Annotated in this window: 46 protein-coding genes, 1 pseudogene and 3 CRISPR repeat arrays (2 of these 50 running past the window's edge); of the genes and pseudogenes, 36 read left to right on the top strand and 11 right to left on the bottom strand. The window is 63.4% G+C overall.

The genetic code is table 11. From position 1 onward, the window contains the following. Window positions 1–584: the 5' portion of an AGE family epimerase/isomerase gene (locus P9239_RS04040; RefSeq protein ID WP_309749200.1), read on the bottom strand. Its footprint begins 529 nt before the window's first position; the window shows 584 of its 1,113 coding nt (coding positions 1–584); it begins with the start codon at window positions 582–584; its stop codon lies off the left edge, out of view. A gap of 104 nt (window positions 585–688) precedes the next feature. Here P9239_RS04040 and P9239_RS04045 point away from each other — a divergent pair, with 104 nt between their 5' ends. The 7 genes from P9239_RS04045 to P9239_RS04075 all read left to right on the top strand — a co-directional run bounded on the left by P9239_RS04045 (window position 689) and on the right by P9239_RS04075 (window position 6,629). Then, entirely contained in the window at window positions 689–1,372 is a 684-nt protein-coding gene (locus tag P9239_RS04045) for an MgtC/SapB family protein (protein ID WP_309749201.1), read from the top strand. A gap of 153 nt (window positions 1,373–1,525) precedes the next feature. Beyond that, complete coding sequence (locus P9239_RS04050) at window positions 1,526–2,092, top strand: hypothetical protein (protein WP_309749202.1); 567 nt, start codon at window positions 1,526–1,528, stop codon at window positions 2,090–2,092. Window positions 2,093–2,285: 193 nt separating this feature from the next. Continuing rightward, entirely contained in the window at window positions 2,286–2,438 is a 153-nt protein-coding gene (locus P9239_RS04055; RefSeq protein WP_309749203.1) for a hypothetical protein, read from the top strand. A 244-nt stretch (window positions 2,439–2,682) separates the two neighbouring features. After that, window positions 2,683–3,300, top strand: a complete 618-nt coding sequence (locus P9239_RS04060; RefSeq protein WP_309749204.1) for a flavin reductase family protein — start codon at window positions 2,683–2,685, stop codon at window positions 3,298–3,300. Between the two features lie 255 nt (window positions 3,301–3,555). After that, on the top strand, window positions 3,556–4,734 hold the full coding sequence (locus tag P9239_RS04065; protein ID WP_309749205.1) for a glycine betaine/L-proline ABC transporter ATP-binding protein: 1,179 nt from the start codon (window positions 3,556–3,558) through the stop codon (window positions 4,732–4,734). Then, the gene (gene choW, locus P9239_RS04070; protein WP_309749206.1) at window positions 4,727–5,629 is read left to right on the top strand and encodes a choline ABC transporter permease subunit; all 903 of its coding nucleotides are present in this window, start codon (window positions 4,727–4,729) and stop codon (window positions 5,627–5,629) included. The genes P9239_RS04065 and choW overlap by 8 nt, the downstream gene beginning before the upstream one ends. 7 nt (window positions 5,630–5,636) lie before the next feature. Beyond that, complete coding sequence (locus P9239_RS04075) at window positions 5,637–6,629, top strand: GlxA family transcriptional regulator (RefSeq protein WP_309749207.1); 993 nt, start codon at window positions 5,637–5,639, stop codon at window positions 6,627–6,629. 32 nt (window positions 6,630–6,661) lie between these two features. Here the strand turns inward: P9239_RS04075 and P9239_RS04080 are convergent, their stop codons facing one another. The 3 genes from P9239_RS04080 to P9239_RS04090 all read right to left on the bottom strand — a co-directional run bounded on the left by P9239_RS04080 (window position 6,662) and on the right by P9239_RS04090 (window position 8,971). Then, entirely contained in the window at window positions 6,662–7,426 is a 765-nt protein-coding gene (locus P9239_RS04080; protein ID WP_309749208.1) for a class II aldolase/adducin family protein, read from the bottom strand. Window positions 7,427–7,451: 25 nt separating this feature from the next. Continuing rightward, window positions 7,452–8,540 (bottom strand): GlxA family transcriptional regulator, encoded by a 1,089-nt coding sequence (locus P9239_RS04085; protein WP_309749209.1) that lies wholly within the window; start codon window positions 8,538–8,540, stop codon window positions 7,452–7,454. A 116-nt stretch (window positions 8,541–8,656) separates the two neighbouring features. Beyond that, on the bottom strand, window positions 8,657–8,971 hold the full coding sequence (locus P9239_RS04090; RefSeq protein WP_309749210.1) for a hypothetical protein: 315 nt from the start codon (window positions 8,969–8,971) through the stop codon (window positions 8,657–8,659). A gap of 307 nt (window positions 8,972–9,278) precedes the next feature. Here P9239_RS04090 and P9239_RS04095 point away from each other — a divergent pair, with 307 nt between their 5' ends. The 12 genes from P9239_RS04095 (at window position 9,279) to cas6e (ending at window position 26,045) form a co-directional block, all read left to right on the top strand. Further along, window positions 9,279–10,673: an L-serine ammonia-lyase gene (locus tag P9239_RS04095; RefSeq protein ID WP_309749211.1), complete on the top strand. Its 1,395-nt coding sequence runs from the start codon at window positions 9,279–9,281 to the stop codon at window positions 10,671–10,673. A gap of 25 nt (window positions 10,674–10,698) precedes the next feature. Continuing rightward, on the top strand, window positions 10,699–11,943 hold the full coding sequence (locus P9239_RS04100; RefSeq protein ID WP_309749212.1) for a sarcosine oxidase subunit beta family protein: 1,245 nt from the start codon (window positions 10,699–10,701) through the stop codon (window positions 11,941–11,943). A 13-nt stretch (window positions 11,944–11,956) separates the two neighbouring features. Next, window positions 11,957–12,256: a sarcosine oxidase subunit delta gene (locus P9239_RS04105; protein WP_309749213.1), complete on the top strand. Its 300-nt coding sequence runs from the start codon at window positions 11,957–11,959 to the stop codon at window positions 12,254–12,256. Then, window positions 12,253–15,255, top strand: a complete 3,003-nt coding sequence (locus P9239_RS04110; RefSeq protein WP_309749214.1) for a sarcosine oxidase subunit alpha family protein — start codon at window positions 12,253–12,255, stop codon at window positions 15,253–15,255. The genes P9239_RS04105 and P9239_RS04110 overlap by 4 nt, the downstream gene beginning before the upstream one ends. Next, window positions 15,245–15,898, top strand: a complete 654-nt coding sequence (locus tag P9239_RS04115; RefSeq protein WP_309749215.1) for a sarcosine oxidase subunit gamma — start codon at window positions 15,245–15,247, stop codon at window positions 15,896–15,898. The genes P9239_RS04110 and P9239_RS04115 overlap by 11 nt, the downstream gene beginning before the upstream one ends. Continuing rightward, the gene (locus P9239_RS04120) at window positions 15,895–16,323 is read left to right on the top strand and encodes a dihydroneopterin aldolase (RefSeq protein WP_309749216.1); all 429 of its coding nucleotides are present in this window, start codon (window positions 15,895–15,897) and stop codon (window positions 16,321–16,323) included. Before P9239_RS04115 ends, P9239_RS04120 begins: the two co-directional genes overlap by 4 nt. 82 nt (window positions 16,324–16,405) lie before the next feature. Next, window positions 16,406–18,080: a CRISPR direct-repeat array (repeat unit 28 nt; unit sequence GGCCTATCTCCGCATACGCGGAGGAACC). 332 nt (window positions 18,081–18,412) lie between these two features. Then, on the top strand, window positions 18,413–21,052 hold the full coding sequence (gene cas3 / locus P9239_RS04125; protein ID WP_309749217.1) for a CRISPR-associated helicase Cas3': 2,640 nt from the start codon (window positions 18,413–18,415) through the stop codon (window positions 21,050–21,052). Window positions 21,053–21,512: 460 nt separating this feature from the next. Next, window positions 21,513–22,676 carry a hypothetical protein gene (locus P9239_RS04130; protein ID WP_309749218.1) on the top strand — a complete coding sequence of 388 codons (1,164 nt, stop codon included), beginning with the start codon at window positions 21,513–21,515 and terminating at the stop codon, window positions 22,674–22,676. Window positions 22,677–22,812: 136 nt separating this feature from the next. Continuing rightward, a complete protein-coding gene (casB, locus tag P9239_RS04135; protein WP_309749618.1) occupies window positions 22,813–23,298 on the top strand; it encodes a type I-E CRISPR-associated protein Cse2/CasB in 486 nt (161 codons plus the stop codon). 45 nt (window positions 23,299–23,343) lie between these two features. Then, window positions 23,344–24,519: a type I-E CRISPR-associated protein Cas7/Cse4/CasC gene (cas7e, locus tag P9239_RS04140; protein ID WP_309749219.1), complete on the top strand. Its 1,176-nt coding sequence runs from the start codon at window positions 23,344–23,346 to the stop codon at window positions 24,517–24,519. A gap of 1 nt (window position 24,520) precedes the next feature. Further along, on the top strand, window positions 24,521–25,285 hold the full coding sequence (gene cas5e, locus P9239_RS04145) for a type I-E CRISPR-associated protein Cas5/CasD (protein ID WP_309749220.1): 765 nt from the start codon (window positions 24,521–24,523) through the stop codon (window positions 25,283–25,285). Beyond that, complete coding sequence (gene cas6e, locus P9239_RS04150; protein ID WP_309749221.1) at window positions 25,272–26,045, top strand: type I-E CRISPR-associated protein Cas6/Cse3/CasE; 774 nt, start codon at window positions 25,272–25,274, stop codon at window positions 26,043–26,045. Before cas5e ends, cas6e begins: the two co-directional genes overlap by 14 nt. On the opposite strand, the gene P9239_RS04155 is transcribed toward cas6e, so the two are convergent. Next, a complete protein-coding gene (locus tag P9239_RS04155) occupies window positions 26,032–26,205 on the bottom strand; it encodes a hypothetical protein (protein WP_309749640.1) in 174 nt (57 codons plus the stop codon). The two genes, cas6e and P9239_RS04155, sit on opposite strands and share 14 nt — an antisense overlap. Between P9239_RS04155 and cas1e the strand changes: the two genes are divergently transcribed. The 4 genes and pseudogenes from cas1e (at window position 26,152) to fdhA (ending at window position 32,446) form a co-directional block, all read left to right on the top strand. After that, window positions 26,152–26,946 (top strand): type I-E CRISPR-associated endonuclease Cas1e, encoded by a 795-nt coding sequence (cas1e, locus tag P9239_RS04160; protein WP_309749619.1) that lies wholly within the window; start codon window positions 26,152–26,154, stop codon window positions 26,944–26,946. The genes P9239_RS04155 and cas1e overlap by 54 nt on opposite strands. Before the next feature lie 37 nt (window positions 26,947–26,983). After that, a pseudogene (gene cas2e, locus P9239_RS04165) lies at window positions 26,984–27,215 on the top strand (type I-E CRISPR-associated endoribonuclease Cas2e). A gap of 90 nt (window positions 27,216–27,305) precedes the next feature. Next, window positions 27,306–28,188: direct repeats of the CRISPR family, unit length 28 nt; unit sequence GGTTCCTCCGCGTGCGCGGAGATAGGCC. A 518-nt stretch (window positions 28,189–28,706) separates the two neighbouring features. After that, window positions 28,707–29,556: a CRISPR direct-repeat array (repeat unit 28 nt). A 134-nt stretch (window positions 29,557–29,690) separates the two neighbouring features. Next, entirely contained in the window at window positions 29,691–31,109 is a 1,419-nt protein-coding gene (locus tag P9239_RS04175; protein WP_309749222.1) for an MFS transporter, read from the top strand. 140 nt (window positions 31,110–31,249) lie between these two features. Next, window positions 31,250–32,446, top strand: a complete 1,197-nt coding sequence (gene fdhA / locus P9239_RS04180) for a formaldehyde dehydrogenase, glutathione-independent (RefSeq protein ID WP_309749223.1) — start codon at window positions 31,250–31,252, stop codon at window positions 32,444–32,446. A gap of 56 nt (window positions 32,447–32,502) precedes the next feature. Here fdhA and P9239_RS04185 read toward each other — a convergent pair whose 3' ends face one another. After that, window positions 32,503–33,498, bottom strand: a complete 996-nt coding sequence (locus tag P9239_RS04185; RefSeq protein WP_309749224.1) for a GlxA family transcriptional regulator — start codon at window positions 33,496–33,498, stop codon at window positions 32,503–32,505. A 432-nt stretch (window positions 33,499–33,930) separates the two neighbouring features. Here P9239_RS04185 and P9239_RS04190 point away from each other — a divergent pair, with 432 nt between their 5' ends. The 10 genes from P9239_RS04190 to P9239_RS04235 all read left to right on the top strand — a co-directional run bounded on the left by P9239_RS04190 (window position 33,931) and on the right by P9239_RS04235 (window position 46,230). After that, entirely contained in the window at window positions 33,931–35,205 is a 1,275-nt protein-coding gene (locus tag P9239_RS04190; protein ID WP_309749225.1) for a serine hydroxymethyltransferase, read from the top strand. Between the two features lie 19 nt (window positions 35,206–35,224). Beyond that, window positions 35,225–36,196, top strand: coding sequence for a dipeptidase (locus P9239_RS04195; protein WP_309749226.1), 972 nt, complete (start codon window positions 35,225–35,227; stop codon window positions 36,194–36,196). Window positions 36,197–36,225: 29 nt separating this feature from the next. Continuing rightward, entirely contained in the window at window positions 36,226–36,762 is a 537-nt protein-coding gene (locus P9239_RS04200) for a DUF5943 domain-containing protein (protein ID WP_309749227.1), read from the top strand. A gap of 34 nt (window positions 36,763–36,796) precedes the next feature. Further along, window positions 36,797–38,860 (top strand): NADH:flavin oxidoreductase, encoded by a 2,064-nt coding sequence (locus P9239_RS04205; RefSeq protein ID WP_309749228.1) that lies wholly within the window; start codon window positions 36,797–36,799, stop codon window positions 38,858–38,860. Between the two features lie 15 nt (window positions 38,861–38,875). Continuing rightward, window positions 38,876–40,789, top strand: coding sequence for a (Fe-S)-binding protein (locus tag P9239_RS04210; protein ID WP_309749229.1), 1,914 nt, complete (start codon window positions 38,876–38,878; stop codon window positions 40,787–40,789). Between the two features lie 3 nt (window positions 40,790–40,792). Beyond that, complete coding sequence (locus P9239_RS04215) at window positions 40,793–41,959, top strand: electron transfer flavoprotein subunit alpha/FixB family protein (protein WP_309749230.1); 1,167 nt, start codon at window positions 40,793–40,795, stop codon at window positions 41,957–41,959. Continuing rightward, window positions 41,956–42,714, top strand: coding sequence for an electron transfer flavoprotein subunit beta/FixA family protein (locus P9239_RS04220; RefSeq protein WP_309749231.1), 759 nt, complete (start codon window positions 41,956–41,958; stop codon window positions 42,712–42,714). Before P9239_RS04215 ends, P9239_RS04220 begins: the two co-directional genes overlap by 4 nt. Window positions 42,715–42,765: 51 nt before the next feature. Beyond that, window positions 42,766–44,061 (top strand): aromatic ring-hydroxylating dioxygenase subunit alpha, encoded by a 1,296-nt coding sequence (locus P9239_RS04225; protein WP_309749232.1) that lies wholly within the window; start codon window positions 42,766–42,768, stop codon window positions 44,059–44,061. 20 nt (window positions 44,062–44,081) lie between these two features. Next, window positions 44,082–45,275, top strand: coding sequence for a 2Fe-2S iron-sulfur cluster-binding protein (locus tag P9239_RS04230; protein ID WP_404980141.1), 1,194 nt, complete (start codon window positions 44,082–44,084; stop codon window positions 45,273–45,275). 100 nt (window positions 45,276–45,375) lie between these two features. Then, on the top strand, window positions 45,376–46,230 hold the full coding sequence (locus P9239_RS04235; RefSeq protein WP_309749233.1) for a glycine betaine ABC transporter substrate-binding protein: 855 nt from the start codon (window positions 45,376–45,378) through the stop codon (window positions 46,228–46,230). A 61-nt stretch (window positions 46,231–46,291) separates the two neighbouring features. Here the strand turns inward: P9239_RS04235 and purU are convergent, their stop codons facing one another. From purU to P9239_RS04250, 3 genes are all read right to left on the bottom strand, one after another. Continuing rightward, the gene (gene purU, locus P9239_RS04240; RefSeq protein WP_309749234.1) at window positions 46,292–47,167 is read right to left on the bottom strand and encodes a formyltetrahydrofolate deformylase; all 876 of its coding nucleotides are present in this window, start codon (window positions 47,165–47,167) and stop codon (window positions 46,292–46,294) included. Between the two features lie 117 nt (window positions 47,168–47,284). After that, window positions 47,285–48,604, bottom strand: a complete 1,320-nt coding sequence (locus P9239_RS04245; protein ID WP_309749235.1) for a hypothetical protein — start codon at window positions 48,602–48,604, stop codon at window positions 47,285–47,287. A gap of 241 nt (window positions 48,605–48,845) precedes the next feature. Next, window positions 48,846–51,914 carry an acetoacetate--CoA ligase gene (locus P9239_RS04250; protein WP_309749236.1) on the bottom strand — a complete coding sequence of 1,023 codons (3,069 nt, stop codon included), beginning with the start codon at window positions 51,912–51,914 and terminating at the stop codon, window positions 48,846–48,848. A gap of 335 nt (window positions 51,915–52,249) precedes the next feature. Here P9239_RS04250 and P9239_RS04255 point away from each other — a divergent pair, with 335 nt between their 5' ends. Then, window positions 52,250–52,750, top strand: coding sequence for a thioesterase family protein (locus tag P9239_RS04255; protein ID WP_309749237.1), 501 nt, complete (start codon window positions 52,250–52,252; stop codon window positions 52,748–52,750). Here P9239_RS04255 and P9239_RS04260 read toward each other — a convergent pair. Further along, a complete protein-coding gene (locus P9239_RS04260) occupies window positions 52,678–54,960 on the bottom strand; it encodes a heavy metal translocating P-type ATPase (protein ID WP_309749238.1) in 2,283 nt (760 codons plus the stop codon). The genes P9239_RS04255 and P9239_RS04260 overlap by 73 nt on opposite strands. A 94-nt stretch (window positions 54,961–55,054) precedes the next feature. Continuing rightward, the gene (locus tag P9239_RS04265; protein WP_309749239.1) at window positions 55,055–55,705 is read right to left on the bottom strand and encodes an FMN-binding negative transcriptional regulator; all 651 of its coding nucleotides are present in this window, start codon (window positions 55,703–55,705) and stop codon (window positions 55,055–55,057) included. Window positions 55,706–55,969: 264 nt separating this feature from the next. On the opposite strand from P9239_RS04265, the gene P9239_RS04270 reads away from it, so the two are divergent. Both P9239_RS04270 and P9239_RS04275 read left to right on the top strand, forming a co-directional pair. Next, on the top strand, window positions 55,970–57,436 hold the full coding sequence (locus P9239_RS04270) for a DUF1214 domain-containing protein (RefSeq protein WP_309749240.1): 1,467 nt from the start codon (window positions 55,970–55,972) through the stop codon (window positions 57,434–57,436). Between the two features lie 132 nt (window positions 57,437–57,568). Next, window positions 57,569–57,671, top strand: partial view of a DUF748 domain-containing protein gene (locus tag P9239_RS04275; protein ID WP_309749241.1) — the 5' end (the start) only. 3,548 nt of this gene lie beyond the right edge of the window; the window shows 103 of its 3,651 coding nt (coding positions 1–103); it begins with the start codon at window positions 57,569–57,571; its stop codon lies beyond the right edge, outside the window.

A 57,671-nucleotide genomic window follows, 5' to 3' on the forward strand; every position in this document is an offset into this window, starting at 1 on the left:
GCGGCGAGCCATGCCTCGGCCAGATGCATCAGCGGATTCTGCAGCGGCCCTTCGAGCGTCGCGGCGAAATCTTCGGCCAGGACCGCACTCAGCGCGTCCCCAGCATTCCCGAACCGCGTTTCGACGAGCTTCGCCGTTTCGTCGAGCACGGCGAATGCGCGCGACGAGCCGCTCTTCCTCGCGTAATGCGCGCACGCGAAAACCACGAACGCGTGCGTGTACAAGTCTTTTTGCCGCTCGAGCGGCGCGCCGTTTGCATCCACGCTGTAGAACCAACCGCCGTTGCGCGTGTCGTGGAAGTAATGCTGCAACGATTCGAACAATGTCGCGGCGTGGTCCAGATCGCCGGCATCCGCGAAAACGAATAACTGGCGCGCGCACGCCATCGCGCGGTAGCGTTTGGGCGGCAGCGGCGCATGGTCGTCGGGGCCGACGGCTTCGAACGGCAGACGCAGCGTCGCGTTGAAGCCGGGGCCGCGCCACACCGGGAGCACGACGTTCGCGTAGTGCGCGCGCAGCGCCGCGCCGGAATGCAGATTCGCGGACGGCGTCGACGGTGCGGCGGCTGTGGATTGATGTTGCATACGACAGTCTTTAGAAGTGTTCCGAGTGCGCTACGGCGTAGCCAGGCAAGCATAGCAAACGACACCCGTTGCGCGATCGGCCGGCATCACGAGGAGAGAAAAACATGTTGAACAACGTCGAACTTGTATCGCGGCTCGTCATGGCGGCTGCGCTCGGCAGCATGATCGGCTTCGAGCGCGAGCGGCTATCGTGGGCCGCCGGGCTGCGCACGCATATGCTCGTGTGCGTCGGCTCGGCGCTGATCATGATCGTGTCGGCGTTCGGTTTCGCCGATGCGCTCAAGGCGGAGCACGTGGTGCTCGATCCGTCGCGGGTGGCCGCGCAGGTCGTGTCCGGCATCGGCTTTCTCGGCGCGGGATCGATTCTGCTGCGCGGCGAGATCGTTCGCGGCCTCACGACGGCGGCGAGCCTGTGGTCCGTCGCGGCCATCGGGCTCGCGGTCGGCGGCGGCCTGTACACGGCGTCCATCGCTGCGACCGTCATCATCCTCGTCATTCTCGCGGGGTTGAAGCCGCTGGAGCGGCGCTTCATCTCGGCGAAGCAGCGCAGACAACTGACGATGCTCGTCGATCGCGGCTCGCTCTCCTTTCACGGACTGCACGAGGCGCTGGGACCGGGCAGCGTGCGCGTGAAGCAGTTCGTCGTGCAGCAGAGCGAAGAATCACCCGATTCCGACGAGGTCCAGGTGGAGTTGTCGCGCGTGTCGGAGCAGGAGTATCGGGCGATTTGCGCGCGCTTGCGGCAACTCGAAGTCGTCCGCGAGTTCCGGGAAGGCGACACCGTCTGAAACTTGCATAAAGCCGCTGGATAAGGGGTCGGTTACGGCTCGACAAGGCCCGCAGCCGTGCGACAATGCGGCCTCGAAATTTAATGCCTGACCGCACGGCGCTTGCGCGCCGACAGCTCCGGCCGCAGTCTTTCGATCCGCAGCTTTCGACCTATGCCAGATTCCGCTGTACCCCGAAATCCTGACGCTTCATCGGACGCTCACGTTCCCCCCGCAAAAGCCGGCCGCCGTGCTCCCGCGCGCACCGCGCAGCGCGTCGCGCAGTTACGCGATGCCATTCGCCCCGGCGAAACGCTCGACCTCTTCGCGGAGGACGCCGAACGCGCCACGCAGCAGGCGAAGAATACCGATATTCGTCAGGGCACCTTCGAAGGCTTCGAGTTGCCGGAGGTGTTTCTGGCGGCGGTGGAATCGTCAGCGAAGCGGCGCACGGGGCGCGCGGCGGCACCGCTCGGGGAGCCGGAGAGCGCGCCGATGCAGGGCGAACTGATCGCGGATGCCCCCGATACGTCGGATGAAAGCGCGAAGCTCTTCGCTATCGCGACCGTTCTCCGACCGCTTCGCACCGGCCCGCGCGACCAATGCCGCCCGACGGTCGCATCTCGCGCTTTCCCGGTGCCCGCGCTGATCCTCTGCGCGATGCTAGTGACGCTCGCCGTCACCTTCACAGCACCGGTCGCACTCGATACCGCCTCCGCTGACGCCTTCGTCACGCAGTAGCCGCTTGCGGCGACGTGTCGCGCCGTGCCGTCGACAATCCTCGCCATTAGTCCTGAATCGGTCAAAACGGCCGGTCGTGTAGAAAAACTACCACACTTTTGCGTGCGAAATGCTGCATTGCACTAGGAATCGGGCAGGGCAAACCCTATAATCATTGCTAAGGGAAAACCCTCAACACCAACCGGAGCCTGACATGAGCTACCTCTTCGCACTGCTGCAAAAATTCGCATCGTTCTTCGAATCGCCGCACCTCCCGATGGACAAAGACTACTCGTATCAAGCACGTTTCCGCGAATCCGAGCGTCAACGCAAGGCGCGCGGCACGGCATTCGGCTTCTATCTGTAATGCGCGGCTAAAGGCGGCGCGGGACAAATCAAAGTAAGCAAGACGTGACGGCAAGCGCCGTACACCCGCCCGCCAGTTTTTTCGTTGTTGTAGTTTTTCTAGCCGTCATCCACGCTTTTCTTCTCCGCGCTCAGTCGCGCGCGAGTCAGCCGTCCTCCCTCCCCGTTTTTCCGCGCCCGTCGTCGGACGAGCCGCCGCGGTATGCTTTCGCTCTCACGAACCCTTGCGCATTGCGCGGCCCCACATGACTGGCGACGTCCATTTCTACGATCCGAGCAAAGGCCACGGCCTGCCGCATGACCCATTCAAGGCGATCGTCGCGCCGCGCGTGATCGGCTGGATCTCCAGCCGTACCGCTGAAGGCGGCGTCAACCTCGCGCCGTACAGCTTTTTCGGCGCATTCGCGAGCTTTCCGTACGTGATCGGCTTCTCGAGCGAAGGCCGCAAGGACAGCATCAGCAACATAGAGGCGACGGGCGAGTTCGTCTGGAACATGTCGACGCGGCCGCTCGCGGAGCGCATGAACCGCACGTCCGCGCCGGTGGCTCCGGAAGTCGATGAGTTCGAACTCGCCGGGCTGACGAAGGGGCATGGCCGCAACGTGGACGTGCCGCATGTCGCTGAATCTCCGGCGGCGCTCGAATGCAAGCTGCTGCAAGTCGTCCGCATCCACGATCTCGCCGGCCAGCCGATGAACAACTGGCTCGCGCTCGGCCAGGTGGTCGGTGTCCATATCCGCAACGAGTTCCTCAAAGACGGTCTCTTCGATACCGCCGCCGCGCGCCCGATCATGCGTGCGGGTTATCGCGCCGATTACGCCGAAATCGGCGAGATGTTCCAGATGTTCCGGCCGAGCGCCTGAGCCAATAGGCCGAAGCATCGGCTTCGCGCCGCGACTTGTCGCGGCGCGACACGCCTGCATCGTTCCCCGCTTCTACCGCTTCCGTCGCGGAGCCTTGTCCAATAAGGGCCTCCGGGCGTGTCTTCTCGAAGTGCGACAAATCGGTGTCGTATTTCCACATGTGATTGTCGCAAATAGTCGGCTCACGGCACTTTTTTCTGGCAACTATGTATGCAGAGCGCGGAAGCGCGTCCGCCACGGTTCTGGAGAGTGTCGATGGATTCCCCCAAGGTAGTGGTCGAAGGGCTGTGCAAAGTGTTCGGCAGCAACCCGAAACAGGCGATCGACCTGTTGGCCGGCGGCGCGTCGAAGGAGGAAGTCTTCGCGCGTACCGGGCAGATCGTCGGCGTGCACAACGTCTCGTTCGACGTCAGGGAAGGCGAAATCTTCGTGCTGATGGGCTTGTCCGGCTCCGGCAAGTCCACGCTGATCCGTCTTATCAACCGGCTCGTCGATCCGACCGCCGGCAAGGTGCTGATCGACGGGCGCGACGTGGCCGCCGTGCCGCGCTCCGAACTGACCGCGCTGCGCCGCCGCGACATGAGCATGGTGTTTCAGTCGTTCGCGCTGATGCCGCAGCGCACCGTGTTGTCGAACGCCGCTTTCGGGCTGGAAGTCGCGGGCGTCGGGCGCAAGGAACGCGAGTCGCGCGCCATGACCGTGCTCGAACAAGTGGGCCTCGCGCCGTTCGCGCAGAAACTGCCGTCGCAATTGTCGGGTGGCATGCAGCAGCGCGTGGGCCTCGCGCGGGCGCTTGCCGTCAACCCTTCGCTGATGATCATGGACGAGGCGTTCTCCGCGCTCGATCCGTTGAAGCGCAAGGAAATGCAGAACGTGCTGCTCGATCTTCAGCGCGAGCAACGCCGTACGATTCTCTTCGTCTCGCACGATCTCGAAGAAGCCATGCGCATCGGCACGCGCATCGCAATCATGGAAGGCGGCCGCGTGGTGCAGATCGGCACGCCGCAGGAAATCATCACGAATCCCGCTGACGACTACGTGCAGGCCTTCTTCGAAGGCATCGACACGAGCCGTTACCTGACGGCCGGCGATCTCATGCAGACCGACGCCGTGCCGGTCATGAAGCATTCGCCGCAGATCGACGCATCGAGCGTCGCGAAGACGCTCAACGGCAGCGCCGAGTACGCGTTCGTGCTGGACGCCGAGCGCCGCATTCGCGGCCTCGTCGGGCGCGATGCGAGCGGCAATGCCGTGCCGCAAATCCATCATGTCGAGTGCATTCAGCGCAGCATGACGCTCGACGACGTGGTGAACCGCGTCGTCGCGAGCCCCGCCCCGCTGCCCGTCGTCGATGCGGACGGTTCGTACTGTGGTTCGGTCAACAAGACGAACGTGCTTCAGGTCTTAACGCGCCATCGAGGTTCCCATGTCTGAAATCATTCCGCTCGGTAGCTGGGTCGATCACGGCGTCCACTATCTGCTCGACCACGACGCGAAAACGTTCGACTCCATCGGCAAGGTCATCGAGAGTTTCGCCGCGCTCATCGAACATGGTCTGCAGGCCATCCCGATGTGGGCGCTCATGGCGATCTTCGTCGGCATCGGCTTGTGGCGCGTCGGCTGGCGTTTCGCGGCGTTCACGCTGCTGTCGCTGCTCCTCGTCTATGCCACAGGCTTCTGGGATCAGATGGTCATCACGTTGGGTCTTACGTTGTCCTCAACGTTTATCAGCCTGTTGCTGGGCGTACCGCTCGGCATCTGGACAGCAAAGAGCAAGGTCGTCGAAATGGTCGTGCGTCCTGTGCTCGACCTCATGCAGACCATGCCCGCGTTCGTGTATCTGATTCCGGCTGCCATGCTATTCGGCCTCGGTCGCGTGCCCGGCATTCTGTCGACGGTTATCTTCGCGATGCCGCCTGCGGTGCGCCTCACGTCGCTCGGGATCAAGCACGTGAATCGGGAGATCGTGGAAGCGGGTCAGGCGTTCGGTTGCACGCAGTGGCAACTGCTTTACAAGGTGCAAATTCCCAACGCGCTGCCGTCCATCATGACCGGCGTGAACCAGACCATCATGATGGCGCTGTCGATGGTCATCATCGCGTCGATGGTCGGCGCAGGCGGCCTCGGCAACGACGTGCTCGCGAGCATTCAGCGGCTCGATATCGGCCTGGGCTTCGAAAGCGGCTTGTCTGTGGTGTTGCTCGCGATCATTCTCGATCGCATCACGGAGAGCTTCGGACGCTCGCCGGGCATGGCTCGCGCGCCGCTTCTCTCGGGCTTCAAGTCCGTGATGCGCGTGCGCCGCGCGCCCGCCGCGCAACAAGGTTGATGCGTCCATGAAGCGCGATGCAGTCGTTCCCGCAGCCACCGACTCGCCGCTCGCCCATCTTGCGCACTTCGGCTTTCTCACGCTGCCGAACTTCTCGATGATCGCGTTCACGAGCGCAGTCGAAGTGCTGCGCATGGCGAACTACATCGGCCGCGCGGAGCATTACACGTGGTCGGTCATCACGCCGGATGGCGAGCCCGCGCGTGCGAGCAACGGCATCACGGTGAAGCCAGCGAAGACGCTCGACAAAGCGGGAATGCCCGACGTGCTGATCGTCTGCGCAGGCTGGCACGTCGCCGATTATGTCGACGATACCGTGATCGCGCTGTTGCAGCGCGCGCACGCGGCGGGCGTGCCGCTCGGCGGTATCTGCACCGGTCCGTATGCGCTGCTTGCGGCGAAGCTCTTGGACGGCTACCGCTGCACGCTGCACTGGGAAGACATGTCGCCGGTCAACAAGCGTTTCCCGCATGTGCGTTTCGCCGACGAGCTTTTCGTGATCGACCGCGACCGCGTGACCTGCACGGGCGGCACGGCGCCGCTCGATCTCATGCTCAATCTCGTGAGCCTCAGGCTCGGGCAGGCGCATGCGGCGCAAGTGTCGGAACAGTTCATCGTCGAGCGTATTCGCGGCTCCACCGACTACCAGCCCATTCCGGTGGATGCGCGCGTCGGCTTCTCGCGGGCGGAACTCGTGGAAGTGGTGCGACTGATGGAAGCGAATATCGAAGAACCGCTTTCCCTCGATGAACTCGCGCGGCTCGTTCATTTGTCCCAGCGGCACCTTCAGCGCATGTTCAAGATGTTCCTGAGCGTCTCGCCGACGCATTACTACCTGACGTTGCGGCTGCGACGCGCACGCGATCTGCTGCGCAATACCGATGCATCGATCGCGCGCGTAACGAGCGTCTGCGGTTTCCATTCGCCTTGTCACTTCAGCAAGGCGTATCGCGCGCAGTTCGGCCATGCGCCGAGCGCGGAGCGGCGTCTGTCTGCGTGACCCCGCCGCTGAGCCGCGAAGCTAACCGACGATCACGTTCGATAATCCGTCTTGCCGCCTTCGATCATGCGCAACGCGGCTTGCCATTGCAGCGCGGTGATGCCGTCTATCTCATCGCTGCGATACTGCGCGGAGGTAGTCTCGCAGACTTCACGCGAAGGCAGGTTCAGCTCGCCGCCGCCCGCAAGCGCGCGCAGTTGAATCTCGCAAGCGCGCTCCAGAAAATAGATCTCCTGAAACGCAGCGGGAATCGACCTGCCGCATGCAAGCAGGCCGTGATTGCGCAGGATCATCGCGTTATGCGGGCCGAGATCGTTGACGAGACGGTCACGCTCCGCGAGATCCAGCGCAATGCCTTCATAGTCGTGATACGCAAGCTGCCCGTAGTACTTCAGCGCATGCTGGCTGATGGGCAAGAGCCCTTGTTTCTGCGCGGACACGGCGGCGCCCGCGGGCGTATGCGTATGCACGACACACACCACATCCGGCCGCGCCATGTGAATGGCCGAGTGAATGGTAAAACCCGCCGGGTTCACGCGATACCTATCCGGATGCTCGGCCGCCTTCGCATCCACCGCGCGGCCGTCGCTATCGATGCGCACGAGGTCCGATGCGCGCATCTCGTCGAACAGCACGCCGTATCGGTTGATAAGGAAATGATGCTCCGGCCCAGGCACGCGCGCACTGATGTGCGTGAAGATCATGTCGGTCCAGCGGAAATGCGCGATCACGCGATACAGCGCCGCCAGATCGCAGCGTAGCGCCCATTCTTGCTCGGAATAACCGTTAGTCTCCATGCCAGTCTCCTTCGGTTGAGATGGATCAGATGGCCTGTGCGCGGCCGGGAAACGTCTCGTCGTAGTCCGTTGCGTGATTCGCTTCTTCGGCGTCCTGCGCGCCGCGCTGCTCGCGGTACATCATCGGCGGCAGGCCGAACTGCTTGCGGAATTCGCGGCCGAGGTGCGATGCATCGGAGAAGCCGCAGCTCGACGCGATATCGGCCACTGTCTTGTCCGAACTCGTCAGCAGCCACGCGGCCGTGCGCAGCCGCACCTGCTTGGCGTACGCCTGCGGCGCCTTGCCTGTCTCGGCCTTGAAGAGACGTTCGAGTTGCCGCGTCGACATGTCCAGCTTGTGCGCGAGTTCGTCGAGCGTGAGCGAACGGCCCACGTGCTGCTCCATCAGAAGAATCGCGCGTTTGACCTTCGGATGCGTGGCAGGCGCCAGTCCCGGCGGATGCGGCTGCGGCGCATTGCCCTTTTGCATGTCGTCGACGAGCAGAATGCGCAGCGCCTTCTGCACCGTCGCGGTTTCGAAGTGACGCAGCAAAATGGCGGCGGCCACGTCGATGGAAGCGCGCCCGCCCGAACACGTGATGCGTCTTCTGTCGATCACGAAGAGCCGGTCCGCAACGAGCAGTTGCTCGTCGGCTTGCGGAAAACGCTCGACGAAATCCCAGTAGTGGAACCAGCTCACGCATACGCGATGGCCGTCCAGCACGCCCGCGCGCATCAGCGTGAAAACGCCCGTGCACATGCCGACGATGGTCGCGTCGCGGGCGGCGGCGCGGCGGATGAACTGGAGCGTGGCATCGCTCGCTGAAGGCCCGGAATGCAGAAGGCCGCCTACGACGACCACGTAGTCGAACGGTTCGGCCTGCTCGTACGTTTCCCACGGCGTGATCTGGATGCCGCAACTGGCGCGCACCGGCGCGAGCGTTTCGCCTATCACGCTCCATGAACATCGTACCGGGCGGCTGAAGTCGCCTTCGTCAGCGGAAAGACGCAGCAGATCGACGAAGCCGGAGAATGCAGTCAGCGTGAAATTCGGCAACAGCACGATGCCGAAACGGATGCGCGACTTCGACTGGCCGTCGATGGAGAGCGGCGGGAGAGACTCTGCGGGGTTCATGCGCGTGACGTGCGGCGGCTCTGGGGTATGCGGCGAGCATAACACCGGGCGCGCGCCACGGGCGCATGGTCAGAAAAGGGAAACGCCGCGCAGAACGCGCGGCGTGAAGTGATGAATCAGGAGCCGAGAACGGCGAACGCCCAGGCAAACACGCCGCCGATGAGCGCGCCCGTCGAACGGCCAAGAACGCTCGCGACGGTGTAGTCGCCCCAACGCTGTTCGACTTCGGCTTTCAACACGCCGAAGTAGCGCAGTGCCGGATCGATGGAGCAGACGAGCATCAGGGCGGCCCATAGCGGCGCTTCGCGAGTGAGCACGTGTTCGGGAGCCAGAACGCCTGTCGCCTGAAGCCCGCCGACGACGGCGACGCCGACAAGAAACGCGAAAACCCAGGACTTGAAGAACTGATCGGGAAGAGCGTGACTTTCCATTGCTGCAAACGGGATAAACGTGGGGATCGAAGAGGAGAAACGCGTGTGGGCGCTCCTCACGGACCTAGGGAATATACCGAGGCCAGTCTCTTTAGCCGTTCGGAGCAATCTCAAAAAAGCCCCGGTTTGCAACGAAGCTGCGGAAAAACGCGCTGCGTCTAATGCGCTCTGGTACGCGCTGACGCCGGCATCCCATTTCCATGCCGTTTTTGTTCTATCGGCCGATATTGCGGTTTGGTGCAATGAGGCCATGTCGAACGCGCTCGTTCGCGCCGACGACGCCTAACGCCAACCTTGAGGGCACGTCATGAATGTGAGCGTTTTCGACCTGTTCAAGATCGGCATCGGACCTTCGAGCTCGCACACTGTCGGGCCGATGATCGCCGCGTGCCGCTTTGCATCGCATGTCGAGGACGCCAATCTGCTCGGCTTCGTCACGCGCGTGCGCGCCGAGCTGTTCGGCTCGCTGGGCGCTACGGGCAAGGGTCACGGCACCGACAAGGCGGTGCTGCTCGGTCTCGAAGGCAATCTGCCCGACCTGATCGATCCCGACACCATTGCGCCACGTCTCGCCGACGTCCGCGCGAACAAGCGACTGAATCTGCTTGGCAAGCGCGCCATTGTCTTCGACGAGCGCGAGCACATCGGCTTCTATCGCAAGCTGATGCCGGGCGCGGCGGGATCGAGCATGGTGCATCCGAACGGCATGCGCTTTCAGGCGTTCGATGAACATGGGCAATTGCTTGTCGAGAAAGAGTATTACTCCGTGGGCGGCGGCTTCGTGACGAACCGCGAAGGCGATCGCGTCAACGGTGTGCGCGCGGGCGGGAGCGTGCCGTATCCGTTTCGCACCGGCGAAGACCTTATGCGTATCTGCCGGGAGACAGGTCTGTCTATCGCGGAAGTCACGTTTCAGAACGAATGCGCGAATCGCAGCCAGCAAGAGGTGCGCGAAGGCGTGCTGGCCGTATGGCGCGTGATGGCCGCGTGCGTCGAGCGCGGCTGCAAGGAGCGCGGCGAGCTGCCCGGACCGATGCACGTCAAGCGGCGCGCGGCGGACCTGTGCGCGCAATTGCGCTCGCGTTCCGAGGAATCGCTGCGCGATCCGCTCTCGATGCTCGACTGGGTGAATCTTTACGCGATGGCCGTCAACGAAGAAAACGCTTCGGGCGGACGCGTGGTCACTGCGCCGACCAACGGCGCGGCAGGCGTGATCCCTGCCGTGTTGCACTACTACGTGAAGTTCATGCACGGCGCGAACGACGAAGGCATTGTGCGGTTCCTTTTGACGGCGGCGGCCATCGGCATCATCTACAAGGAGACGGCTTCGATCTCCGGCGCGGAAGTGGGCTGTCAGGGCGAAGTGGGCGTCGCGTGTTCGATGGCCGCCGCCGCGCTGGCAGCCGTGATGGGCGGCACGCCCGCGCAAGTGGAAAACGCCGCTGAAATAGGCATGGAACACAACCTCGGCATGACGTGCGATCCCGTCGGCGGCCTCGTGCAGATTCCGTGCATCGAGCGCAACGCGATGGGCGCAATCAAGGCGATCAACGCCGCGCGCATGGCGATGAAGGGCGACGGCCAGCATTACGTCTCGCTCGATTCGGTCATCAAGACCATGCGCGAAACGGGCGCGGACATGAAGACGAAATACAAGGAGACGTCACGCGGCGGGCTGGCCGTGAACGTCATCGAGTGCTGAAACACCGCTACGAAGGAAGAGACACATGGGCCGCTATTCGATATTCAGCCTGCTGCGCAACGGCATGTCGTATCACGAGAACTGGGAGCGCCAATGGCGCAGCCCCGAGCCCAAGCGCGAATACGACGTGGTGATCGTCGGCGGCGGCGGGCATGGTCTCGCGACCGCCTACTATCTCGCGAAAGAGCACGGCATTGCCAACGTCGCGATTCTGGAGAAGGGCTGGATCGGCGGCGGCAATACGGCGCGCAACACGACCATCGTGCGTTCCAACTACCTGTGGGACGAATCGGCCGCGCTGTACGAGAAGGCAATGAAGCTGTGGGAGGGCCTCTCGCAAGACCTCAACTACAACGTGATGTTCAGCCAGCGCGGCGTGATGAACCTCGCGCACACGCTGCAAGACGTGCGCGATACCGAACGCCGCGTGAATGCGAACCGGCTCAATGGCGTGGATGCCGAGTTCCTCACACCCGCGCAGATCAAGGAAATCGAGCCGACCATCAACCTGAATAGCCGTTATCCGGTGCTCGGTGCGTCGATTCAGCGTCGCGGCGGCGTCGCGCGTCACGATGCGGTGGCGTGGGGCTTCGCACGTGGCGCGGATCAGGCGGGCGTGGACATCATCCAGAACTGCCAGGTCGTGGGCATTCGGCGTGACGGTGATCGCGTGACCGGCGTCGATACGACGAGAGGTCATATCAAGGCAAAGAAGGTTGCCATCGTCGCGGCGGGAAATACCACAACGCTCGCGGACATGGCGGGCGTGCGGCTGCCGCTCGAAAGCCATCCGTTGCAGGCGCTCGTGTCCGAGCCCATTAAGCCGGTGGTCAACACGGTCGTGATGTCGAACGCGGTGCATGCGTATATCAGCCAGTCGGACAAGGGCGATCTCGTGATCGGCGCGGGCGTCGATCAATACACGGGCTTCGGGCAGCGCGGCAGCTTTCAGATCATCGAAGGCACGCTGGAAGCGATCGTCGAGATGTTCCCTGTGTTCTCGCGTGTGCGCATGAACCGCCAGTGGGGCGGCATAGTCGATGTTTCGCCGGACGCGTGCCCGATCATCAGCAAGACCGACGTGAAGGGCCTCTACTTCAATTGCGGCTGGGGCACGGGCGGCTTCAAGGCGACGCCGGGTTCTGGCTGGGCGTATGCGCACACCATCGCGAAAGACGAGCCTCATGCGTTGAATGCGCCGTTCTCGCTCGACCGCTTCTATACCGGCCATCTGATTGACGAACACGGCGCGGCTGCCGTGGCGCACTGAAGGAGTACGAAACATGTTGCTGATCGAATGCCCCTGGTGCGGGCCGCGCGCCGAAAGCGAATTCGCCTGCGGCGGCGAAGCAGACATTGCGCGTCCGCTGGATACGGAAAAGCTCACCGACAAGGAATGGGGCGATTACCTTTTCATGCGCAAGAACTCGCGTGGCGTGCATCGCGAGCAATGGATGCATGCGCAAGGCTGCCGCCGCTGGTTCAAGGCGCAGCGTGACACGGTGACTTACGAGATCCAGGGCTACGAGACGTTCGACCGTCCGCTGGCTGCGATGGACAACAAGGACGGAGCGTCGAAATGAGCCAGAAAGACCGACTCGCCACGGGCGGGCGCATCAATCGCGCCATTGCGCTGACCTTCACGTTCAACGGCAAAACGTATCAAGGCTTTCAGGGCGATACGCTCGCGTCTGCGTTGCTCGCTAACGGGCAACACTTCGTCGCCCGGAGCTGGAAGTATCACCGTCCGCGCGGCATCGTGACGGCGGGCGTGGAAGAGCCGAATGCGGTCGTGCAGCTCGAAAAGGGCGCCTATACGGTGCCGAATGCCCGTGCGACAGAAGTCGAACTGTATCAAGGACTCGTCGCCGAAAGCGTGAACGCGAAGCCCAACATCGAGAACGATCGCATGGCCATCAATCAGAAGTTCGCGCGCTTCATTCCGGCGGGCTTCTACTACAAGACATTCATGTGGCCGCGCAAGCTGTGGCCGAAGTACGAGGAAGTGATTCGCGATGCAGCCGGTCTCGGCAAGGCGCCCGAAGAACGCGACGCGGATCGCTACGACAAGTGCTTCGCGCATTGCGACGTCCTCGTCGTCGGCGGCGGGCCGTCGGGTCTCGCTGCGGCGTATGCGGCTGGCCTGTCCGGTGCGCGCGTGATTCTCGTCGACGACCAGCGCGAACTGGGTGGCTCGCTGCTCTCGTGCCGCGCGGAGATCGACGGCAAGCCCGCGCTGCAATGGGTGCAGAAAATCGAGGCCGAACTGCGCACTATGCCCGACGTGAAGATACTTTCGCGCAGCACGGCGTTCGGGTATCAGGACCACAATCTCATCACCGTCACGCAACGGCTTACCGATCATCTGCCCGTGTCGATGCGCAAGGGCACGCGTGAACTGCTGTGGAAAGTACGTGCCAAGCGCGTGATTCTCGCGACGGGCGCTCACGAGCGTCCCATCGTCTTCGGCAATAACGATCTGCCGGGCGTGATGCTGGCGTCTGCCGTATCGACGTATCTGCATCGCTATGCGGTGCTGCCGGGCCGCAACGCAGTGGTGTTCGCGAACAACGACGACGCGTATCAATGCGCGCTGGATCTCAAGGCGGCGGGCGCGCAGGTAACGGTTGTCGATCCGCGTCCAGCGGAATCGAAGGGAACGTTGCCCGCCGCCGCGCGACGCTACGGCGTGCGCGTGATGAACAACGCCGTGGTGACGGCGGCGCACGGCAAGCTGCGCGTGTCGTCGGTGGAAGTGGCTTCGTATGCGAACGGCAAGGTCGGTGCGAAGCAAGCGGACGTACCTTGCGATCTCGTCGCGATGTCCGGTGGATGGAGCCCGGTGCTGCATCTCTTCGCACAGTCGGGCGGCAAGGCGCACTGGCACGACGAGAAAGCCTGCTTCGTTCCCGGCAAGGCGATGCAGGCCGAGACGAGCGTGGGCGCATGCGCGGGCGATTTCACGCTCGCTGGCGGCATCCGCTTCGGTCTCGATGCGGGCGCGGAAGCGGCGCGCGCGGCGGGCTACATCGTCGCGCGGGCGCAGCCGGCGAAGGTCGCGGAGATCGCGGAAGCGCCGTTGATGCCGCTGTGGCTCGTCGGCGGACGCGAACTCGCGACGCGCGGACCCAAGCAGTTCGTCGATTTCCAGAACGACGTTTCCGCCGCCGACATTTACCTCGCGGCGCGCGAAGGCTTCGAGTCCGTCGAGCACGTGAAGCGTTATACGGCAATGGGCTTCGGCACCGATCAGGGCAAGCTCGGCAACATCAACGGCATGGCGATTCTTGCGCAGGCGCTCGGCAAGACCATTCCGGAGACGGGCACTACGACTTTCCGGCCGAACTACACGCCCGTGACCTTCGGCACGTTCGCGGGCCGCGAACTCGGCGAGTTCCTCGATCCTGTGCGCAAGACCGCGATTCACGAATGGCACGTGCAGAACGGCGCGATGTTTGAGGACGTCGGCAACTGGAAGCGCCCGTGGTACTACCCGCGCGGCGACGAGGACATGCACGCGGCGGTGGCGCGCGAGTCCCTCGCGGTGCGTGAAAGCGTCGGCATTCTCGATGCATCGACGCTCGGCAAGATCGACATTCAAGGCCCCGATGCGGCCAAGCTACTCAACTGGGTCTATACGAATCCGTGGAGCAAGCTGGAAGTCGGCAAGTGCCGCTACGGCCTGATGCTCGATGAGAACGGCATGATCTTCGACGACGGCGTGACCGTGCGCCTCGCCGAACATCACTACATGATGACGACGACCACCGGCGGCGCGGCACGCGTGCTCACGTGGCTCGAACGCTGGTTGCAGACTGAGTGGCCGGATATGCGCGTGCGGCTTGCATCGGTGACGGATCACTGGGCGACGTTTGCCGTCGTCGGTCGGAACAGCCGCAAGGTGCTGCAGAAGGTCTGTCAGGACATCGACTTCGCCAACGCAGCGTTCCCGTTCATGAGCTATCGCGATGGCACGGTGGCGGGAGCATCGGCGCGTGTCATGCGCATCAGCTTCTCGGGCGAACTGGCCTATGAGGTGAATGTGCCGGCGAACGTGGGCCGCGCGGTATGGGAAGCACTGATGGAAGCGGGCGCGGAGTTCGACATCACGCCTTATGGCACGGAAACGATGCACGTGCTGCGCGCGGAGAAGGGTTACATCATCGTCGGGCAGGACACCGATGGCTCGATGACGCCGTATGACCTCGGCATGGGCGGGCTCGTCGCGAAGTCGAAGGACTTCATCGGCAAGCGCTCGCTCACGCGCTCGGATACGGCGAAGGCGGGACGCAAGCAGTTCGTCGGCTTGCTCACGGACGACCCTTCGTTCGTGCTGCCCGAGGGATCGCAGATCGTCGCGGGCCCGTTCCGGGGCGATACGGCGCCGATGCTCGGTCATGTGACGTCGAGCTATTTCAGCCCTGTTTTGAAGCGTTCGATTGCGCTGGCCGTCGTGAAGGGCGGGCTCGACAGAATCGGCGAATCGGTCACCATCCCGCTCGCAAGCGGGAAGCAGATCAGCGCGAAGATCACCAGTTCAGTGTTCTACGACAGCGAAGGAGCACGTCAACATGTTGAATGAGATCAAGGCATCCGAGACGGTTGTCGATCGTGCCATCAGCGGCCAGGGCGTGTGGCAAGAGTCGCCGCTCGTGGGCGCCGATGCGTTGATGAAGGCGCATCATGCGGGCGCATCTAAAGCGTTCCGGTTGACGGAGCGACCGTTCCTCCAACTCGTGAACGTGCGCGGCGATACACGCGATGCCGCGTTCATGCGTGCGGCGGAGAGCGTGATCGGCTGTGCGCCGCCTGCGATGCCGAACACCATCGCGAAGGGCGATGGCTACGACATGCTGTGGCTCGGCCCGGACGAATGGCTCGTGGTGTCCGAAGCGCCGCATGATGCATCGCGCGCAGCGCCGCTCGAAGCGCGCTTGCGCGCTGCCTTCGCGGGCGCGTTCGCATCGGCGGTGGATATCGGCAGCGGCTATACGGTGCTCGATATCGACGGGCCGCGCACGCGTGATGTCTTGTCGCGCGGCTGTCCGCTCGATCTGCATCCGAAGGTCTTCGGCGCGGGACAGTGCGCGCAAAGTCACTACTTCAAGGCGTCGATAACGCTCGTGCCGCTGGGTGCGGATCGCTTCGAAATCATCGTGCGTCGCAGCTTCGCGGATTACTTCGTGAAGATCATGCTCGATGCAGCGGAGCCGCTTCTCGCATGAAACCGTTCGAGCCGCTTCAGGCGGGTGGGCAGGGCTGGCGCGTTGTCGTCGATGAACTCGTCGTGATGACGCGCGTCGGGCTTTATGAGCACGAGCATCGTGCGCCGCAGGCTTTGGTTATCGATGCGAGCCTGCGGTATCGTGGCATGCCTCGCGAAGATGAACTGATCGATTACGAGGCTTGGTGCAATCGCGTGACGGCGTTTCTGCAAGAGAAGACGCATACGCGCTTGCTCGAAACGCTTGCGGTGGAGATCGCTGCGTTATCGTTCGATGAATGGCCGGCGCTCGATGCGCTCACGCTTGCGTTGCACAAGCCGAAGATTCGCGAGGGTACGCGAAGGCTCGCGATGGAACTCGACTGGGGTCGTGCGGATTACGATGCGTGGCGGGTGCGACATACGCTTGCTGTGTCGGGCGCATGAATGCTTCGCGCGATGTGGCGGCGTGGGTCTTTGCGTAGGCGGAGGGACCGCAAAGAAATGGGCGGCTCGCAAATTTGCAACGGGCCTATCTCCGCATACGCGGAGGAACCTGGGCTATCCAGCGGGGAGGTATGCCGCAGAGCGGCCTATCTCCGCATACGCGGAGGAACCACCTTGCCGTGGTACAGCGCGGCATTGGCCTTGGGCCTATCTCCGAATACGCGAAGGAACCCAGGTCCAGTACCAACGCCGACGATCACCCGAGGGCCTATCTCCGCATACGCGGAGGAACCGTGGACACGTGGCCAACGATCGCTTCTTTCGTGGGCCTATCTCCGCATACGCGGAGGAACCTGAAGACGGCAAAGGCCAACGAGACCGCACTTGGGCCTATCTCCGCATACGCGGAGGAACCGACGGTAGCGGCGGTGTTCGGCGTCAACCTTACAGCCTATCTCTGCATACGCGGAGGAACCTTGCGCTGAGTCCTGCGCCAATCGATGGAGCGGGGCCTATCTCCGCATACGCGGAGGAACCCAGTACATCCAGACGTCCGCGCAGAGGTACAACGGCCTATCTCCGCATACGCGGAGGAACCTAACGAACCGCCGCCCGCCGGTGTGCCAGAGACGGCCTATCTCCGCATACGCGGAGGAACCGCACTCGGCACAACGCATCAACGAGCAGCGTAAGGCCTATCTCCGCATACGCGGAGGAACCGAATCCAGCGTGCCCGTCACGCTAACCACTCAGGGCCTATCTCCGCATACGCGGAGGAACCTTGCTCGATCCGAAGACCGAAGGCGCGATCAAGGGCCTATCTCCGCATACGCGGAGGAACCCGCTCCTTCACCTGCCCGTCCTTGTCGACGTACGGCCCATCTCCGCATACGCGGAGGAACCCGCTCCTTCACCTGCCCGTCCTTGTCGACGTACGGCCCATCTCCGCATACGCGGAGGAACCGTGATTGCCCGATTCGGTCATGCTGTCCTTTTGGGCCTATCTCCGCATACGCGGAGGAACCTGCCACGCCGACACGCTCGACCACGGAGAAGGCGGCCTATCTCCGCATACGCGGAGGAACCCCGGACATCGCCGCGAACTCGACGCCCGTCTTGGGCCTATCTCCGCATACGCGGAGGAACCTGATCGGTGTAGCCACGCGATCCGAGCATCTTCGGCCTATCCCCGCATAAGCGGAGCAACCCTAATAGGGCAGACGATCGTCCAGGAGGACCCGGGCCTATCTCCGCATACGCGGAGGAACCGCCGAGTGGTGCGAGACAAGCGCACCGTACACGGGCCTATCTCCGCATACGCGGAGGAACCCAGCGCGCGGCCGGGCGGCATGACGGATTAGAGGGCCTATCTCCGCATACGCGGAGGGACCGGCGTGCCGTTCCTGTTCAAGCAATGGGGTGAAGGCCTATCTCCGCATACGCGGACGAACCAAGGTGGAGGTCGCTAGTAAAGAACACGCTCAAGGCCTATCTCCGCGTACGCGGAGGAACCCAACCTCCAAGCCCTTTGGGTATCTCGGTAGCGGGCCTATCTCCGCATACGCGGAGGAACCTGACCGGATGCGCTCCGGTTTGAGAGAAAGTCGGGCCTATCTCCGCATACGCGGAGGAACCCCCTGCATGCTCTTTATCTCGATCGGCATTACGGGCCTATCTCCGCATACGCGGAGGAACCGGTGTCTGTGATGCAGCCGGAATAAATCGGCAGGGCCTATCTCCGCATACGCGGAGGAACTCCTCCCACTTAACTCGATGATGTTAAAGAACAAACAGCGAATCCGATGTTCCGAATTCACTTCGCGGCACGCGAGTATGGTGAGTCGAGAATCCGCTGTCAAATGCGGTCGTTGAGCGCCGGTTGCATGTGCGGCGGACGGCCGCGCCTGTCCGAATGCAGCTATCGAAAACAATGGAGCAATGAGGCAACGGCTAAAACCGCTGCTTTCTCGCATCCATAAACTTTGACACTCAAACAAGCGTTGCCCGCCCCTCTCCGATGCTAATCTAAGCATTCCGAACAAATATCCGTAAGGCATAAAAGGCACGACGAGGCCCACAGCAGGCAATCATGGAACCGCAAGCGCAACAGCTAGAGCCGTGGGGAAAACTGAGCCGCACCGCCGTCGACTGCATTGGCGAACGCAGCATGCACCCGCTGTACGACCACATGATGGACGTCGCCGCCTGCTTTCTAGCCGCGCTAAAAGAAGGCACGCGTTTGCGCACCGCCTTCGACACTGTGGCCGGCCGAGTCTTGGGCCAGCAAGACATCGAGCGCCTCGCGGTCTTCGCCTGCCTCCATGATTTAGGCAAGGCGAACAGCGGCTTTCAGGCAAAGCGTTGGCAGGGCAACGCGCCGACTGGCTGGCCGTCGCCCGCGGGCCATGGCGTCGAAGTGTTTCTGCTTTTCTGCGATGACGAGCTCGCTTCATGCTTGCCGCTCGATTCCATCAAAACATGGGGTCCGGGGGCGGATTCGTTGCTGCTGGCGAGCCTTTCGCATCATGGCCGTCCCTTGCCGATGCCGCACGGTCAAGACCCGATCATCTGGAAGCCGGTGCGGGACCGCGCAGGCTCCGTTATCTACAGTCCCAAAGAAGCAATACGAAACATCGGCGAACGGTTGCAGCGGGACTTCGCCTGCGCGTTCGATCCCGATGGGAAGCCGTTGCCATCGACTCCAGCCTTCGTTCATCTGTTCGCGGGCGTCATGCAGTTCGCGGATTGGCTCGGATCACATCCCGGCTTCTTTCCCTTCAGCGATCCCGGCACGCGTCGAACCCGAGCGGAAGCCGAGGAACGCGCGACGCGTGCCGTATCGACCATCGGCCTCGACGCATGCACCACGCGCATTCGGTTCGTGCAACGCCCGTTGTCGTTCGAGTCCGCGTTCGAAGGCAAAGCGCCGAGGCCCGTGCAAGCCGCGCTGGGCGACCCTGCGCTCGGACCATTGCTCATCCTCGAATCGGAGACGGGTAGCGGCAAGACCGAAGCCGCGCTATGGCGCTTCGCTCGGCTCTTCGCTGAGCATAAGGTCGATTCGCTGTATTTCGCGCTGCCGACGCGCGTCGCCGCAGCACAGGTGTACGAACGCGTGCTTAAGTTCGTGCGCAATCTATGGCCGCTCGATGCGCCCGTTGTCGTTCGCACGCTTCCGGGCTACGAAAGCGCCGACGGCAGCGACAAGATCGCGCTGCCGGACTTCAACGTGCAATGGTCCGACCATCCCGACGACGCGAAAGCCGCGACGCGCTGGGCGGCGGAGTCGCCGAAGCGCTTTCTCGCGGCCACCATCGCGGTCGGCACCATTGACCAAGTACTGCTCGCCGGGCTAATGGTGCGCCACGCACACATGCGTCATGCCTTGCTGAGCCGTTCGTTGCTGGTCGTCGACGAGGTGCATGCGTCGGACATCTATATGTCGCAACTGCTGGAGCAGGTGTTGAGCGCGCACGTTGGCACGGGCGGCCATGCGTTGCTGTTGTCAGCGACGCTCGGTTCCCGGCAGCGCACGCGCTGTCAGCAGATCGCGCAGCGCTCGGCGGCGGCGCTCGCTTTGCCGAGCGTGGAACAAGCCTGCGCATTGCCTTACCCCGCGCTGACCGACGGCGCGAACATCCGTAGCTTGACGGCCAGTGGCGCGTCCAAGACCGTCCACTGGTCCACGCTCGACGCAATGGATGACCACGAGCGCATCGCGCGTTTGGCGATCGATGCAGCCAGCCGTGGCGCACGCGTGCTGATTGTCCGTAACACGGTCCCGTCGGCCGTCGCGACGCAGCAAGCCATCGAAAGACTCATCGACGGTTCGGGCGATCGAGGAATACTGTTCGACCTGAACGGCGTCGTCACGCTGCATCACAGCCGCTTCAGCCGCCAGGACCGTCCGCTGCTGGATGCAGCGGTGGAGTCGCGCCTCGGCAAGATACGCGCGGCGCTGAAGGGCTGCATCGTGGTCGGCACGCAGACGCTCGAGCAAAGCCTCGATATCGACGCCGATCTGCTCATCACCGACATCTGCCCGATGGATGTGCTGCTGCAGCGCATCGGCCGTCTGCATCGGCACCAGCGAGATGCGCATGAGCGGCCCGAAGGGTTTCAGCACGCGCACGCGTGGGTGTTGACACCAGCAGGTAATTCCTTCGAAACGTATATTCACAAGCCCCGCAATGGACTCGGGCGATCGAAGAACGGCGGCGGCGTGTACCGCGATCTGCGCATGATCGAAGCCACGCGACGACTCATCGAAGAAGCGCCGTTCCGCGTGATTCCGCGCGATAACCGTCTTCTGGTCGAACGCGCGACGCACCCGGACTGTTTGCTTGCGATTCAAAGCGAACTCGGACCCGCGTGGGAAAAGCTCGGTCAACAACTCGAAGGCGGACAAGGGGCGGAGCGGTCTCTTGCCCGCATGCATTCGCTCGACTACAAGACGCCATTCCTCGACCTTCTGTTTCCGGATGACGAGCGACGCTTGACGACACGGCTTGGCATGGAAGACCGCCTCATTGAATTCGATCCACCCGTGCCCGGCCCGTTCGGCATCGATGTGCAGCGTATCGCGCTGCGTCATCACATGCTGGACGACGACGTCGATCCAGACGCGAAACCCTCCGGCATCGGGCTTATTGAGCACGGCTTCGAATTCACGCTCGGCACGAATGTGTTCCGCTATGGCCGCTTCGGCGTCGAGCGCCTGAACGCATAGCGCAAGGACGATGACTGACATGAACCTTCACCATCGCTTGCTGAATGACCGCCTGCTGCGTTATCGCGATGCTTTGGGGCACGCGCACGATGCCACGCTGCCCGAACTGTTCGTCGCGATGACGGCGGACACCGTGCGCGACTTCCCTGCGCTGCGGCCGCATCAACGGCATCCGTGGCATGCGTTCTTGACCCAACTCGCGGCGATTGCGTTGTATGCAGCCGGGCGGGCGGAGCCGTTCCAAACAGCGGACGATTGGCGCGCGGCGCTTCTCGCTTTGACGCCGACCGATTCGGATGGCGCGGCGTTCTCGCTCGTTGCGCCTGACGATCGTCCCGCGTTTTTGCAAGCGCCGTGCGCGGCTGGGGAGTCGCGCACCTGGAAGAAAGCGCCGCTAGTGACGCCCGACGCAATAGACATGCTGATCACTTCGCGCAATCACGACGTGAAAGCCGCTCGCATGACGAACGCGCAGCCGGAGGACTGGGTGTACGCGCTCGTGAGTTTGCAGACGCAAGAGGGCGTCATGGGCGCCGGCAATTACGGCATTTCACGCATGAACGGCGGTTTGTCCAGCCGACCGGCCTTCGGAGCGGTTCCGGAGGGCCTCTGGGGCAAGCGGTGGCAGCGGGACACGCGGCGGCTGCTTCACCATCGTCAGAAGATCGTTGACGAGACGGGGCTCAAGGAGGTCGACGGACTCGCGCTGGTCTGGACGAAGCCCTGGGACGGCGCGAGCAGTCTATCGTTCAGCGAGCTCGATCCGTTTTACATCGAAGTGTGCCGCCGAGTACGCCTGGACTTGGCGAATGGAAAGCTGATCGCGCTCACGACGAGTAGCAAGACCACGCGCATCGCAGCCAAAGATCGCTTGGGCGCAACCGGAGATGCCTGGACGCCCGTCGCCGTGGTAGGTGGAAAAGCGTTGTCCATCACGGCTACGGGCTTCGATTACAAGCTGATGAGCGACTTGGCGTTCAAGGGCGACTATGCCGAGACGATCACTCGCAAAATCACGCGCGAGGACGGTGAGAAGGGCATCGTGCTGCTTGCGCAAGCCGTCGCGCGGGGGCAGGGAAAGACAGAGGGCTATCACGAACGACGCATGCCCATATCGCGGAGTATGCGCGAGGCGTTCCTGAACGGCCGCATCGATGAACTCGCCCACGCCGCCGACAGGCGTATCAGCGTGATCGGCGATATGCGTAAAGTGCTATGGGGCGCGCTCTGCTCTTTGTTTGGCAACGGTGAAGACACTGTGCCGGACGACCTGAAGGAAAGGGCGAATCGCTTCGCGAAGTCATTCGAGCAGGCCGAAGACCGTCGATTCTTTGACGACCTGATCGTGGAATTAGATGGCAACACGTCTGAAGAACGGCAACTCGCGCACGAGCTATGGCTCGCGGAACTGGCGGACCGCGCGGAACAGGTGCTGACTCGCGCGTTCGTCGCGGGGCCGCGTGCGAGTACGCGGCGATACCGTGCGCAGAGCACAGCGCTTTCGCGGTTTCGCGTCAGTATCCATTCAAAGAAGGAACTCCAGACCATGTCGCGCGTGCTGAAGGAACGTGCGCAAGCGCGCAAAGCAGCTATTGATTCGGATACGCAAGGACGTGCGATATGAATTCGACAGATACATCGGCCGGTGCGCCGGAACAGTCTGCGGAGCAAGGTGGTGCAGATAATCGGCCCCCCAGCCTGAGCTACCAGATCGAAGCCATCGCGGCGTTTCTGAAAGACGCCGGCGAGGGCGTCAAGGCATCGAGAACGACCGCGTTGCGCTCGCGCGTCTCGACCCGGAAGCCGAGGAACTCACCACCGCGCAAATCGCCGCGCTCACCCACGCAGCGCAGCGCGCGAAGCTCGACACCGTTCACTGGAGTCTCGACCGATGGCGCCGATGGGCGTTCATCGCATACGGCATCGCACTTGCCGGGCACGATCGCGGCGCGGACAGCGGCGGCATCGGCGCGAATTTTGGCCGACAACTCGCGACGGCCGGTGTGTCGGAGGCGCGCGTGACGCGGCTGCTCGACGCGCGGGGATCGGCGTTCTTCCAATTGCTGCGCCGCGTCCTTCGGTTGTTGGCGAGCAAGAGCGTGAAACCGAACTGGGTCCAACTCGCGAGGCTCGTGCTGAACGAAGGCGCGCGCGATGAGAAGGGACGGCGTATCGCTGAGAAAACTCGCCTTGATATCGCGCACGCGTTCTTCTCCGTAAAACCGAGCGAGTCGCGGGACGACTGAAAACGGGAAGGCTGGCAACAACGTTCGACAGGTTAGGACAAGAAAATGATGCATCCGCGTTTCATTCAAATTCACACGCTGCACAGCTATTCTGCGGCGTTGCTCAACCGCGACGACTCCGGCATGGCCAAGCGGCTGCCTATGGGCGATGCCATTCGCACGCGCATCTCATCGCAGTGTCTGAAACGGCACTGGCGCGTTGCGGAAGACCGCCATGCGCTGCCGACGCTCGGCGTTCCGATGGCCGTCCGTTCGCGAGAGACGCTCGCGCTGGTTCGCGACGAGTTGGTCAAAAATGGCGTTCCCGAGGCGCTGGCTCAGACAGCCGTCGAAGCCTTGCGCTTCGGTGGTCTTTTGGACAAGGCCGGCAAGCCCCGAAAAGGAGACGACGCGGTCAAGACAGGTCAGGCCGTGTTGCTGGGCACGGCGGAAATCAAGTACCTGGTTGAACGTTGCACGGCCCTCGCGAACGAGCATCAGGACGAAGACGGCCTCAAGGCGGCCGTCGCGGCGTTTCTGAAGAACGAGTCCGCCAATATCGTCGCGCTCAAGCACGGCAGCGGTCTCGAATCGGCGCTCTTCGGTCGCATGGTGACCTCCGATGTGCTTGCTCAGCGCGATGCCGCTGTCTACGTCGCGCATGCGTTCACGGTACACGAAGCCCAGGTGGAGAACGACTACTTCACCGTCGTGGACGATCTTCTTCGAGAAGCGGGCGAGCAAGGCTCCGCTGGCATCTTCGAAACGGAACTGGCATCAGGCCTCTACTACGGCTACGTCGTCGTGGATATCCCGCAACTGGTCGCGAATCTGGAAGGCATCGCCGCAAGCGAGTGCTTCAATGCGTCGCCGGACCAGCGCGAGCTCGCTTCGCAGGTCGTGCATCACCTGTTGCATCTGATCGCTACCGTCAGCCCCGGCGCCAAGCGCGGATCGACCGCTCCTTTCGGCTATGCGAATCTCATGCTGGTCGAGACGGGAGATTGGCAACCGCGCAGCCTGAGCGCGGCCTTCGAAACCGCGTTGCCGTTGAAGGGCCATGACATACGCGACGCCGCAGTCGATCGCATTGCGCGAGAGTTGAAAAAGCACGATGCCGCATACGGCGCGCTGGACCGAGGCTATGTCGCCCTCAACCCCGCCGATATCCCGAACGCCAAGCACTATTCGCTGGATAAGCTCGCGAACTGGGTGCAGACGCGCATCGTCAACGGTGCGTGACATGCGTCGTCACATGTTGATGCGCCTGCGTGCGCCGCTCGTCGCGTTCGGAGGCGAGGCGATCGACAGGTACGGTGTGATCCGCGATTTCCCGGCGCTATCGATGGTTACCGGGCTGATCGCGAATGCACTCGGCTGGGATCGCGGCGAATGCGAGAAGCACGATCGCCTTCAGACGCGCCTCGTGATGGGGACGCGGCTAGACAATGCCGGCGAGCGGCTTTGCGACTTTCAAACGGCTCAGCTTTCGAGGAAAGATAGCGGCTGGACGTGGCGAGGCATTCCCGAGTCGCGCGATGGCGGCGAAGATACCTACAAGAGCCCGCATCTGCGATACCGCGACTATCACGCCGGGCTCGACGCGCTCGTCGCGGTAAGGCTCGAGCCCGCCGATGAATCGCCCACGCTCGACGACATTGCTCGCGCGCTTGACCGGCCGCTGCGTCCGCTTTTCATCGGACGCAAGCCTTGCTTGCCATCCACGCGAGTGTTCGCGGGTTTCATCGACGCCGAACATGTGCTCGATGCGCTGCTGCGCGCGCCGTTGCCTCAAGGCGTCGCCGATGACGCGTTCCGCATGCAGTGGCCGAAAGACGAAGGCACGATGCCCGATGCAAGGACACAGGCCCACGACGTCTGCGACGAGCGCAACTGGACGAGCGGCGTGCATGGCGGATGGCGTCCTGTCGTGGAGATGAGCGCTCAGCGGGCATCGTTTCTCGAACATCCATCGATATCGCCTGACTTCTCGTATGACCGCGCTTAATCTCATTCATTGTCAGCCCGATTCGCACAAGTTCGGGCTGTGGGCATCGCGGCATGGCGTACTGCCGTCCGGCGGCGATCTCGGTTACGCCTTGCACGCGGCGCTCCAGGCAGTCTTCGGTCCCCTTGCGCCCAAGCCTTTCTATTACCGCGATGCGCGCGCCGGACTGATCGCCTATTCCTCGCACTCAGCCGACGCGTTGCGTGAGGCGAGCGCACTCTGCGCCGCGCCCGAGCTGGCCGATGCACTCGGCCTCGATGCAGGCCCGCGTAGCGCCGGCCTCAACATCCGCGCGCTTCCGACGCAATGGCAAGCAGGGCGCGTGCTGGGCTTTGAAGTGCGCGTCCGGCCTACGCGACGCCGTGAGGACGGTGAGGACGGCGAGAAGAAGAGAGTCCGCGAACGCGACGCGTTCTTGGTCGCTTGCTCGCAAAGGCCCGAAGACGACGATCTGCGGCGCGAACTCGTCTATGCCGAATGGCTGAACGAACAGTTCCAATCGACCGGAGCTGCCAGTCTCGTCGAAGCTCGCATGACGCGGTTCCAGCTCACGCCTGTGCTTCGTCGCACGCAAGCCGTTTCCGGCGACGGCACACCTCGGCAATCGCGTTTCATAGACGGCCCGGACGCGGTGTTCACGGGACACTTGCGTGTCGAGAATGCCGACGCGTTCGCTCGGTTGCTTGCGCGCGGCGTCGGACGGCATCGCGCGTTCGGGTTCGGCATGTTGGTGCTGAGGCCCGCGTCTATCGACGGTTGATCGCGGGCGCGAGATGCTGAAGGGGCGGCTGGGTCTCGACACGTCGCGCGTGCCGCATGGGGATCGTCATGGGCTGCTGTGGCTCGAGCGCGGCGAACTCAGCGTCATTGATGGATGCCTGCATTTCACGAGCGGGCAATACGTCGATCAGATTCCGCATCAGTCGGTATCCATGATATTGCTCGGCCCCGGCGGAAGCGTGACGCATGACGCACTGCGTTTGCTCGCGCGCCACGGCACGTTGTTGGCGGCAGTTGGGGCGAGCGGAGTGCGCAGTTACACCGCTCTGCCGCTGATGCCGGATCGCTCCGATGTCGCGCGCCGGCAAGCCGAGCTTTGGGGCAGCGCGCGCAGACGTCTGGCCGTCGCGCGCCACATGTATGCGCTGCGGTTAGGCGAGGTGTTGCCGCACCGGGACCTCGATACGCTGCGCGGCATAGAAGGGGCGCGCGTGAAGACCATTTATCGACTGCGCGCACAGCAGTTCGGGATCGACTGGAACGGACGGCATTACGATCGCGCGAATCCCGAAGCCGCCGATCTCGCCAATCAGGCCATCAATCACGCGGCGACGGCGGTGCAAGCGGCGGCGGCCATCGCCGTGCAGGCGCTTGCGGCGGTGCCTCGGTTGGGGTTCATCCACGAGGACTTGGGCCAAGCATTCGTCCTCGATATCGCCGATCTTTTTCGCGACGACGTGACGCTCTCGATAGCCTTTGCCGCGGTCAAGCAGGCCGAGCGTGGCGCGGCGACCATCGACCGGCTCGTCCGACGCGAGGCGGCGCGCGTCTTTCGCAAGCAGCAAGTGATTCCCGCGATGATTGATCGCATCAAGCAGGTTCTGCGAGTCGACGAGAAGCTGGAGGAGGCGGATGGCGCTAGTCGTAGTGGTGACTCGTGACGTGGCGGACCGCTTTCGAGGGTATCTGGCCTCGGTGATGCTCGAGGTGTCGGCTGGCGTGTACGTCGCGCCGCGGATGAACAAAGGCGCGCGAGCGGACGTGGTCCGTGCTCACCGAGTGGCACGGCGCGGAGCCGAGGGGCAGCGTCGTGATGGTTTGGCGGGAGCTGGATGCGGTCGGGGGAATCGGGATCGCGCAGCTGGGATCGCCAGCGAGGAAGCTCGTGGATGTGGATGGGATGTATCTGGTCAGGCGGGAAGCGCGTTAGGCGAGTTGGCAATCGTTCTCTGGAAATTTGGATTTTTCGATGGATGGGGGTGGGCGTTTTGTCTTTCCGATCATTGAGTTATGAGGGAGAGGTTCCTCCGCGTGCGCGGAGATAGGCCGGTTGCCGCTGCGCTGACCGCCGCCCGCAAGGTGGTTCCTCCGCGTGCGCGGAGATAGGCCCCTTGGCCTCGACTGGACGTTCGACGGCACCACGGTTCCTCCGCGTGCGCGGAGATAGGCCTTTCCTGCAGCTCGTGGGCCAAAACGTACTGCGGGTTCCTCCGCGTGCGCGGAGATAGGCCCCCGGAAGTTGTGCAGGATGCGCGCGCGCCGGCGGTTCCTCCGCGTGCGCGGAGATAGGCCGCAACACCTGAAAACGGCGGCCGTGATTCTGGCGGTTCCTCCGCGTGCGCGGAGATAGGCCCGTATCACTTCACGGACGGCCAGGCGAAGGCCAAGTTCCTCCGCGTGCGCGGAGATAGGCCGTACGCGGAATCGGAGCGCGACATTTACGTCGAGGTTCCTCCGCGTGCGCGGAGATAGGCCCGATTCTTGTGGTCCGCCGCATCAGAATGAAAAGGTTCCTCCGCGTGCGCGGAGATAGGCCCGTCTCGTGCGGGATGGCGGTCGTGTACGTCCAGGTTTCTCCGCGTGCGCGGAGATAGGCCCGGTTGAGTTCGACATGGCCCGCGCCGCAATCGGGTTCCTCGGAGTGCGCGGAGATAGGCCCGATGCGGACTTGCTCTCAATCTGGCTAGACGAGGTTCCTCCGCGTGCGCGGAGATAGGCCGTACGATGGCTACCGCGTGGTCATCCGCAAAAGGGTTCCTCCGCGTGCGCGGAGATAGGCCCCATTCAGCCCGGTCGATCATGCTGACGTATTCGGTTCCTCCGCGTGCGCGGAGATAGGCCGCCTCGATCAGATGGCGGCGGCAGGCGACCGGGGGTTGCTCCGCGTGCGCGGAGATAGGCCCTTCAGCTATGCGCCGTGCCAGCCACCGAGTCCGAAGTGCGATTGACCAACATCCACCGCGCGATTTTGAATGAAACTGCCGCTTGGTTCTGGTGACGAGAACGCATTCGTTCTCACCGATGAAGTTTCGAAAGTGATCGGGGCCATCTCGGTGCCGAGCCAAGGCATCGCGCGCCCTGAACATCGAGTTCGGCCTCCCTGATGCTCGAGGTGTCGGCTGGCGTGTAGTGACGCTGCAAAGGGACAAAGGTGTGGGCGAGCGGACGTGGTTGGTGCTCGCTGAGTGGCGCGGTCCCGAGCCGAGGGGCAGCGTCGTGATGGTTTCGCGGGAGTTTGATGCGGGAGGGGATCGAGATCGCGCAGTTGGATCGTCAGCGAGAAAGCCGGTAGATGTGGATGGGGTGTTTCTGGCGAGGCGGGAAGCGCGGTAGACAAGCTGAATTCGTTCTTTGAGAATCTAGATTTGTCAGCGGATCAGGTCGGGCGTTTTGCGTTTGCAATCATCGAGTTATGAGGAGAGGCTCCTCCGCGTACGCGGAGATAGGCCGTGCAGAACGGCGACCTAATCGTGCGCGGCATCGGTTCCTCCGCGTACGCGGAGATAGGCCCGCCAGAAGAAGACAGGCAAGCCGGCGCAACTGGGTTCCTCCGCGTACGCGGAGATAGGCCGTACTACGTCGCCGCGTTGCGCCATGCAACGCCGGTTCCTCCGCGTACGCGGAGATAGGCCAGTGTACCGAATCAATTCATCGGTGTTCTGGACGGTTCCTCCGCGTACGCGGAGATAGGCCCTTGTTCTACTACGCGCCGGCAGCAAAGAAAGAGGTTCCTCCGCGTACGCGGAGATAGGCCCTCGGCGAAGGATTCGATCCGGAGCCGACTCCAGGTTCCTCCGCGTACGCGGAGATAGGCCCAAGCTTCCGGGGCAGTTCTGGGGCGAGGGCATGGTTCCTCCGCGTACGCGGAGATAGGCCATAGTAGGCGCCTAAATCTTTGTTAAGCCCCGCGGTCCTCCGCGTACGCGGAGATAGGCCCTGGCAGGGGACGCATGAGTTCCATCAACTGCGGGTTCCTCCGCGTACGCGGAGATAGGCCCGCGCGCGGCGAATGCGCCACCATTGCGCGATGGTTCCTCCGCGTACGCGGAGATAGGCCCGAGCTGAAGGGCTCGGGGTTAGGCACCGGCATGGTTCCTCCGCGTACGCGCAGATAGGCCCTGGTGCGCGACCTGATTGCCGTGCTGATGCAGGGTTCCTCCGCGTACGCGGAGATAGGCCGCGCACGCTGGGGCCGCGTACGCGGATAGGCCGTGCAGCACCAAACCACGTTCTTCATCGAGCCGATTCCTCCTCATACGCGGAGATAGGCCACGTCCCACCCCCATGACGCCCCCATTCCACCCCCATGACGCATTCCTTCTATGTCGCGGATTTATGTCGGCGTCTACTGAACCCGCTTCGCCATGAACCCAAGCGGTCTCACTCCGCGTCAAGAGGAACCAAAATGCCCACCGCCACGCATCCCCGCGCAAGCGCCGCGGCGCGGCTCGAACGCCTGCCGTTTTCGAGCTATCACCGCACTATCTTCATCATCATCGCGGTGGCCTTCTTTTTCGATTCCGTCGATCTCGGCACGATGACCTTCGTGCTCGGTTCCATCAAGACCGAGTTCGGCTTGTCGACGGCGACAGCCGGCCTCGTTGCAAGCGCCAGTTTCTTCGGCATGGTGCTGGGCGCGGCCGTCGCGGGCCTGCTTGCCGATCGCTTCGGCCGACGCCCCGTGTTCCAGTGGAGCATGGTGCTATGGGGCGTCGCGTCATATCTCTGTTCGACGGCGCATTCCGTCGAATCGCTGATCCTCTATCGCGTGCTGCTTGGCATCGGCATGGGAATGGAGTTCCCGATTGCCCAGACGCTGCTGTCCGAGTTCGTGCCGACGGCATCGCGCGGCAGAGTGATTGCCCTGATGGATGGCTTCTGGCCGCTCGGCTTCATCGCATCGGGCGTGGTCTCGTACTTCGTGTTGCCGCACTTCGGCTGGCGCACCGAATTCGCGTTGCTCGCCATTCCAGCCGTGTTCGTGCTGATCGTGAGGCGCGTGGTGCCCGAGTCACCGCGATGGCTCGAACATCGCGGACGCACGGCGGATGCCGAAGCCGTGCTAACGCAGGTAGAGGCGAAGGTGATGAAGGCGACCGGCTTGCGCCAGTTGCCTGCGCCCTCCATGCTCGCCGAGCCGCCGGTTGCAAAAGGCGTGGGCGCATTCCGCGAGATCTGGAGTGCGGCGTACAGGCGTCGCACGGTGATGGTGTGGATGCTCTGGTTCTTTGCGTTGCTCGGCTTCTATGGGCTGACTTCGTGGCTTGGCGCGCTGATGCAGCAAGCAGGCTTTGCGGTGACGAAATCCGTGCTCTATACGGTGCTGATTTCGCTTGGCGGCGTGCCGGGCTTCCTGTGCGCGGCATGGCTCGTCGAGCGATGGGGACGCAAGCCGACATGCATTGCATCGCTTGTCGGCAGTGGCGTGATGGCTTATCTGTACGGACAGACCGCGCTGCATGCCGAAACCCCGACCTTGCTGATCTGCGCGGGACTGGCGATGCAATTCTTCCTCTTCGCGATGTGGGCCGCGCTCTATACCTATACGCCCGAGCTGTACGGAACCGGCGCGCGTGCCACGGGGTCGGGCTTCGCGTCGGCGATCGGGCGCGTGGGATCGTTGATCGGGCCGTATGTCGTGGGCGTCGTATTGCCGGTGTTCGGGCAGGGCGGCGTGTTCTCGCTCGGGGCGGTGTGCTTCGTGGTGGCGGCCTCGGCGGTTTGGGTGTTGGGAGTCGAGACGCGCGGTGTCGCCTTGGAGAAACTCGTCTCGGAAGCCGAGCAGGACGAAGGCGCAAAGGTCTGGGCCTCGGCTGAGAACTGAACCCCTGTCGCTCACAACCAAACCCACGTCGCATTCGACGCCAGTGATTCTCGCGGCCCGGCGTACTCTTCCCGCACGGCCGCGAGCATCGCAGAGAACAGCTCGCACCCGCCGTCCACGCATCCAAGGAGACGAGTCACATGAGCACGAATCGCGGCGTCGTATATCTCGGTCAGGGCAAGGTCGAAGTCCAGTCCATCGACTATCCGAGAATGGTCGATCCGCGTGGCCGCGACATCGGCCACGGCGTCATACTCAAGGTCGTCAGCACTAACATCTGCGGTTCGGATCAGCACATGGTGCGCGGCCGCACGACCGCGCCCATCGGCCTCGTGCTGGGCCACGAGATCACCGGCGAAGTCATCGAGATCGGACGCGACGTCGAAACGCTTTCCATCGGCGATCTCGTGTCCGTGCCCTTTAACGTCGCGTGTGGACGCTGTCCCACGTGCAAGGCGCAGCACACCGGCGTGTGCCTCAACGTGAATCCGTCGCGCGCGGGCGGCGCGTATGGCTATGTCGACATGGGCGGCTGGATCGGCGGGCAAGCGGAGTACGTGATGGTGCCGTACGCCGACTTCAACCTGCTCAAGTTCCCCGACAAGGCGCAGGCGATGTCCAAGATCCGCGACCTCACCTGTCTCTCCGACATTCTCCCGACCGGCTATCACGGCGCCGTGATGGCGGGCGTGAAGCCGGGCGCGACGGTCTACATCGCGGGCGCGGGACCGGTCGGCATGGCGGCGGCTGCGTCGGCGCGTCTGTTGGGCGCGGCCTGCACCATCGTCGGCGACATGAACGAAGAGCGTCTCGCGCACGCGCGCAAGATGGGCTTCGAGACGGTCGATTTATCGAAGGACGCCACGCTCGGTCAGCAAATCGAGCAGATTCTCGGCAAGCCGGAAGTGGATTGCGCCGTCGATTGCGTGGGCTTCGAGGCGCGTGGTCATGGCACCGACCACCACGCGGAAGCGCCCGCGACGGTGCTCAACTCGCTGATGGAAATCACGAAGGCGGCGGGCGCCATCGGCATTCCGGGTCTTTATGTCACCGACGACCCCGGCGCCGCCGATGCCGCCGCGCAGAAGGGCAGCCTGAGCATCCGCTTCGGTCTCGGCTGGGCGAAGTCGCATTCATTTCATACCGGTCAAACGCCGGTGATGAAATACAACCGCAATCTCATGCAGGCCATTCTGTGGGACCGTCTGCCGATTGCGGACATCGTGAACGTGTCGGTGGTTTCGCTCGATGCAGCGCCTGAGGGTTATCGACAATTCGATGGCGGCGCGCCGCGTAAATTCGTGCTTGATCCGCATGGCCTGCTTCAAGCGGCCTAAGAAAGAAAGCGCCTCTTGAACAAGAGGCGCTTTTTTCATTCAAGGCACAAACAAACTCAGGCCACCATCACACGCACCGAACTCAAAGGCGGCACTTGTTTTCTGCGCTCGCGCGTGGGAGCGGTGCCGAATGCATCGCGATAACTCTTCGAGAAATGGCAGGCGGACTGAAACCCGCACGCCATCGTGATGTGCATGATCGACATATCCGTCTGCAACAGCAGCTCGCGCGCGCGTCGCAAGCGCAGCGTCAGATAGTAATGCGTCGGCGTCATGCCGAGATGCTCGCGAAAGAGCCGCTGCAATTGCCGTTGCGACATGCCCGCCAGCCGCGCGAGTTCTTCGCGCGACAACGGCTCTTCAATGTTGTTCTCCATCAGCGAGATCACTTCGAACAAGGACTTGTTGGCCGATCCGAGCCGTGCCACCAGCGGCATGCGCTGTTGCGCGCTCGTATCTCGCACATGTTCGACGATGAACTGCTCGGCAATCTGCGTCACGCGCGACGTGCCCACGCGCGCAGCAATCAGATTCAGCATCATGTCGAGCGGCGCGACGCCGCCGGTACACGTCACGCGGTCGCGGTCGATCACGAACAGTTCCTTGAGGAAGCGCGTGTCCGGGAATTCTTCTTTAAGCGCCGACATGTTTTCCCAGTGGATCGCGCACGCATAGCCCGCGAGCAATCCCGCGCGCGCAAGCGCATACGTGCCGGTGCACAGACTGCCGAGCACGCAGCCGGTGCGCGCAAAGCGGCGCAATGCGGACAGATGTTCGAGCGCGGTGCAACGCTGCACGTCGATGCCGCCGACCACGAACACGATATCCGGCTGGCCCACGCATTCCACCGGTCCCGTATCGACGGAAAGACCATTGCTCGCCATGACCGGTCCACCCGTCGGACTCACGATGGACCATCGATACAACGGCTGTCCCGTCAGGTAATTCGCCATGCGCAGCACTTCGATCGCGTTGGTGAACGCCATCATCGTGAAGTTAGGAAGCGGCATGAAAGCGAAGTGCGACAGCGATGCCGTGCGATCGGGAGACATGGGGAATTCGATTCCTTGGAATCTATTGGTCGACGCCGTCGAATGCGGCGCTAGTCACTTTTGCATTGTGATTTCGAGTGCAACTACCATGCCATAAGGCTAAACCCTGACCGCTTCTATATGCACTGAGACAAGTATTTAAAGCACGCACTAACGCAGCGCGAAGGCGCGCTTTCAGGCACAGAGAAAGCGCACGTTCGTTCCTCGGCAGTGCACCGCGTGCGAGCGGAAGCGCCCTACACCCAAAGCGTATTCGCCACTTGTCGAAAAAGGACGCGCATGTCGGAAAAGGGCAAGAACACGTCTGAATTCATAAATTGACCAGCAAGGCGAGAGTCAAGAATAGACGCAACGATGAAGACACGAGCGGCCGGAAACACGCGACGCAGGCTTCATCCAACGACCGTATTTTCTGACCACGGACTCAAGCCCATGTCGAACTCGAATCCCTTCTTCGAAGCGCCCCTCGCGGCCCGCGACGCCTCCGTACGCAGCGCAATACTGAAAGAGCTGGAGCGCCAGCAATCGCAGGTGGAACTGATTGCGTCGGAAAATATCGTGTCGCGCGCGGTGCTCGAAGCGCAAGGGTCCGTGCTCACGAACAAGTATGCCGAAGGCTATCCGGGCAAGCGCTATTACGGCGGCTGCGAATTCGTCGATGAAGTCGAGGCGCTCGCCATCGATCGCATCAAGCAACTCTTCGGCGCGAAGTTCGCCAACGTGCAGCCGCATTCCGGCGCGCAGGCCAACGGCGCGGTGATGCTGGCGCTCGCCAAACCGGGCGACACCGTGCTCGGCATGTCGCTCGATGCGGGCGGTCATCTCACGCATGGCGCAAAGCCGGCGCTATCGGGCAAGTGGTTCAACGCCGTGCAGTACGGCGTGAATCGCGAGACCATGCTGATCGACTACGAACAGATCGAGGAGCTTGCGCAGCAGCACAAGCCGTCGCTCATCATTGCGGGCTTTTCTGCGTATCCGCGCAAGCTCGATTTCGCGCGGCTGCGCGCGATTGCGGACAACGCGGGCGCAAAGCTGATGGTCGATATGGCGCATATCGCGGGCATCATCGCGGCGGGGCGTCACGACAATCCGGTCGATTACGCGCATGTCGTGACATCGACTACGCACAAGACGCTGCGTGGTCCGCGCGGCGGCTTCGTATTGACCAACGACGAAGATATCGCCAAGAAGATCAATTCTGCCGTGTTTCCGGGGCTGCAAGGCGGTCCGCTCATGCACGTGATCGCGGGCAAAGCCGTTGCATTCGGCGAAGCGCTTCAGCCCGACTTCAAGACGTATATCGACAACGTGCTCGCCAATGCTCAGGCACTCGGCGACGTGCTCAAGGCGGGCGGCGTCGATCTCGTGACGGGCGGCACGGACAATCATTTGCTGCTCGTCGATCTGCGCCCCAAGAATCTGAAGGGCAACCAGGTCGAGCAGGCGCTGGAACGCGCAGGCATTACCTGCAACAAGAACGGCATTCCGTTCGATACCGAAAAGCCCACTGTCACCTCAGGCGTTCGTCTCGGCACGCCAGCAGGCACGACGCGCGGCTTCGGCGTCAACGAATTCCGCGACATCGGCCGCCTGATCATCGAAGTCTTCGATTCGCTGCGTGAGCATCCAGAAGGCGATCCGCAAACCGAACAACGCGTGCGCCGCGAAATCTTCGCGCTGTGCGAACGCTTCCCCATCTACTGAGCACACGGAGCAACAAGCGATGAGCACTCTGCACGATAACAGCATCATCATCGATGGCCTCAACATCTCGAAGTTCGAACGCTCCGTGTTCGAAGACATGCGCAAGGGCGGCGTCACGGCGGTGAATTGCACGGTGTCGGTGTGGGAAGACTTTCAGAAGACCATCGACAACATTGCGGAAATGAAGCAACAGATCCGCGATTACAGCGAGATTCTCACACTCGTGCGCACGACAGACGACATCCTGTGCGCGAAGAAAGAGAACAAGACGGGCATCATCTTCGGTTTCCAGAACTCGTATGCATTCGAGGACAACCTGGGCTATATCGAAGTGTTCAAGGAACTGGGCGTGAACGTGGTGCAGCTCTGCTACAACACGCAGAATCTAGTGGGCACCGGCTGTTACGAAGCGGATGGCGGTCTCTCCGGCTATGGCCGCGAAGTGATTCAGGAAATGAATCGCGTGGGCATCATGGTCGATCTGTCGCATGTGGGTGCGAAGACGTCATCCGATGCGATTGCCTGTTCCAAGAAGCCCGTCACGTATTCGCATTGCTGCCCGTCGGGCCTCAAGGAGCATCCGCGTAACAAGACCGATGAGCAACTGAAGGAAATCGCCGATGCCAACGGCTTCGTCGGCGTGACGATGTTTTCGCCTTTCCTTAAGCGCGGCCCGGATGCGACGGTCGAGGACTATCTGGAGGCCATCGACTACGTGGTGAATCTTATCGGCGAAGACCGCGTGGGTATCGGCACCGACTTCACGCAAGGCTACAGCACCGAGTTCTTCGACTGGATCACGCATGACAAGGGCCGTTATCGCCAGCTTACGAACTTCGGCAAGGTTGTGAACCCGGAAGGAATCCGAACGATAGGCGAGTTCCCGAACCTGACGGCTGCGATGGAGCGCGCGGGCTGGAGCGAATCGCGCATCAAAAAGGTGATGGGCGAGAACTGGCTTCGCGTATTCGGCGAAGTGTGGAACGTGTGAACGCAACGAGACAAGAACAGGAACCCGCGATGCAACCGCAACTGCCTATCGACGTCAATCCGCAAACCGGCGTCTGGACCACCGACGCGCTGCCGATGCTCTACGTGCCGCGTCATTTCTTCACGAACAATCATGTGGCCGTAGAAGAAGCGCTGGGACGCGAGACGTATGCCGAGATTCTCTACAAGGCCGGCTACAAGTCCGCGTATCACTGGTGCGACAAGGAAGCCGAGAAGCACGGCATCGCCGGCATGGCGGTGTTCGAGCATTACCTGAAGCGCCTTTCGCAGCGCGGCTGGGGGCTTTTCGATATCGTCGAATCGGACCCGCAAAGCGCGATGGCGCGCGTTCACTTGCGGCATTCGTCGTTCGTGCTCGCGCAACCGGCCAAGCACGGCAAGCTCTGCTACATGTTCGCTGGCTGGTTTGCGGGCGCGATGGACTGGGTGAACGACACCGCGTCCGATGCCGCGAAAAGAGGCCCCCGCTCGCGTTCCATCGAAACGCAATGCGCCGCGGAAGGCCACGACCATTGCGTGTTCGAAGTATCGCCGCTCGCACTTTAGACGTCGTAGCGAAATCATCCCGAGGTCGTCCGTCATGCGTTACCCGAACCTTTTCAAGCCGCTCACACTGAACACGCTGACCTTGCGGAACCGCATCGTCAGCACGGCGCATGCGGAAGTGTATGCGGAGCCGGGCGGCCTGCCCGGCGATCGTTATATCCGCTATTACGAGGAAAAAGCGAAGGGCGGCGTGGGCCTTGCCATATGCGGCGGATCGAGCCCGGTGTCGATCGACAGCCCGCAAGGCTGGTGGAAGTCGGTGAATCTCTCGACCGACAAGATCATCGATCCGCTGGCGCGCCTGGCCGAAGCCATGCATCGTCATGGCGCGAAGATCATGATTCAGGCCACGCACATGGGCCGCCGCTCCGCATGGCATGGCGAGAACTGGCCGCATCTGATGACGCCATCGGGCGTGCGCGAACCGGTGCATCGCGGCAACGCGAAGATCATCGAAGTGGAAGAGATTCGCCGCATCATCGACGACTTTGCGGCGGCTGCAAAGCGCGTGAAGGATGCCGGCATGGACGGCATCGAGATATCGGCGGCGCACCAACATCTGATCGATCAGTTCTGGAGTCCGCGCACCAACTTTCGCACGGATGAATGGGGCGGCTCGCTTGAGAACCGGCTGCGTTTCGGCGTGGAAGTGCTGAAGGCCGTGCGCGGGGCGGTCGGCGCTGATTTCTGCGTGGGCCTGCGCATGTGTGGCGACGAGTTCCATGAAGACGGCCTGTCGCACGAGAACCTCAAAGAGATTGCGCAGGCCATGTCGGAGACGGGCCTGATCGATTACATCGGCGTCATTGGTTCCGGCGCGGATACGCATAACACCCTCGCCAACTGCATGCCGCCGATGGCGCTTCCGCCCGAGCCGTTCGTGCATCTCGCAGCGGGTATCAAGTCGGTCGTGAAGCTGCCGATCATGCACGCACAGAGCATCCGCGATGCAGGGCAAGCCGAGCGTCTGCTCGCCAACGGCATGGTCGATCTCGTGGGCATGACGCGCGCGCAGATCGCCGACCCGCACATGGTCATCAAGATTCGCGATGGCCGCGAGGACGAGATCAAGCAATGCGTCGGCGCCAACTATTGCATCGACCGTCAGTACAACGGGCTCGACGTGCTGTGCGTGCAAAACGCGGCGACATCGCGTGAGGCGACGATGCCGCATGTCATCGAGAAGACGCGCGGACCCAAGCGCAAGGTCGTGGTCGTCGGCGCGGGGCCTGCGGGACTGGAGGCGGCGCGCGTGGCGAAATCACGCGGCCATGATGTCGTGCTCTTCGAGAAGAACGATTACGTCGGCGGGCAAATCATGCTCGCGGCCAAGGCGCCGCAGCGCGAGCAGATGGCGGGCATCGTGCGCTGGTTCGACATGGAAACGAAGCGGCTCGGCGTGGATCGCCGATTGGGGCAGGCAGCCGACGACAAGGCAATCATGGCTGAGAAGCCCGATATCGTCGTGCTCGCGACGGGCGGTTCGTCGTTCACGGATCAGGTGTCTGCGTGGGGCGTGGAACAAGGTCTCGCCGTGAGCGCGTGGGACATTCTCTCGGGCAAGGTCGAGCCGGGCAAGAACGTGCTCGTCTATGACGGCGTGAGCACCCATGCGGGCGCGGGCGTGGCGGACTTCATCTCGTCGCGCGGTGCGAACGTCGAGATCGTGACACCGGACGTGAAGGTCGCCGACGACGTGGGCGGCACGACGTTCCCCATCTTCTATCGGCGTCTGTATGCGCAAGGCGTCATTCACACGCCGAACTACTGGCTCGACAAAGTGTACGAGGAAGACGGCAAGAAGATTGCCGTGCTGCGCAACGAGTACACGGAAGAGCAAGAGGAGCGCGCAGTAGACCAGGTGGTGATCGAAAACGGCAGCACGCCCAACGATGCGCTCTACTGGAAGCTCAAACCCGAATCGCTTAATCGCGGCCAGGTGGACGTGCACACGCTCTTCGCGGCGCAAGCCCAGCCATGCTTGTCCGAAGAACTCGGCAACGGGCGTTTTCTTCTGTTCAGAGTCGGCGACTGCATCTCGATGCACAACATCCACGGCGCGATTTACGACGCGCTGCGTCTCTGCAAGGACTTTTGACGAGGGCATTGCGCGATGAACCCCGTGTTTGTCATCACCGTTTTGCTGTGGGCCTCGGTCGCGGGCCTCGCCTTTGCGATCATGAGACGCGCTGCTTATTGGCGCGAAGGTCGGGCCACTGCCGCCGGTGCGTATGGATGGGCGAACATCCTTAGTATCCCGAAGCGATACTTCGTGGACTTGCATCATGTGGTCGCACGCGATCCGTACATCGCGAAGACGCACGTTGCAACAGCGGGCGGCGCGATTCTCGCGATGGCGCTCGTTTTCCTGAACTATGGTCTCGCGATTTATTCGCCGTGGATCGACAAGCTCATCTTCATCGCGGCGCTGGTCATGCTGGGCGGCACGTTCTTCGTCTGGAAGCGCAGGCACGGCGCGAAGCAGGTGCCCGCTCGTCTGTCGCGCGGACCGTGGGACGCGTTGCCGCTGCTGCTCGGCGCATTCGCGTTCGGCCTCGCGCTGTTCGCGCTGCTGCCCGCAACGTGGATGTCGGGTGCGCTCGCGATCATCGTCGCATTGGCGATAGCGGCGGGCGCTTACACGATGACCTTCGGCGCCGCGCAGGGCGGTCCCATGAAGCACGCGATGGCGGGTCTTCTGCATCTCGCGTTTCATCCGCGGCAAGAGCGATTTAAGGTGCAGCACGAGCACGACGTGGTGCCGCCCACGGCGCTGAAAATGCCGGTGCTCGATGCGAAGGAATATGGCGTCGGCAAGCCCGTCGAGTTCCGCTGGAACCAGTTGTTGAGCTTCGACGCATGCGTGCAATGCGGCAAGTGCGAAGCCGCGTGTCCCGCGTTTGCATCGGGCCAGCCGCTCAACCCCAAGAAGCTGATTCAGGACCTCGTGACCGGCATGGTCGGCGGCACGGACGCGGCGTATGCGGGCAGTCCCACGCCAGGCATTCCGGTCGGCAAACATGCGGGCGCGCCGGGCAAGCCGCTGATATCGAGCATGATCGAGGCGGACACCATCTGGTCCTGCACCACATGCCGCGCGTGCGTGCAGGAGTGCCCGATGTTGATCGAACATGTCGATGCCATCGTCGATATGCGCCGCAATCAGGCGCTCGTCGAAGGCGACGTACCCGGCAAAGGCCCGATCACGCTCGCGAATCTGCGCGAGACGGGCAGCGCGAACGGCTATGACATCGGTGCGCGTTACGACTGGTCGGTGGATCTGCAAGTGCAGGTCGCGCAGCCGGGACGCCCCGTCGATGTCTTGCTGATCGCAGGCGAAGGCGCGTTCGACATGCGCTATCAACGCACGCTGCGCGCGTTCGTGAAGGTGCTGAACAAGGCGGGCGTCGATTATGCGGTGCTCGGCGCCGTCGAAACCGATACGGGCGATACCGCCCGACGCCTAGGCGACGAAGCCACGTTCCAACAATGCGCCTCGAAGCTCATGGAGACGCTCTCGCGTTATACGTTCCGGCGCATCGTCACGGCGGACCCGCACGTGCTGCACAGCCTGCGCAACGAATATCGCGCGCTTGGAGGCTACTACGAAGTGCAGCATCACACGGCGTTCATGGCCGAACTCATGGGCAACGGCAAGCTCACGCCGAAGGCGGCGGCTGTGCTCGCGGACAAGAAGATCACGTATCACGATCCCTGCTATCTCGGCCGTTACAACGGCGAAACGGACGCACCGCGCAAGCTGCTGAAGACTATCGGCATTCAGGTTGTCGAGATGGAAAGGCACGGCATGCGCGCACGCTGTTGCGGCGGCGGAGGCGGTGCGCCGCTGACGGACATTCCCGGCAAACAGCGCATACCCGACATCCGCATGGCGGATGCCAAAGCGGTCGGCGCAGACGTGGTCGCGGTAGGCTGCCCGCAATGCACCGCGATGCTCGAAGGCGTGGTCGGCGCGCGCCCCGAAGTGCTCGACGTGGCGGAGCTGGTCGCCGCAGCACTGGAGTAACGCATGAACACCATCAAACGAATCGATCCGCGGCGGCCGTTCATCGTCACGACGGCGGGACTGCGGCGTATCACGCTGGGGGAAGTCGGTACAGGCGCGTCGCACGATTTCGGTTCGCCTCATGCGACGCATCGCGATATCGCGAAGCCGCTTCGCATGACGAAGCCCGCGCGGCGCAGCGTACTGGTGGCCGCGCATACGGATCGCGGCGCGCTGGAAGATCACGCGCGTCAGGCGCTCGCCGCCGCCGCGTTGCTAGCGGACGTCGACACCGAAGTCGTGCTGATCGCGTTCGGTACATTGAACGACAACGCGGCATCGCTCGGCGCGGATCGTTTTATAGAACTGGACGCGTTCGATAGCCACCGCTTCGCGCCCGACGAAGAACTGCGCGCGCTGGCCGCGTGCGCCGCAGCGTTCGCGCCGGCGCATCTCTTCATGCCGGACAACGCAACAGGCGACGGCGACCTCGGGCGCCGTTACGCCGCTCTCGCCGATGCAAGCATCGCGACGCATGTCGTCGAACTCGACGCCGCGCACGCCGCGAGCTATGCGCAAGCGGGCCGCGCGTGGGCATCGCGTGCGTTGCCGCATGTCGTGCTCCTTGCGCCGAATGCCGTGGATGCCAAGCTGCCCTTCGTCGGCGCTGGCGAGCGGGTGGCCAGCGACGGCATCGTGCCTGCATCGACGGCGAGTGCGTATATCGATCTGGGCATCGAAGAGCTAGACGCCGCGCAGATCGCGCTGGAAGAGGCGGATTTCATCGTGTCGGCGGGCAATGGCGTCTCCGACGTTGCCGCGTTCGAAACGCTTGCCAGCACGCTCGGCGCGGCAATAGGCGCGAGCCGCGTCGCCGTGGACGACGGCAAGTTCACGCGCGACAAGCAGATCGGCGCAACGGGCAAGACCGTGCAGGCAAGCGTGTATATCGCGTTCGGCATCTCGGGCGCGGTGCAGCATCTGCAAGGCATCAAGGATTGCCGCCACGTTATCGCAGTGAATTCCGATGCCAGCGCGCCCATCGCGAAGCGCGCCAATCTCACGGTCGTCGCGGATACGCACGAGACGATCAAGGCACTCACCGATGCGGCGGCTGCCGCGCGTGCATCGCGTGGGAATGGCGCGTCACTTGTCCACGATGCGCCGCTCGCGGAAGGAGTATTCGCATGAAGATCGCCGTGCTCGTTTCCGTGGGATGCCATCCGGTGAGCGGCGTCGCGCGCTATAGCCGCAACGACGCGGCTGCGCTGACGATCGCGCTGGATATCGCAAGACAACACGGCGCGCAACTCGACGTGTTGCACGCGGGCGATCTGGCCAGTCTCGCGCTTGCCGAATATCTTGCGCTCGGTGCACAGCGCGTCGAAGTGCTCAACACCGATGGCGACGCGTGCGCGGCGCTCGCACAGCGCATCGCGGGCTATGACCTCGTGATGACGGGCACGCGTGCAGAAGGCGCGTTCGATAGCGGCACGCTGCCGTACAAACTGGCGAATGCGTTGAATATCGCGCTCGTCGGCTCGGCGGTGGATGTCAGCGTGACGAGCGAAGGCGTCGATGTTCGCCAGTTCATGCCGAAGGGCTTGCGCAGGCGCGTGCGCGTGCAATTGCCTGCGCTCGTCGCCGTGCATCCGCTTGCCAATGCCGCGCCGCGTTATGCGTATGCGCGTATGCGCGAAGGACACGTCGTGCCGGTTGCGGCTCACGCGCCCGTGGACAACGAGCGCAAAGCGTGGACGCTCGGTCCCATTGCCGCGAAGCCCAAGCGCCTCGCCGCGCCGGAAAAGCGCAGCGGCCACGCGCGCATGCTCTCTGCAACCACGACGGAAAGCCGCGGCGGAAGCGTCGTAATTGAAGGGAGTTCCGTCGAAAAAGCACAAGTGATTCTCGCGTATTTGCGCGAGCATCGACTCGTCGATTACTGATGTCGACGTGACGCAGAGACACACGGGCCAAAAGCGATGCAGGAGCACACGATGAAAGTATCGGCAGACGTTCGCGCAATGATCGAACGCCGCAAGAAGGGCTACACGCTCGAAGCGCCGTTCTATACGAGCGAGGAGATTCACGCGCTCGATATGGACGCGATTTTCAAGCGGCACTGGATTCAGGTGGCTGTGGAGCCGGACGTGCCCGAGCCGGGCGACTACACGACAGTCGAGATCGGCAATGATTCGATACTCATCGTGCGCGACGACGACATGCAGATTCGCGCGTTCCATAACGTGTGCCGTCATCGCGGCGCGCGGCTGTGCAACGAAGAGAAAGGCTCGCTCGGCAATATCGTGTGCCCGTATCACAGCTGGACCTACAGTCTCAACGGCGACCTCATGTTTGCCGAGCACATGGGTGACCAGTTCGACCGCTGCAAGCACAGCCTCAAAAAGGTCCACGTCGAGAATCTCGCAGGCTTGATCTTCATTTGTCTCGCCGATGAACCGCCCGCCGACTTCGCCGTGATGCGCGCGGCCATGGAGCCGTATCTGCTTCCGCATGGCCTGAAGGACTGTAAGATCGCGGCGAGCATCGACATCGTGGAGAAGGGCAACTGGAAGCTCACGATGGAGAACAATCGCGAGTGCTATCACTGCGTCGCGAATCATCCGGAGCTGACCATTTCGCTCTATGAATACGGCTTCGGCTATCAACGCTCACCCGCCAACGAGGAAGGCATGGCCGCGTTCGAGCGCACGGTCGTCGAGCGCACGAAGCAATGGGAAGCGATGAACCTGCCGTCCGTCGAGATCGATCGCTTGTCCGATCTCGTCACCGGTTTTCGCACGCAGCGCCTGCCGCTCGACCGCGACGGCGAATCGCAGACGCTCGATGCGAAGGTGGCGTCGAAGAAGCTGCTCGGCGGCTTCGCGCGTGCGGACTTGGGCGGCTTGTCGTTCTGGACACAGCCGAATTCGTGGCATCACTTCATGAGCGATCACATTGTGACCTTCTGCGTGATTCCGCTGTCCGCAGGGGAAACGCTCGTGCGCACGAAGTGGCTCGTGCACAAGGATGCGCAGGAAGGCGTCGATTACGACGTCGATAACCTGACCGCCGTATGGCGCGCGACGAATGATCAGGATCGCACGCTTGTGGAGTACTCGCAGTTGGGCGCGGTCAGCAGCGCGTATGAGCCGGGCCCGTATTCGCCCTATACGGAAGGGCTGGTCGAGAAATTCAGCGAGTGGTACATCGGACGGCTCGGCGACTATGCGAACGCGCCTGACGAGAAGCTCGCGTCGCATGGCGAGAAAGTCGTTTCCTTCATGCGCTAGGCGCGTTAAAGAGGCACATCATGATGCGCGATCAGGCCACGTTCGAGCCGACACCGAGCCGCGTGACTCAACCGAGGTTCTGGGGCGCGCTGCCCGCGCGCTGGAACAGCGACACCGACGATACGCTCGTCTGCTGTCACGTGCGGCAGGAAACGCACGACGTGAAGAGCTTTTTCTTCCGTTCGGCGGATGAGCGCACGTTCGTCTTCGAGCCCGGACAATTCATCACACTGGAACTCGATATCGACGGCGAGCCGGTGAATCGCTGCTACACGATCTCGTCCGCGCCCACGCGCCCGCACACCATCTCGATCACGGTCAAGCGCGTGCCGGGCGGAAAGGTGTCGAACTGGCTACATGACAACGTCGTCGCGGGATCGCGTGTGCGCGTGCTCGGGCCGTCGGGCGAGTTCACGTGTGCGCGGCATCCGGCGCGCAAGTTCCTGTTTCTCTCGGCGGGATCGGGCATTACGCCGCTCATGTCGATGAGTCGCGCGCATCACGAACTCGGCGACGATGCCGACATCGTCTTCGTGCACAGCGCGCGCACGCCCGACGACATCATCTTCGCTCGCGAGCTGGATCTCATCGCTTCGAATCATGCGAATTTCCGCACGGCGTTCGTATGCGAGCGTGTGGGCGCGCGCACGAACTGGCCTGGAATTACGGGCTTTCTGAGCTTGCCGTTGTTGAAGCTGATCGCGCCGGACTTCCTGGAACGCGAGGTCTTCACGTGCGGTCCCGCGCCCTATATGGAAGCCGTGCGCGATCTGCTCGACGAAGGCGGCTTCGACCGCCAGCACTATCACGAAGAGAGCTTCTCGTTCGAAACCATCGCCGAGGTGGCATCGCAACTGGCGAGCGCGCATGTCGGCGACGCAATCGCCCAGAACGCCGACACCATCGAAGCTCGCGATAACGCGAGCGGCTTCGCGCCCGCGCCCGTCGACACGACATTCAAGGTGAGCTTCGCGAAGAGCCGGCGCGAGATCGAATGCGGCAGCACGCAGCATGTGCTCGACGCCGCGAAGAAAGCCGGCGTGCGCCTGCCGTCGTCATGCACGCAAGGCATGTGCGGCACGTGCAAGGTGAAGCTGGTCTCGGGCGAAGTATCGATGAAACATGCAGGCGGCATCCGACAGCGCGAAATCGATCAGGGCATGGTGCTGTTGTGTTGCAGCACGCCGCTCAGCGATCTTGTCGTCGACAAATAACACGTCGCTTCTGGACAACTGCGTGTCGTAAAAGCGCGTTACGTGGCATTTCTGGCTGGCGATTCTGCATACACGGCGTGGGGCCGCAAAGGGGAGAGTAATGAAAGCAATGAGAAGACTGTTCGTGCTGGGCGCGATGAGCGCGGCCCTCGCCGCGAGCTTCGGTGCGGGCGCCGATGAAAAACCGACCATCAAGATCGGCTACGTCGAAGGATGGGACGATAGCGTGGCGACGTCGAACGTGGCGGCGCGCATCATCGAAAAGCGTCTTGGCTATCAGGTGCAACTGGTGCCCGTCGCGGCCGGCGTGATGTGGCAGGGCGTGGCGCGCGGCGACCTGGACGCGACGCTTTCCGCATGGCTGCCGGTCACGCACGGCGCATACTGGAACAACTTCAAGTCGAAGGTCGTCAATCTCGGACCGAACTTCAATGACGCGAAGATCGGCCTTATCGTGCCGGAAAACGCGGACGTGTCGAGCCTGTCCGATCTCGAAGCGAAGAAGGCGGAATTCGATTCGCGCATCGTCGGCATCGACGCGGGTGCGGGCGTCATGCAGAAGACCAGCGAAGCGATCAAGGCGTACAACCTCGACTACAAGCTGATGCCGAGCTCGGGCAGCGCGATGACGGCGGAGCTTGCGCGTTCGGAAGCGGCCAAGAAGCCGATCATCGTGACCGGCTGGAAGCCGCACTGGATGTTCGCGAAGTACAAGCTGAAGTTCCTCGACGATCCGAAGAAGGTCTTCGGTGAAGCCGAGCACGTGGATAACGTCGTCAATCCTGAACTCGAAAAGAAAGCGCCGCCTGTCGTCGCGTTTCTGAAGAAGTTTCAGTGGAAGCCGGGCGAAATCGACAGCGTGATGCTCGCGACGCAAAACGGCGAGAAGCCGACCGCCGCCGCGGATGCATGGATCAGCGCGCACGGCGATCGCGTGGATAGCTGGGTCAAATAAGCGCTTCGCCGCACCGAGGAAAAAGCGCCGCCCGAGAGCGGCGCTTTTGCGTTTCAGGCCATTAGCGCAGCACGACGGTGCGCTCGCCGTTGATGAACACGCGTCGCTCAACGAACGCCTTCACCGCACGCGCGAGCGTGATGCATTCGACATCGCGCCCGGTCGCGAGCAGACGCTCCGGGCTGTAGGAATGGTCGACGCGCTCCACTTCCTGCTCGATGATCGGGCCTTCGTCCAGATCGTCGGTGACGAAGTGCGCGGTCGCGCCGATCAGCTTCACGCCGCGCGCATGGGCCTGATGGTACGGCTTCGCGCCCTTGAAGCCGGGCAGAAACGAATGATGAATGTTGATGGCGCGGCCCGCGAGCTTGCGGCTTGTTTCGCCGGAAAGAATCTGCATGTAGCGCGCGAGAATCAGCAACTCCGCGCCTGACGTCTCGAAGAGATCGAGCACGCGCGCTTCCTGCTGTGGTTTGGTGTCCGCCGTGATCGGCAGATGATGAAACGGCAGCCCGTGCTGCGAGGCGAGCGGCGCGAGATCCGTATGATTCGACGCAATGCCCGCGATATCCATCTTCAGTTCGCCCATGCGCCAGCGGAACAAAAGGTCCGCGAGACAGTGCTCGAGCTTGGACACCATGATGAGCACCTTCGGACGCACGGCGAGATCGTGCATGGCCCACATCATCGAGAAGCGCGCGGCAATCGGCGCGAATTCGCGTTGCAGCATGGCGAGGTCGAGCGTGTCGTCCCGGCGCGCGGCATGGAAGACGCAGCGCACGAAGAAGCGTTCGCTCAGGTCGTCGTCGAAGACGCTGAGTTCGTCGATATAGCCGTGATGGTGTTCCAGAAAGCCGACGATTGCGGCCACCTGGCCCGCTGCGCTCGGACACGCGACGGTGAGCACCAGCTGATTGAGGCGGGATTGCGGTGACATGCGTGCTCCACGTTCGAAAGAATGCGTCGCCCGGAATGGGGCGAGCGTCTCGCTAGTAGAGCAAACGGAACGGCGCACGCGATAGAAGCGGTGCGCCGTCGCACTGGTACGAAAGCGTCAGCCCGCTTGCAGGCTCACGCGTTCCTGCGCGGACATCAGCATGGCGCGCATCGGCGATTGAATGGCGACGAAGTGCACCATCAAGCTCGACGGCTGCTGGAAATACCAAGGCGTGTTGAGGCTCATGCAGTCATGGCCGCTGTGCAGCGTCCAGCCGAGGCGCTCGCGCAGCAAATTGGCGATGATCGTCTGGTCGCCGCCGTTCGCGTAGGTGCTGGATTTGTCGGGCGCGGCGCTCACGTGGCGATAGATTTCTTCGACGAAAGCCGCGTTCTCAGCCGTGCGCCTGAAGCCGAGCACGCCCGCGTTGATGACCCACGGACCAATGTCGTGCGCGGCGAGAATGTCTCGATTGGCGAGCAGCGGTTCGAGCGGCTTCTTCTGATTGACGAAGAGGATGTCCGCATCGATCCAGATCATCCATTTGTGTTGCGGCAGATGCTTGCGCAGAAACCACGGCTTGAGCCACGTGCCGGTGCTGCCGGGATCGGCGTCGGCGGGCGTGTCGCGATAGACGTAGAGCGTGTAGCCGTGACGCTCGCAATAGCGCCGCATGTTCTGCTCCGCGATTGCGCCGTAGTTGCGCACGTTCGGCGTGTAATACGTCACCAGCGCAATGGGCCGGCCGGGATTGAAGACGCTGAAGGGCTCGGCGCTCGTGTATGCCGCGTGCCGCGAAAAGTCGAGCAGACGCGCGCCTTTCTGCTGACAGTCGTTGATGTGCTCGGCGAGCGCGTTGCGAAACGACGGATGGATGAACCCGTACATCTCCTGTTCGGACATGACGATGGTCCACAAATTAGCTTGCTTCGCCCATACCGGTTCGAAGCGCGGATTGCAGAACATGGCGCACATGATGCCGCCGCGCTCGCCGTGCGGCTCGATGTAGTCGAGCGGGGAGAGGAGCTGGATTTCATCGTCGGTGCTGCCGCAAATCTTGCATTGCTCGATGCAATGAACGATGAAATCGCGAATGGGCTGCGTATTGCGCCAGACCTGAACTGCCGTCTGTTCTTTGCCGGTGTTGCCGCCGAGCGCGGGCAGAAGGTGCTGACGGCCGTCGGCCATCGGTTCGACCGGATGCATGTTGAGCACGAGGCAGTCTTCGCTGAAGCAGACGAGCAGCGCATGTTCGGGCATCTGCCGCAGATGATGCAGCACCGTTTCGTATTTCAGCAGCAGGCGTTGCGCTTTGGCTTCGAGCCCGATCATCGATATGGCTTCGTGTTCGTAGCCGAGTTGGGCGCAATAGTGCTTGTGGTTCGCGAGCACTGCGGGTGCATCGACGCGTAGAAAGCTCAGGCAGCGGGTAGTCATAGGTCGTACGGGAACAATGCGGATGTTGCTTGGTTGCGGTTTTTTACAGTTTTTCGAAGTATGGGGACGGTGCGTTCGTAGCGGAATCGGGCGTGTCTGAAATCGAACGATTTCGATGGACGCGCCGGGAACGAGGGAGGCGGCGGTGGACGGCGCGAAGGGGATTGGCCGAAGCGCCGCGCGGCACGTGTCTGCAAATCGTCGCGGAGCCTGTTGCGCTGGCGCGAACCGCATCGGCGCTTCAGATGTTCGACAACAGCTGTGCGAGCGCGAGCGCGATGGTCGCGAGATGCGGCTCCACGACGAGATCGTTGTGGCGTCCTTCCACCTGCATGATGCGCAGGCCCTGCTTTGCGACGCGCTGCCAGACCGGCAGCGGATCGCCGCGATCGTCCTGCATGATCGACGCCCGCACGTACACGATAGGGCCGCCGAGATAGCGGCGCGGCTTGTAGGTCGTCATTGCCACGCGCATGGATTCGCGCACGAGCCTCATCGGCGGCGGCAGGCCGCGCGTTTCAGGGCCGGGCCGCTGCGCCGTCTTCCCAAGACGCATCCGGAAGCGGTCCGTGAGCGCGAACGCCTTGCCGCGCACATAGCCCATGCGCTCGCGGCGGTCGAGCGAACGAAATTCGCGGATGCGATACGCGAGCATGGCCGCCTGATACCGCGCCCACGCGGAAAGCGGCAGGCAGCGCTCGTGCACGTAGGTATCGAGCAGACAGAGCATTTCGATCTTCTCGCCCGCCGCTACGAGTTGCTGCGCGATTTCGAACGCGACCAGTCCGCCGAACGAATAGCCGACGAGCGCATACGGCCCCGTCGGCTGCACGCCGCGCATCCGCAGCACGTAAGCGCGCGCCATGTCCTCGACGCTGCGCTGCGGCGGTTCATCGCCGTCGAGCCCTTGCGCCTGAAGGCCATAGACCGGCCGCTCGCTTTGCAGCGTGCCTGCGAGCGTGAGGCATTCCATGACCGATCCCGTGATGCTGTGGACCATGAACAGCGGCCTGCCGCGGCCGGCGCGCATTTGCACGAGCGTCGAGTTCGCGACGCTGTCGCTTTGGTCGGAAACGATTGCGGCGGTGAGCCGCGCAATCGTTGGCGCGACGATCAAAGTAGCGATCGGCAAGGTGCGACGGGTCGTGCGCCGGATGTCGGCGAGCATTCGGGCAGCGAGCAGCGAGTGTCCGCCGAGTTCGAAGAAGTTGTCGTCGCGGCCGATCGGCGCGAAGTTGAAATATTGCTCCCACAGCGCGCACAAGTACGCTTCGACGCTCTCCACCGATTCGTCCGGCGCGGGCAGTTCGCGAGTCTGGCGCGCGAGCATCGGATGTTCGCGGATGCCGTCGAGACAGCCGGGATTCGCGAGCGACGCCACGTTGCGCGCGGGCAGACCGTTGACCGCGTCGCGGGCGGCGGCTTCGGACGGCTTGCCGTTGTGCGTGACCGGCAGGCCGTCGACCTGCACGATCACGTCGGGCACGAGCGCGGCCGAGCCTTGCCGCATGATCTCACGGCGCACGCGCACGGCGAGCGCCGCATTCAGTCGCACGCCGGGCCGCAGCACGAGCAGCAGCACGATGCGCTGGCCGCTCTCGCCGGCGCGCTCGCCGGTTTGCGCGACAGCCATCGCCTGACAGATCTCGGGAATGTCGCTCAGGATGCGATAAATCTCGCCCGGACTCACGTTGATGCCGCGCACGTTCAGCACGCCGTCGCTGCGCCCGTGCAGACGCGCGGAGCCTTCCGGCGCGAATTCGATGACATCGCCGTGTGTCCAGACGCCTTCGTTCTGCGAGAAGTACGCGGCGTGAAAGCGCGCGCCTGCGTCGTCGCCGAAAAAGCCGAGCGGCCGCGACGGAAACGGATTCGTGCAGACGAGCTCGCCGGGCATGGCCGTGGGTGCGCCGTGGTCGAACGCCTGCACGTCGAGGCCGAGGCTCTTGCACTGCGCCTCGCCCGCGTACACGGGCAGGTTCGGATTGCCCAGCACGAAGCAGCCGAGAATATCCGTGCCGCCCGATATCGACTGCAACTGCAACGGCTTCACGTGCCGGTCCACCCAGTGAAACTGCGAGTCGAAGAGGACCGCGCCCGTGGACATCATCGCGCGTAAGGACGACAGGTCGAATTGCGCGGCGGGTTGCAGACCGGCGTCCTCGCTCATCTTCAGATACGCGGGGCTCGTGCCGAACACGGTGACGCGCTCGTTCGCCGCGATGCGCCAGAGCGTGTCCACCGCCGCGACGGGGCCGTCGTACGTCACGATCTGCACGCCCGATGCGAGCGCCGACAACTGCCAGTTCCACATCATCCACGAGCAGCTCGTGAAGAAGAAGAGCTTGTCGCCGGGACCGAGATCGCTGTGCAGCCGGTGCTCCTTCACATGCTCGATGAGCGTCCCGCCCGCGCCGTGCACGATGCATTTCGGTTTGCCCGTCGTGCCCGACGAAAACATGATGAAAAGCGGATGCGAGAAGGGAAACCGCTGCCACGTGAAACGCGCGGGATCGCCTCGGCCGATGAGTTCGCTCACTCGATGCTGACGCGTGCCGATGCCGGTCGGCAACGGCGTCTCGTCGAGACACACGATGTCGGTCAGCGACGGCAGTTCGGCTGCGACCGCCGCGACATGCGCACTCAGCGCGCCGGCCGTATCGAAGGAACGCTGGGTGGTATGCGCGAACAGCATGCGCGGCGCGAGCGGCGCGAACCGGTCGACAATCGACTGCACGCCGTTTTCCGGCGCGGCGGTCGAAAGCGTTGCGCCGAGCGCGGTGACGGCGAGCGCGGTGGTGATCGCGTCGGCGTCGTTGCGCATGATGGCGACGACGCGGTCGCCCGGCCGGAGCCCGAGTTCGTGCAATGCCTGCGCGAGCTGCATGACGCGTTCGCGCAATTCGCCGCGCGTGTACGCGACGCGGCCGCCATCGGCGAAACACGAGGTGAGCGCGGGTGCGTCGTCGGGCGCAATGCCCGCATTCAGCAGATTCTCTGCGTAATTCAGTTCGACGTGCGGAAAGAAATGCGCTGTCTCGCAGCGATCGCCGACGCACACGACGTCCGCGTCGCCCGACCATTCGAGTCCTTCGGCGGAAAGGAGAAAGTATTGCCAAAAGCGGCGGAATTCCCGGGCGCAATAGGATTGCAAAGAGAGGTAATCGGCGAAATGCTCGCCGGTCGCTTTCTCGAATTCCGCTGTGAAACGAGTCATGCGCGAACGCGATACGCGCTCTGCGTCCGGCTGGAACAGCGGCGGACGCGAGCCCGTACTCGCACGCCCGCGAATAGCATGATGACCTTGCATGTTCCGACGCACCTTTGAGCTGCGCTGCGTGATGAACTCTTTTTGCTTCGCGGCGAACTCCGAAAATCTCTTATTTTCCGGAACCACGCTCGGCCGCCGAATCAGGTATGCAAACGAGAGTACCGCGAGCGAAATTGCCGCAATGTGCGACCTCGCACAAAGGACCGTTCGTGTTTATCCGCCTTTACGCACTGTGCGCGGTGCGCTTCTACTGGCGCTGATAATGCCGTCGAAAGAAACGAGAAACCTTTCGGATTTCAAAATGCTTCTGGATAGCGCGCGGTCATGCATCGATTGCAAGAATTGATGCCCCAATCGGGGCAGGAGAAAAGGGAATGAACACCGTTTATCGCGATTGCGTGAGAACCGAATGGGTCGACTACAACGGGCATTTGCGCGATGCGTTTTACCTGCTGCTCTATAGCTTTGCCACGGATGCGTTCATGGACCGCATCGGCCTCGACGATGCCGGACGGCGCGCACGGCATCGCACGCTATTCACGCTGGAAGCGCATATCAGCTATTTGCGCGAGATGAAGGAGGGCGCCGCCGTGCGGATCGACGCGCGCGTGATCGCGCGGGACAGCAAGCGCGTGCATCTCTATCTGGAAATGTTCGAAGGCGATGCCGCGCAGGCCGTATCCGCCTGCGAACAGATGCTGTTGCACATCGATTCGAGCGGAGCGCCGAAAGCCGCTTCCTTCGACGACGACATTGCCGCGCGCATCGCCGACCATCCCGCGATCGCGGCGAAGGACGCGCGCTATGCGGGGCGCGTGATCGGCTTGCCGTCGCGCCCGGCGCGAACCGCGTCCGCGCCCGCCGATCCGGCCTGAGCCCGCCACGTTCTCAAAAGCAGTGCGTTCGTCACGACGCTCACGCTCGAGAACGCCATCGCCGCGCCCGCGAACATCGGGTCCAGCATTCCGAGCGCCGCGAGCGGAATGCCGATCAGGTTATAGACGAACGCCCAGAACAGGTTCTGACGGATCTTGCGATACGTGCGCCGCGAGATGTCGATGGCATCGGCCACGAGCGCCGGATCGCCGCGCATCAGCGTGATGCCAGCGGCTTCGATGGCGACATCCGTGCCGCTCGCCATCGCAATGCCGATGTCGGCGGCGGCGAGCGCGGGCGCGTCGTTGATGCCGTCGCCGGCCATCGCCACGATGCCATTCGCCGATGCCTTCAGTTGCGCGACGACCTGCGCCTTGTCGCCGGGCAGCGTGTTCGCGACCACCCGTTCCGGCGCGATGCCGAGCGCCCGCGCGACGGCGTGCGCGCTGCCCGCGTTGTCGCCGGTGACGAGCGCGCTTTGCACGCCCATGCGCGAAAGACGGTCGATGGCGGCGCGGGCGGTCGGCTTAACCGTGTCGCCGAACGCGAGCAGCGCGAACACCGTGCCGCTATCCGGCGCGATCAGCCAGGAGATCGTGTTGCCTTGCGTTTCGAGTTGACGGGCGCGCTCGGCGAGCGGTTCGGGCACGGTCGCGCGCAGTTCTTCGAGCCAGCGCCCGCTGCCGATGGCGATGCGTCGCGGCGCGCCCGCGTGCTCCGCCATCGCGATATCCGCTTGCACGCCGCGTCCCGCGACCGCGCGCACCGCACTCGCTTCGAAGCGCCGCGTCGCGTTGGCATCGCCCGCAGCGGCGACCACCGCATTGGCCAGCGGATGCTCGCTCATGCGCTGCACCGCCGCCGCGAGCGCGAGCGCCTCGTCGCGATCCTGCCCCGGCGCGGCGTCGAACGCGACGAGACTCGGCCGGCCGACGGTCAGCGTGCCGGTTTTGTCGAAGGCCACGATTTCGATGCCATGCGCGCGCTCCAGCGCCTCGGCGTCCTTGATCAGGATGCCCTGGCGCGCCGCCACGCCTGTTCCGGCCATGATCGCGGTCGGCGTCGCGAGGCCGAGCGCGCACGGGCACGCGATCACGAGCACCGCGACCGCATTGAGCAGCGCCGTCTCGCCGCTCGCGCCGTGCAGCAGCCAGCCGGCCAGCGTGACGAGCGCGATGCCGAGAATCGCGGGCACGAACACCGCCGACACGCGATCCACGAGCCGCTGAATCGGCGCCTTCTCCGCCTGCGCCGATTCCACGAGCCGTATGATGCGCGCGAGCGTCGTCTCCGCACCGACGGCGGTCGTTTCGATGGCGATCACGCCTTCGCCGTTGATCGAACCGCCCGTCGCGCGCGCGCCCGGTTCCTTCGCGACCGGCAGGCTTTCGCCGGTAATCAGCGATTCGTCGATATGCGTGCGGCCCTCGCGCACGATGCCGTCCACCGGCACGCGTTCGCCCGGCCGCACGATGGCGATATCGCCGATCCGCACTTCCGCCAGCGCGATTTCGCGTTCACGCGACGGATCAGCGGCATCGCGGATGCGCGCCTTGTCGGGGCGCAGCGCGTTGAGCGCGCGGATCGCGTCGGTCGTCTGTCGTTTCGCACGGGACTCCAGCCATTTGCCGAAGCGCACCAGCGTGATGACCACCGCCGACGCCTCGAAGTACAAATGCGCGTGGCCGCTGCCGTGCGCGACCATCTGATAGACCGAGACGCCCCACGCCGCCGACGTCCCGAGCGCGACGAGCAGGTCCATGTTGCCCGAGAGCGCGCGCACGGCACGATAGCCGCCTACGTAGAAGCGCCATCCGAAGCCGAACTGCACCACGCTCGCCAGCGCCAGTTGCAGCCACGGCGAGAGCGCGAGGCCGAACATGGGCGCGAGCAGCGGCAGCGAGAGCACCGCGCTTCCGATGACCGCCGCCAGTTCGCGGTCCTGTGAGCGCGCGGCGGCGGGCGGCGCTTCGGGCACGATGCGCGTTGCTTCGTAGCCCGCTTTCGTGATCGCGGCGACGAGCTGGTCGTCGGTGACGGCATCGCTTGCGTGAACCGTCGCACGCTCGGTCGCGAGATTGACGGCGACGGTATCGACGCCCGGCACGCGCTTGAGCATCTTTTCGACGCGCGCCACGCAGGACGCGCACGTCATGCCGCCAACCGAGAATTCGGCGGTCCGCTCCGATTGGGTTGTAGCCGATGACATATGAAACGCTCCGGGTCTGGCTGAACGGAGGCAATTTCCGTTCGAATACGTCCAGTATCGACCTTCCAATGACTGGAAGGTCAAGCGCAGCTTTTTAGCCGCGCGACGGAGGGTTCATGGTGGCGCGCATGGCATCGGCGAGCGCGTGCGCCGCGTCGCCGCCGCGCTGGCGCAAGCCCTCGACCGCGCCTAGGCGGTCGGCATCGGCCTTGTTCTGCGAGAGCTTCGCCTTGCCGACAAGACGCGTCACCTCGATCTCGATGCCGACGATCGCGCCCAGCATCTGATCGATGTAATCGCGCGGCGCGTCGCCCATCTTCCACGGCGCGGGCTCGGCCGCTTCCATCTTGCGCGTGAGCCGGGCGACGACGCCGCGCACGTAGGCTTCGTCGTCGCGCACGGTGATGCGACCGTGCGCATGCACGACGACGTAATTCCACGTCGGCACCTGACGATGCGTGTCCTGCTTGCTGGGATAGAAATTCGGCGAGATATACCCGGCGTCGCCCTGAAAGATGACGAGCACGTTTTCGCCCGCCGCGACTTCTTTCCAGACCGGATTAGCCCGCGCGACGTGCGCGCGCAGGATGCCGTGCGCGCTTGCCGACGGGTCGAACTCGAAGGGAATGTGGTTTGCGTCCAGCCCGCTGGGGCCGTGCGTGACTAGCGCGCCGAACGGATTTGCGGCAATCAGCGCGTGAAGAACATCGGCGCGGTTTTCTTCGAAGTGGGCGGGCAGATACATCGGTTCGCTCTATGACGGTGGAATGACGAACGGCAAGAATCCGATGTTACGCGATGCCGGCGCATGCGGTTTGCTTCAATCTTCAGCGCCTTATGGCGGTTTTGGCAGCGGCTTCTTGCCTATCATCAGCGGATACGTTAAAACCCGAATTTCGAGATAGTTTCCGCGCCCGCAACAAAGGCGCACACGTGAAGGCGGCAGCATCGGTTTGCGCGCCGGAAGATGCGTCAACCCATGCCAGACAAGAACCGGACTCCCATTCGAATGAACCTACAACGACGCTGGACCTTCCCGCTCAATGCCGCTTTTTGTTTGAGCGCGAGCCTTGCCGGAGCCGGCCTTCTTGCCGGTTGCGCGGCGACCAAGCCGCCCGAAGCCAAAGCCAGCACGGGCTGGGTGAAGGACCAGGTGGCGGATGCCTACACGTTCGGCTTTCCGCTCGTCGCCTCGGACATCGCTCGCGAGCGGGCGAGCGGCAATGCGGCGCAGTCCGGCCGCGCGCCGCTCAACACGTTCCGGCACGCGAGCGCGCTGCCGCCTGTCGGCGCGGCGGGCTGGGCAAGCGTCGATACGCTGGATTCGACCGCATGGCTCGATGTCTCCGCCGATCCCGTCGTCGTCTCGCTGCCTGCCGCGCCGCGCGGGCGCTATCTGGATGCCCGGGCCTTCGACGCGTGGACCAACGCGCTTTATTCCAGCGCCGACACGACGCCGTATCCGAAGATGCAGCTGATCGCGTTCGTCCCGGCGGGCTGGACCGGCACGCTGCCTGCGGACGCGACGCGCGTCGAATGCCGCACGCGCTACGTGTGGCTATCGGTGCGCGTGCGTGTGAACGGTACGCGCGATGTGCGCGAGGCGCGCAAGCTGCAAACCGCGATGCACATCGAGCCGCTCGCACCCGCGAAAGGTTCCGTCGCCGATGCGACGCCCGCCGTTACCGGCGCGTGGCCCGGCGGCAGCAGCGGCCAGCAGCCGGCCGTGCCGCCGCTGCCCGCCGCGCCGTTGACGGCATCGCCCGGTGCGCAGGCCGAATCGCTCGACGCGAGCGCCTTCTTCGCGCGTCTTGCCCGGTCGCTCGACGACAATCCGCCCGCCACCGCCGACACGCCCGCGATGAGCCGTCTCGCCGCGATCGGTGTGAAGCCCGGCGAGCCGGTGCAGTTCAAGACGACGGACGCGCCGGTGCTCGACGCGGGCATCGCGGAGGCGCGCGAGCGGCTCTCGACCGTCCCGCCCAACGCGATCACGAAGAACGGCTGGACGTGGTTCGGCGATGGCGTCGGCAATTACGGGACGGACTACACGCTGCGCGCCTATCTCGCGCGCCGGCAACCGGCGACGAGCACGAAAGACGGCGAAGCGAAGCCGGTGGCTTTGGCCGATAGCGACGGCCACGCGCTCAACGGCGCGAATGCGTACGTGCTGCACTTCGCCCCGAACCAGCTTCCGCCCGTGCGCGGTTTCTGGACGCTCACGGCCTATACGAAAGACGGCGCGCTCGCCGACGCCAAAGTGCCGCGCCTCTCGATTTCCGATCGCGATCGCCTCAAGAAGAATCGCGACGGTTCCATCGACGTCATTGTGTCGTCGGACTCGCCGGGCAAAGCGCGTGCGTCGAACTGGCTGCCCGCGCCCGCAGGCGAGTTCCAGCTGACGATGCGCCTCTATGCGCCCAGGCCGCAGGCGAGCGACGGTTCGTGGGCGCCGCCGCCCGTTGAGCGGCACTAAGCGCCGTCACGCGCGAGTTCACAAGAGTTTTGACAACGTTCGTGCGGCGCGTCGTCGTATACTCGGGCATCCCCCTCCCGAGACGGCGAGATCGCGCCGCGCCGATGCGCGCATCGCGTCGCCGCGCATCGAATGTCGAGCACCACGAAGTCAACGTTTTCCACGGCCGGGCAAACTTTGCGCGGCGTGGTCCACGCGCGCCGGACGCGGCGCATCGCAATCGGATTCATCGTCG

The organism is Caballeronia sp. LZ062, from assembly GCF_031450785.1.
Taxonomy (GTDB): domain Bacteria; phylum Pseudomonadota; class Gammaproteobacteria; order Burkholderiales; family Burkholderiaceae; genus Caballeronia.

Coding starts and splice junctions, on each gene's coding strand:
- P9239_RS04185 (WP_309749224.1), bottom strand. CDS start 33,498: ATGTCTCCCGATCGCACGGCATCGCTGTCGCACTTCGCTTTCATGCCG.
- P9239_RS04260 (WP_309749238.1), bottom strand. CDS start 54,960: ATGTCATCGGCTACAACCCAATCGGAGCGGACCGCCGAATTCTCGGTT.
- P9239_RS04200 (WP_309749227.1), top strand. CDS start 36,226: ATGCAACCGCAACTGCCTATCGACGTCAATCCGCAAACCGGCGTCTGG.
- P9239_RS04095 (WP_309749211.1), top strand. CDS start 9,279: ATGAATGTGAGCGTTTTCGACCTGTTCAAGATCGGCATCGGACCTTCG.
- P9239_RS04065 (WP_309749205.1), top strand. CDS start 3,556: ATGGATTCCCCCAAGGTAGTGGTCGAAGGGCTGTGCAAAGTGTTCGGC.
- cas7e (WP_309749219.1), top strand. CDS start 23,344: ATGATGCATCCGCGTTTCATTCAAATTCACACGCTGCACAGCTATTCT.
- P9239_RS04055 (WP_309749203.1), top strand. CDS start 2,286: ATGAGCTACCTCTTCGCACTGCTGCAAAAATTCGCATCGTTCTTCGAA.
- P9239_RS04205 (WP_309749228.1), top strand. CDS start 36,797: ATGCGTTACCCGAACCTTTTCAAGCCGCTCACACTGAACACGCTGACC.
- choW (WP_309749206.1), top strand. CDS start 4,727: ATGTCTGAAATCATTCCGCTCGGTAGCTGGGTCGATCACGGCGTCCAC.
- cas6e (WP_309749221.1), top strand. CDS start 25,272: ATGACCGCGCTTAATCTCATTCATTGTCAGCCCGATTCGCACAAGTTC.
- P9239_RS04075 (WP_309749207.1), top strand. CDS start 5,637: ATGAAGCGCGATGCAGTCGTTCCCGCAGCCACCGACTCGCCGCTCGCC.
- cas5e (WP_309749220.1), top strand. CDS start 24,521: ATGCGTCGTCACATGTTGATGCGCCTGCGTGCGCCGCTCGTCGCGTTC.
- cas3 (WP_309749217.1), top strand. CDS start 18,413: ATGGAACCGCAAGCGCAACAGCTAGAGCCGTGGGGAAAACTGAGCCGC.
- P9239_RS04115 (WP_309749215.1), top strand. CDS start 15,245: ATGTTGAATGAGATCAAGGCATCCGAGACGGTTGTCGATCGTGCCATC.
- P9239_RS04155 (WP_309749640.1), bottom strand. CDS start 26,205: ATGCGGAATCTGATCGACGTATTGCCCGCTCGTGAAATGCAGGCATCC.
- P9239_RS04080 (WP_309749208.1), bottom strand. CDS start 7,426: ATGGAGACTAACGGTTATTCCGAGCAAGAATGGGCGCTACGCTGCGAT.
- P9239_RS04245 (WP_309749235.1), bottom strand. CDS start 48,604: ATGACTACCCGCTGCCTGAGCTTTCTACGCGTCGATGCACCCGCAGTG.
- P9239_RS04270 (WP_309749240.1), top strand. CDS start 55,970: ATGAACCTACAACGACGCTGGACCTTCCCGCTCAATGCCGCTTTTTGT.
- P9239_RS04060 (WP_309749204.1), top strand. CDS start 2,683: ATGACTGGCGACGTCCATTTCTACGATCCGAGCAAAGGCCACGGCCTG.
- P9239_RS04130 (WP_309749218.1), top strand. CDS start 21,513: ATGACGAACGCGCAGCCGGAGGACTGGGTGTACGCGCTCGTGAGTTTG.
- P9239_RS04175 (WP_309749222.1), top strand. CDS start 29,691: ATGCCCACCGCCACGCATCCCCGCGCAAGCGCCGCGGCGCGGCTCGAA.
- P9239_RS04105 (WP_309749213.1), top strand. CDS start 11,957: ATGTTGCTGATCGAATGCCCCTGGTGCGGGCCGCGCGCCGAAAGCGAA.
- P9239_RS04250 (WP_309749236.1), bottom strand. CDS start 51,914: ATGCAAGGTCATCATGCTATTCGCGGGCGTGCGAGTACGGGCTCGCGT.
- P9239_RS04100 (WP_309749212.1), top strand. CDS start 10,699: ATGGGCCGCTATTCGATATTCAGCCTGCTGCGCAACGGCATGTCGTAT.
- P9239_RS04110 (WP_309749214.1), top strand. CDS start 12,253: ATGAGCCAGAAAGACCGACTCGCCACGGGCGGGCGCATCAATCGCGCC.
- P9239_RS04120 (WP_309749216.1), top strand. CDS start 15,895: ATGAAACCGTTCGAGCCGCTTCAGGCGGGTGGGCAGGGCTGGCGCGTT.
- P9239_RS04220 (WP_309749231.1), top strand. CDS start 41,956: ATGAAGATCGCCGTGCTCGTTTCCGTGGGATGCCATCCGGTGAGCGGC.
- P9239_RS04225 (WP_309749232.1), top strand. CDS start 42,766: ATGAAAGTATCGGCAGACGTTCGCGCAATGATCGAACGCCGCAAGAAG.
- P9239_RS04215 (WP_309749230.1), top strand. CDS start 40,793: ATGAACACCATCAAACGAATCGATCCGCGGCGGCCGTTCATCGTCACG.
- P9239_RS04045 (WP_309749201.1), top strand. CDS start 689: ATGTTGAACAACGTCGAACTTGTATCGCGGCTCGTCATGGCGGCTGCG.
- P9239_RS04195 (WP_309749226.1), top strand. CDS start 35,225: ATGAGCACTCTGCACGATAACAGCATCATCATCGATGGCCTCAACATC.
- P9239_RS04255 (WP_309749237.1), top strand. CDS start 52,250: ATGAACACCGTTTATCGCGATTGCGTGAGAACCGAATGGGTCGACTAC.
- P9239_RS04210 (WP_309749229.1), top strand. CDS start 38,876: ATGAACCCCGTGTTTGTCATCACCGTTTTGCTGTGGGCCTCGGTCGCG.
- P9239_RS04090 (WP_309749210.1), bottom strand. CDS start 8,971: ATGGAAAGTCACGCTCTTCCCGATCAGTTCTTCAAGTCCTGGGTTTTC.
- fdhA (WP_309749223.1), top strand. CDS start 31,250: ATGAGCACGAATCGCGGCGTCGTATATCTCGGTCAGGGCAAGGTCGAA.
- P9239_RS04050 (WP_309749202.1), top strand. CDS start 1,526: ATGCCAGATTCCGCTGTACCCCGAAATCCTGACGCTTCATCGGACGCT.
- P9239_RS04230 (WP_404980141.1), top strand. CDS start 44,082: ATGATGCGCGATCAGGCCACGTTCGAGCCGACACCGAGCCGCGTGACT.
- P9239_RS04265 (WP_309749239.1), bottom strand. CDS start 55,705: ATGTATCTGCCCGCCCACTTCGAAGAAAACCGCGCCGATGTTCTTCAC.
- P9239_RS04190 (WP_309749225.1), top strand. CDS start 33,931: ATGTCGAACTCGAATCCCTTCTTCGAAGCGCCCCTCGCGGCCCGCGAC.
- P9239_RS04235 (WP_309749233.1), top strand. CDS start 45,376: ATGAAAGCAATGAGAAGACTGTTCGTGCTGGGCGCGATGAGCGCGGCC.
- P9239_RS04085 (WP_309749209.1), bottom strand. CDS start 8,540: ATGAACCCCGCAGAGTCTCTCCCGCCGCTCTCCATCGACGGCCAGTCG.
- purU (WP_309749234.1), bottom strand. CDS start 47,167: ATGTCACCGCAATCCCGCCTCAATCAGCTGGTGCTCACCGTCGCGTGT.